Source organism: Celeribacter sp. ULVN23_4, from assembly GCF_054788345.1.
In genome coordinates this window covers 171,879-219,753 of the sequence record NZ_JBTVYO010000008.1, presented here as the reverse complement: position 1 = coordinate 219,753, position 47,875 = coordinate 171,879, and the positions used below count along the sequence as shown (strand labels likewise).

Genomic DNA, 47,875 nt, shown 5'->3' with positions numbered 1-47,875 from the left:
GCTCTGGCGGCCCCTGAAATACGAGTGTGTCTACCTGTATGCATGGAAGACCGGCTCGGAGGCAAAGGCAGGCATCCGGAAATGGATAACCGTTTACAACAACCAACCCCCACACTCAGCCCTTGGCGGCAGGCCACCAGCCGTGGTCTATTGGCTGAGAAATGACAAAACCCAAACCGATCAGCAGGAACTGAGAGTAGCTTAATTTACGCCAAATTCGGTCCAGAGAACCGGGACTACTTCACCTCAAGCGCAGCCAAATAGGAGGCCAGCTTGAGGTGTTTTGCTTTTGGAATGCTTCTCCCGTTGTGAGATTACAGCGCTGGTTTCCGGTGTTTGGTGTGTTGTTCGTAGGCATAGGCACATTGGATCAATGTGGCCTCGGCCCATTGCTTGCCAAGGAAGATCAGTTCGAATGGTGCTCCTGACGCATAGTACCCGGCCGGAACGGTGACACCCGGAATGCCGGCAATGTTGAGTTCACCGACGGTGGTTTCCAGAATCGCATCGCCAGAATGCAGCCCGGGTAGTTCCTGAAGCATTTGCGGGTAGACCAGCCCATCGAGGTTATGCTTTGCAAACACCTCATCCATAAGTGTCAGATATTTCGCTTTCAGCGCGGTGAATTCCGGCATGGCGGGCGGCGTTTCCGGCGATTTGATCGCTTCGCGGAAATCTTCCAACTCGTAGAGATAGCCAAGGATCGCCCCTTTCTCGAAAGGGTCTTCCGAGGCCGTCGCGGCAACAAATTCGTCCCACGTTTTGAGGGCCGCATCCGGCCCGAGGCGGCGCAGGTACATCGTCATGTCATAGGCGATGGACTCGAGGCCGCGCCCGTCAAAGAACGGCGTGCCCGGCGTGACTTGGCGGAGGCTGGAAAATTCCGTCCCGGCAAAGGGGTCTTCGACCAGAATGGCACCTGCCGCCTCCAGTTCCGACTTGGCGCGGGCGTACAATTTTGCTGCTTCGTCCGAAAGGGCATCCGGGCGCCAGCCGGGACCATAAAGACCGAGGCGCTTGCCTTTCAGCCCCTCTTTCGACAGGCCCTCCGCGTAGCTCGCCGGGATTTTCCCGACAGAGGCCAGCGTTTTGGGGTCTTCGATGGTGAACCCCGCAAGGGCGTCGAGGCAGAGCGCTGCGTCTTCGACGGTGCGGGCAATCGGGCCGACGACATCGCGGTTGCCGGACAGCGGAACCACACCGGCATTCGGCACGAGGCCAATGGTCGGTTTGATGCCCACAAGCCCCTGCGCGGAGGCCGGGTTCTGGATCGACCCGCCGGTTTCTTCGGCCAGACCGACGACGGCCATATGGGTCGCGACGGCGGCGGCAGTCCCCGCGCTCGACCCGCCGGGGGCGCGGTCTTCGATGGCGGGGTTGATGGTCGGGCCAGCCCAGCTGTCATTGGCGTGGGTGCCGGTCCAGCTCAGGATCGGCACATTGGTTTTGCCAAGGATGACCGCATCCGCCGCGCGCATCCGCGCCACCACCGGGCTGTCGCGCTCGGGCATGAGATCGACGCCGCCCGACGCCGCATGAAGCAACCGCCACCCGGCGGTCGAGGGAAAGCCCTTCATGTCCATCGGATCTTTGACGACAATGGGCACACCGGCCAGAGGGCCAAGCTCTTCTCCCGCCGCACGACGACGGTCGATGTCTTTTGCGGTCTCCAAAGCCGCGTCGTTTTCAAAGATCACCGCATTGTATGTGCCATTCACCGCTTTCATCTGTGCGATTGCGGCTTTGGTCAGGGCTTCGGCGCTGTAACGGCCGCTCTGGAGGCCCTCTTGAATGTCGCGAATCGTCAGCTCGCCCAACGCCTCAGTGGTCAGATCGAGTGTCTCATTGGTGGTCGTCATAACAGTCCTTTCCCGGCACCAGGCACAGCGCCGCCATGGCCCGGCCAATGGAGACCGGACAGCATAAATACGAGAGATCGTCATGCGACATGCTGGCAACCGTGCAGGCCACCCAAAGGGGTCGAACGACAATCGAAGTGAGAGAGTCTGACGGCATTGTCAGTATGAGGAAATCAGGGGAGAGTCATGATTTCCCTTTGAGACCAAGGGTCTGAATGGTGTTCGGTGGCCTGACGCAGAGGGGCAGGGGACCGACGATGCCTTTGATCCTGATATTTTGCGCCGTTCTGGTCAAGGTCGAAAATGTCCTGTGATGACGGGAGCCGCACCACATGCGATCTTTTGAAAATCGCCGTTTGACATTCGATCTGAATTCGATTTGTCTGAGGGCTATTCAACCTTGAGCAGGGCGGCTCTCTTTCCAGACGCGTTTCTGGACAGGGCCGCTTTTTGTTTTTTGTGGGGGTCAATTTGACGATGGAAAATGTCTGGCCGATTGGCATCGTGATGTCCGAAACGGGTGTCACGGGGACGGTCGAGAAAACGCAGGTCATGGCGGTGAAGCTGGCTGTGGAGGAAGTGAATGCGGAGGGCGGTGTCCTTGGCAAACCTCTTTTGCCGCTGTTTCGCGATCCGGCCTCGACCCCGCGCAACTACCGTGACATGACCCACGAATTGTGCCGGGACCACGGGGTGCGGGTGATCTTTGGCGGACATATGTCGAGCACGCGTAAGGCCATGCTGCCCATGGTCGAGGCGCAGAATGCGCTGATGTTCTACCCGACGCTCTATGAGGGGTTCGAGTATTCGCGCCATTGCATCTACACCGGGGCTGCGCCGAACCAGAACTCTGTGCCTTTGGTCGATTATCTGCTGGAAACCTGCGGTAAGCGCATCTTTCTGGTCGGATCGGATTACGTCTATCCTTACGAATCCAACCGTATCGTCGCGGATTTGTTTCGCTCGAAAGGCGGGCGGGTTCTCGATGAGATTTTCGTGCCGCTCGATCTGCGCGACGAGGACATCAAACCGATCCTCAACCGGATTTATGAAACCCAGCCCGACATGATCTATTCGACCATCGTGGGCGATGGCATCGTCAAATTCTATGAGGCCTTCAAAGCGGCGGGGTTCGACCCGGAAACCATGCCCATCGCCTCGCAATCCACCTCTGAAGTGGATGTCATGCGCATGAAACCCGGCACCGCGGAGGGGCATATCATCGCCGCGCCTTTCTTTGACAGCTTGCAGGTGCCGTCCGCCTTGGGGTTCATCAAGGCGTTTCACGAGGTCTCTGGCGGACTGCCCGCAACGGCCCCCGCAGAAGCGGCCTATTATTCGGTCCATCTGTTCGCCAAAGCCTTGGCTCTGGCCGGGGAAGATCACATCGACCGGCTTTTGCCCGCGCTCTACGAGGTCGAAGTCGATGCCCCTCAAGGCCCGGTGCGGATTGATCGTTTGACCAATCACACACATCTCTGGCCGCGCGTTGCCCGCATTCGGGAAAACAGTCCGTACCAAATCGTCAACAGCCCGTCGCGGCGTGTCGCGCCCGATCCCTATCTCGTCGATGTCATTGGCGCCTCCGACGACGAAGTGGCCGATCTGATGTCTCTGGTCGGCAATTAAGGGGAAAACGATGTCCTACGCTTTTCTCAAAGAGCTTCGCAATCTTTCGGTGGTCGTGTTGCACCCGATGGACGAAGAGGGGATCGCCCTCACGGATCACCTGCGCCGCATCGGGTGTTCGCCGCAGCTGATCTGGCCGGTGCCGGACAGGTTGCCAGCACGCACCGATATTCTGATCCTCTCCATCGAGGGGCATGAACACAAAGAGCTGCGTAACTTCATGCGCTCCATCCCGAACCCGAGTCCGACCATTCTGGCGATTGTCAGCTATGAAAACCCGGCGACCTTGCAACTGGTTTTGGAAAGTGGCGCGATGGCGGTTCTGGGGCGTCCGATCAAACCCTTCGGGCTTTTGGCCAACCTCGCGATTGCCCGCAATGCATGGAAACGCACGCAAGATCTGGCGCGCGATGCCCGTCGTTACAAACGCAAGGTCAAGGGCGATCAGCTCGTTCTTCGGGCGAAATCGATTCTCATGGCGGAGCTCGATTTGCGAGAAGATGAGGCGCATCGGGAACTCCGTGCGCGGGCCATGCGGCAACGTGTGGCCATCGAAGTGCTCGCCAAGGAATTCGTTGAGGCCTATGACGCGCGGGAAGCCGGAAAAGCCTCCAGAAGTGATGAAAATATCAGCAAACGGCGAACAGAATAGCACTTGTCAGCGCGTTCAACGTCGCGCTAGTCTCTCACCACGCAAGGGATGATCCCCAGATTTCTGGCCATCTCCCTGATCGGTTCACGCCGATAGACCCATAGGCAAAGACGCCCGTTTTGATCCCGTTCGGATCATGCGGGCGTTTTGCATTCGACAATGTCGTCGACGCATTTTTTCATTTGTAACAAAGGCTTGTTGTATCTGGGGTCAAGGCCCCAGCAGGCTGAATGTTGCATCCGTCAACAGGGAAAACACACATGAACATGAAACGTCGTCAGTTCCTCTCCACCGCCGCATTGGCCACCGGAACGCTCGCCATGCCGGGCTATCTGCGCAGCGCTTTCGCCGAAGGTGACGCGATCAAGGTCGGGGCGCTCTATTCGCAGACCGGCGGGCTTTCGGTGGTCGAAAAGATGCTCGCCTCCGCCGTGCAAATGGCCGCCTCAGAAATCAATGCCGCCGGTGGCGTGATGGGCCGCCCGATCGAAGTGGTGACCGAAGACGGCGCCTCCGATCCGAAAACCTATGCCGAAAAGGCGCAAAAGCTGGTGATCAAGGATCGCGTGTCCACGGTCTTCGGCTGTCACACCTCTGCGTCGCGCAAAGCTGTGCTGCCGATCTTTGAGCGCCGCAACGCCATGCTGTTCTATCAAACCCATTACGAGGGCTTTGAATGCTCGCCGAATGTGGTCTACTCCGGTGCCGTGCCGAACCAGCAGCTCGGCAATTACATCCCGTGGATCATCGAAAAACTCGGCAAGAAAAAATTCTTCATCGTCGGCTCGAACTACGTCTATCCGCGCGAGATGGCGAAGGTCTCCAAGGGTCTCATTGAGGCGGGCGGTGCCGAATGGGTGGCCGACGAATACCTCGAGTTGGGTCATTCCGAATGGGCCGTCATGGTCAACAAGATCAAGGAATCGGGCGCCGATGTCGTGCTCTCCAACGTCGTTGGCGACTCGATCATTTCTTTCTACCGCGAGTTCATCAACCAAGGCCTGAGCCACGAAGACATCCCGATCTGCGCGACCGTGACCTCCGAGATCGAGATCGCTGCCATGGGGGCGGAATATGCGGCGGGCTCTTACACCTCGTTTCCCTACTTCATGTCGCTTGAGACCGAGGCCAACAAAAGCTTTATCGAACGCTATCGTGCCTTTGTGGGTGATCCTGCGGCGACCACTTATCACTCGCTCGAAGCCGCATATTTCCAGGTCTTCCTGTGGAAACAGGCCATCGAGGCGTCGCAGGACACCACCGCCGAAGCGATCCGCGAAGGTGTGCGCGGCCAGACCTATGCGGCCCCCGGCGGCGATGTGAAAGTCGACGAAGACAACCTGCACTGCTGGCTCACGCCGCGCATTGGTCAGTGGACCGCAGACGGTCAGTCGCAAATCGTCGACGAATATCCCGAGCCGATCAAGCCGCTGCCCTACGCCGCCTATGGTGAGGCCGCCGACAACCTGTTCTGCACGGCGCAAGGGCTCGACAGCTCCAAGCTGTAAGCCGCGAAACCTGTTCCCCTGTCCCGCGGGCGTGCCAACGCGTCCGCGGGGCTAAAATGACAAAAGAAACTTCGACAAGGAGACGGAAGTCGTGTTTGACGTCCTCTTTATCGGGCTCAGCCTCAGTTCGATCCTTCTCCTCGTCGCGCTCGGTCTGGCTGTGACCTATGGCGCGATGGGGATTATCAATATGGCGCATGGCGAAATGGTCATGCTGGGGGCCTATGTCTCCGTTCTCGCCAATATCTGGCTTGGGGCCAATCTTCTGGTCGCCATCCCCATCGCCTTTGTGGTCACGGCGCTCATCGGTCTGGTGATCGAACGCCTTGTGGTGCGACGGCTTTACGGGCGATTGCTCGATACGCTTCTGGCCACTTGGGGCATTGCGATCATCCTGCAACAGGCGATCCGCCTCGAATTCGGCCTGAGTTTTTTCGGCATTCACGTCAAAGGCCTTGGCTCCGGTTTGCAAAACGTCCCTGTGCCGCAGGCGTTGCAAGGCACCGTGTCGATCTTTGGACAAGACCTGAACGCCTACCGAATTTTCATCGTCGCCATGACGCTGGTTCTGGCCGTCGCCACTTGGGCGGTGATGTACCGGACATCTCTGGGCATGAAAGTCCGCGCGATCATTCGCAATCCGGGCATGGCCGCCGCCTGTGGCATCGACGTCAAACGCACGAACGCCATCACTTTCGCGCTGGGTTCGGGCCTTGCGGGCGTCGCGGGCGTCTTGATGGCTGGTTTCAAAACCGTGGCCCCTGACATGGGCGCGACCATGGTTGTGGACGGCTTTATGGTGGTGGTTACCGGCGGCGTCGGAAGCCTCTTTGGCACCATCGCGGCCTCGGGGCTCTTGGGTGAATTCAACGCGCTTGTTGCCATGGTCTCCAACGACATCATCGGGCGAGCTGCGGTCTTTGCCGTGGTGATCTGCGTCATCCTGATCAAGCCTGCCGGGCTCTTCACATTCAAAGGGCGCTGATATGAAAACGCTTTTCTCTTCCTATCGTGTCTGGGCCTATCTGGCCTTTGCGATCGTCATCCTCGCACTGCCTCTGATTGGGGACGAATTCTGGCTCAACCGGGTCGCGAAATACCTCTGCTACGGTATGTTGGGCGCGGCGGTCGCGCTCACTTGGGGCTATGCGGGTATTCTGAACCTCGGCCAAGGTCTGTTCTTCGGCATCGGCGCCTATGCCATGGCGATGTCGCTCAAGCTCAAAAGCTACACCTCGATGCAGCAAGGGTCCGAGACGCCCGTGCCGGATTTCATGCTCTGGAACGCGGAACCTGGCGCGCCGACCGATCTGTGCTGCATCACGCCCGGCTCTTGGCTCTGGATTCCGTTTCAATCGCAATGGGTTGGGCTCATCGTGGCCATCGTGCTGCCTGCGGTGTTTGCCTATATCATGGGGCGAATCATTTTCGGTCAGCGCATTTCTGGCGTGTTTGTGTCGATCATCACGCTGGCGCTGGTGCTTTTGACGCGGCTCATCGTGACGGACGCCCAGCCCCTGACGAACGGCTTCAATGGCCTCACGGATCTTGGCTGGTTCACCGTTTTTGGTGTCGAACTCGATCCCTATAGCAAGGTGACCTATATGGTCGTCGCCGTGGCTTTGATCATCGTTCTGGCGCTCACCCGCATGCTGGTCGCCACACGCGCAGGCACCATTCTTCAGGCCACCCGCGACAGTGACACGCGCGCGCTCTATCTGGGTTATGACGTGCCGGCCTATCAGAGCTTTTTCTTCGCTGTCTCGGCCGGGATTTCCGGGCTTGCGGGCATGCTCTACGTGATCGTGGCCGAATTTGCCTCACCTTCGTTCCTTGAATTGTCCTTCTCCGTGACCATGGTCGTCTGGGCCGCTGTCGGCGGGCGGGGGTCGATCCTCGGGGCCTGTATCGGGGCCATCCTGATCAACATGCTGGAGGCGCGGGTCTCCGAGACCGAAAGCCTTGTGGAAGCGTGGAAACTGATCATCGGTTTCGTCTTTGTCATCGTTGTCATCTACCTGCCGAAAGGCCTTTCCGGGTTGGCGCATGATCTCATGTCCAAACTGCAAAGCGCGCCCAAACTGTCGCCCGTTCAAAAAGAGGAGGCACACCAATGAGTGCCGTTGCATTGGAACTGGACGGTTTGGCCGTCGATTTTTCGGGGTTCCGTGCCGTGGACGGCGTGTCCATGGCGGTCGAACATGGCGAGTTGCGTGTCCTTTTGGGGGCGAATGGCGCCGGGAAGACCACGTTGATGGACCTGATTTCCGGCAAGACCAAATCCACCGAAGGCCGCGTCTATGTTCATGGCCGTGACGTGACCAACCAGCGTGAACATAAAATCGCCCGCGCCGGTGTGGGACGCAAGTTCCAGATCCCATCGGTGTTTTCGGGCCTGACCGTGCGCCAGAACCTCGAAGTGGCACAATCCGGGCAGCCGGGCGTGTTCGCCAATCTCAAAATGCGGTTGGACACTGAGGCGCAAGCGCGTTTGGGCGAGACGCTCGATCTCATCGGCCTGACGGAAGAGGCGGAGACAGAGGCGGGCGTACTCAGCCATGGTCAAACACAATGGCTCGAACTTGGGATGTTGATGATCCAGAACGCCTCGGTGATTTTGCTCGATGAGCCGACGGCGGGGATGACGGCGGGTGAGACCGCGAAAACGGCGGAGATCATCAATCGTCTCAAGGGCAAACACACGCTTTTGGTGGTCGAACACGATATGGCCTTCGTGCGCGACATCGCCGAACGCATCACCGTGTTGCACCTCGGCAAAGTTCTGGCCGAAGGCAATGTCGCCTTTATTGAGAGCCATCCCGACGTCAAAGCCGCCTATCTCGGAAAACAGGGGATTTCCTGATGCTCGATCTGATCAATCTCGAAAGCTATTATGGCCGCTCAAAGGCGCTCAATGGCATCACCCTGTCTGTGCCCAAAGGCGAAATCACCGGCATCGCCGGGCGCAATGGTACAGGTAAAACAACGCTCTTGAAGACCATCATGGGGCTGACGGATGACAGTTCCGGCCAAATTCGCCTATCGGACAAGGACTTGATCGCCTGTCCGACCCATGAGCGCGCGCTCTCTGGCATCGCCTATGTGCCGCAGGGGCGGGGGATTATTCCCGAATTCACCGTGCGCGAAAATATCCTCATGGGGGCCTTCGCCAACCGGGCCGGAAAACGTAGCATTCCGGAGATCGTGCCGGAGCTTTTCCCCTATCTGGCCGACAATATGTCCCGTCCCGGTGGTGTTCTTTCGGGTGGGCAACAACAACAACTCGCCATCGCGCGCGCCTTGGCGGCGGAGCCGGATGTGGTGTTGCTCGATGAGCCGAACGAGGGCATTCAGCCCTCCATCGTCGAGGAAATCGAAGCCGTCATTTTGCGCATGAAAGAGGGGCTCGGTCTGACGGTCGTACTGGTCGAGCAAAACATCGGCTTTCTGCGCCGCGCGGCGAGTAGTTTCGCGATGCTGGAAAAAGGCCGGGTGGTCGAGGCAGGCAAGATCGACGCCCTGTCCGATGAAATGGTCGAACGCCATATGACAATTTAGCCCAAAATTACCTTGTGGTGGCGCGAAGACCGAACTTCGCGTCGCTACAAGGTCGAAGCGCGGCGTCATTTTGGTGAGCGTCTCATGAAGACGGTTATACGATGCGTCTCGATGCAGGTTTGGACCCGTTATATACGGGGTATCAAGCGAATGTTGGCCATGGATCGGTTACACCTTCGAGCCATCGACCATGTTATCTAAAGCGTTTCGACTTTATGTGATAGATCAAGTTAAAGTCGAAACGCTTTAGTGGTCGGTTATGTCCGAAGTCTTTGAATTCCGCTATGTTCAGGCGCTCCCTGAAAATATCCTTTTGACTGATGATGCTCACTGTTGCGAAGCGTGTGGGGATTGCATGTTCAACATCGCTTCATGTGTATGGTGGAACCGCAACATCACAAGTGCTCGGGCCTGACGAACAGCTTCGGGCAGGTCTCTATTCTGAGCCAGTGTAACCGCTATGGCGCTGGCAATCTGGCATCCTGTTCCCCGAAGAGAGAAGTCGTATCGGGGCCCGCTAAAAATCTGCATGTCTCCGTTTGCCTGATAAAGCCTGTCTTCGCAGAGCGAGCCCAACTCTGCATGCCCTCCTTTGACCAAAACCGCTCCGCAGCCACAGGCGAGGAGTGCCTCAACGCAAGTGCCCTCATCGCTGTCGTCTCTGAGCCCAAGCCTGTCCGAGAGCATCCGAAGCTCTGGCAGGTTGGGAGTGATTAGCGTCGTGTGGGGCAATAAATCCGAGATAAGGGCATCGATCCCTGTGTTGTCGAGCAATACGCGCCCGGAGCTCGACGCAATAACAGGGTCAAGCACAAGGGGGGCATCCGGCAGGCCGCGCGCCACGGCGCGGACAACAGGTGCTGCGCCGAGCATTCCGATTTTGACCGCATCAACACAGGAAGCGACCTTTACCTGCTCTCCCACGAGTTCGGGTGACATCATCTGGACGGCGCTGACGTTCGCATCTGTTTGGGCCGTGACCGCGGTCACCGCGATGGAGGTCTCGGCGCCCATAGATGCGGCCGTGGCGATGTCGCGGGCCAGCCCGGCCCCGCCGCTGGAATCCGTTCCTCCGATCAGAAGGACCCGCACGCTCATGCGCCCACCGCACAGATCGCCACCCGACCATGCCCGCTCTCAGTCAACAGTTTTGCCGCGCGCCAGGCACGCAGGCCGCTTGTGCAGAGAAAAACCACGCGTCGCTCCGGAGCGAGAGCAGCTTGCGTCGCATCTATGCCGTCGTGTTCCCGCAGATCGACCAGAATGTCAGCTTTTGAGATCTGTCCCTGCGCAATGATCTCGGGGAAAATCTCATCGGGTTCCTCCGCCCCGTCAAAGGTGAACTGCGACATGCGCCAGGTCGCGAAATCGACCGACAGCAACTGCCCGAGCGGCGAAGGTGCGTGATGCAATAAGACCGAGAGGGCCATCTGTGCTTGTATCGCGCCGAGGGTGGCAACAGTTGGCCCCATCACCCCCGCCGTCGCGCAGTTTGCGGCAACGGCGGGAGGGGCCGGGAAGACGGCGCGCAGGCTTGGCGATGTGCCGCAAAAACCGCCGACATAGCCTTGCCGGCCAAGCACGGATGCGCTGATCAAAGGTTTGGCGAGACGCTGACACAGATCAGAAAGCGCATAGCTGGCGGCAAAACTGTCGGCCGCGTCGATCACGAGATCAATGGCGTCTATTTCCTGCTGTGCAGTGATCGGATCGAGCCGCGCGACTTTTGCCTGCACATTGCAGTCGGGGTTGAGCGCTCTCAGGTGTCGCTGGGCGATTTCTGCTTTGGGCTTGCCGAGGTCGTCCATCCGGTAGAGCGTTTGGCGATGTAGATTGCTTTCTTCGACGCTGTCGGGGTCGTAGACAGTGATCGTCCCGACGCCAGCTCCAGCTAAAAGCGGCAAGAGCACAGAGCCAAGCCCGCCAGCCCCCGCGACCAGAACCTTTGCCGCGGCGAGCCGGGCCTGACCTTCGGGGCCGATCTCCGGCAGGCAGGTCTGTCTGACGTAGCGGCTCATTTCACATACTCCCGCGTGGCTTTGATCCACTCTGCGCATCGCGCCTCAGGATCGGTGGCCGTGGCGATGTCGGTCACCACGGCGGCACTGTCTGCGCCCGCCTCAAAGAGGCCGGGCAGGCGTTCGGGTGTCAGTCCGCCGATGCCGACGAGCGGGGTGTCTCCGGCCATGGCCTTCCAGCGCCGCACCCGATCCAAGCCTTGCGGCCCCCATTTCATCTTTTTCAAAAGCGTCGGATAGACCGGCCCCAAGGCGACATAGGCGGGGTCATGAGATAGCGCGCGCTCTAATTCTGTCTCGTCATGGGTGGAAAGTCCGAAACGGACCCCGGCACGCCTGAGCGCGGCAAAATCGGCGGTCTCCATATCCTCTTGGCCGAGGTGCACAAAGCGACACTTCAGGTCGAGCGCGGCCTGCCAATAGTCGTTCACCACAAGCTGGGCGCGATGCACCGCACAAAAATCGCGGGCGCGGCGGATTTGACGGCGGACTTCGTCGTCGGGCTGATCCTTGATCCGAAGTTGCACGAGGCGCACGCCCTGCGGCACGAGCAGTTCCAACTGACTGACATGGCTGACGATGAGATAAAACGGATCAAGCGTCATGCCAAAAGCTCCGCCATGCCGAACACCGGGGTGGAGGCCTCAGCCATATCGCGCCGTGGCATGAGGCCCGCGTCATAGGCCTGTTTTCCGGCGTCGACAGCACGGGAAAAGGCCCCGGCCATGGCCACAGGGTTGACGGCCTTGGCCACGGCGGTGTTCAAAAGCACCGCATCGAAGCCTATTTCCATCGCTTGTGCGGCTTGTGACGGCGCGCCGATCCCGGCGTCGATCACCAGAGGCACATCGCGAAAATGCGCGCGCATGGTCCGTAAGCCTTCGATGTTGCGCAGCCCTTGGCCGGAGCCAATCGGCGCACCCCACGGCATCAACACGCGGCACCCGGCCTCGATCAGTTTTTCGCCGAGGATCAGATCTTCGGTGGTGTAGGGAAAGACCTCGAAGCCGTCGGCGCAGAGGATGCGCGCGGCTTCGACCAAGGCGAAGGGGTCGGGTTGTAGCGTGTCGGCATGGCCGATCACTTCGAGTTTGATCCAGTTGGTCCCAAAGACTTCGCGCGCCATCTGCGCCGTGGTGACCGCTTCGCGGGCGCTGTGACAGCCCGCCGTGTTGGGCAGGATGCGACAGCCGCTGTCTTTGAGAATGTCACGAAACCCCGCGCCGCCCGCGCCCTCGCGACGAAGCGAGACGGTGATCATCTCCGTGCCTGAGGCCGCGATGGCCGCGCGCAAGATGTCGGGGGAGGGGTATTGCGCCGTGCCGAGCAGCAGGCGGTTTTTCAACTCGGTGCCGTAGAACATGTCAGCCCCCTTGCATCGGCGAGAGAAGCTCGATCTTCATGCCCGCCGTCAGGTTGACCCCCTTGCGCGCGTCGCGCGGCACGAATTGCCCGTCAACGGCAGAGGCGACAGAGCGCGCCTCATAGTTTTGCTCCGTGATCAGCGCGGCCAGCGTGGGGACTGAGGTTTCGACAGACTGTCCGTTCAATTCAATGCGCATCGGCGTTCTCCTGTGTCAAAAGCCCGGCCAGCTCCATGCCCAGAACGGGGGCCATCAGAAAGCCGTGGCGATACATGCCGTTGATGTGAAATCCCGTGTCCTTGCGGCGCAGGGCCGGGATATTGTCGGGAAAAGACGGGCGCAGGTCGGCGCCGGTCATGATGATTTCGGCCTCGGCAAAGGCGGGGTGAAGGCTATAGGCCGCCGAGAGCAATTCCATCGCCGCGCGCGCCGTGATCGGGCCGGAGCGAGAGGATTCGACCATGGTCGCCCCGATCATGAACCGCCCCTCGCCGCGCGGTACGATGTAACAGGGAAACCGAGGATGCAGCAGGCGCACGGGCCGCGAGAGCGTGACCTCGGGCGTGTAAACCTCAAGCATCTCGCCCCGTACACCGCGCAGATCGGGGAGGGTCTCGGCGGCGGACATGCCGCGACAGTCCACGATCCGCCCCTGTGGTGCGCCGTCGCGAAACACGACGCCCTGCGCGAGAAGCCTGTGCTTGAGCGCGGTGAGCGCTGCGTTTGGATCAAGATGGGCTTCGTTCTCAAAATAGAGCCCGCGGGCAAAGCGATCCTCGAGATCGGGTTCCAACGCATTGGGCGTGACCCAGCGATGCGCGCGGGTGGCACGGGCGAAGCGGTCGAGTTCCCGGGCATCGCGGGGGGGCGCCACGACCAGCGTGCCGTGTCGGGTCACATCCACATGGGCGGCCCACCACGCGATGGCGGCCTGACCCCGCGTGACGATGATGTCAGGGGCGCTTTCTCCCTCGCAAAACGGCGCCAGCATTCCGCCCGCCAAACGGGAGGCGGGCGCGGGGGCGATGTCGGGGCATATCACCTCGACCTCGACCCCCGCGTCCATGAGGGCGGTGGCGGCGCAAAGCCCCGCCACGCCTGATCCAAGGATCGAGATCATTCGGCCGGTTCCGCAGCAGGAATGTAGAGTTCCCCGCCCTCGCGGAATTTTTCCGCCATGGAGGCCATGCCTTCCTGTTTGGCCGCTTCGGCACGGATGTCGTGAGAAATCCGCATCGAACAGAATTTCGGCCCGCACATGGAACAGAAATGCGCCACCTTATGCGCCTCTTTCGGCATGGTTTCATCGTGCATTTCGCGCGCCGTGTCCGGGTCGAGGCCGAGGTTGAACTGATCCTCCCAGCGGAATTCGAACCGCGCCCGCGACAGCGCATCGTCGCGCAGCTGCGCACCGGGATGACCTTTGGCGAGATCGGCGGCATGGGCGGCGAGTTTGTAGGTGATGACGCCAGTTTTCACATCGTCGCGGTCGGGCAGGCCAAGGTGTTCTTTCGGCGTCACATAGCAGAGCATCGCGGTGCCGAACCAGCCGATCATCGCCGCGCCGATGGCGGAGGTGATGTGATCATAGCCCGGCGCGATGTCGGTCGTGAGCGGCCCGAGCGTGTAGAAGGGCGCCTCGTGACAATGCTTGAGCTGCTCGTCCATGTTCTCCTTGATCTTGTGCATCGGCACGTGACCGGGGCCTTCGATCATGACTTGGCAATCCTTGGCCCAGGCGATTTTGGTCAGCTCGCCCAGCGTCCGCAGCTCGGCAAATTGCGCCTCGTCATTGGCGTCGGCAATCGAGCCGGGGCGCAGCCCGTCGCCCAAGGAGAACGACACGTCATAACGGCGGCAGATGTCGCAAATCTCGTCGAAATGCTCGTAGAGAAAGCTCTCGCGGTGATGGTGCAGGCACCATTTCGCCATGATCGACCCGCCGCGCGAGACGATGCCGGTGACGCGTTTGGCGGTCATCGGGATCATGTGAAGCCGCACACCGGCGTGAATGGTGAAGTAATCGACGCCTTGCTCGGCCTGTTCGATCAGCGTGTCGCGGAAGACTTCCCACGTCAGGTCCTCTGCAATGCCGCCGACCTTTTCCAGCGCCTGATAGAGCGGCACGGTGCCGATCGGAACCGGCGCGTTGCGGATAATCCAGTCGCGGATGTTGTGGATGTTGCGTCCTGTTGAGAGGTCCATCACCGTGTCGCCGCCCCAACGGATCGCCCAGACCATTTTCTCCACCTCTTCCTCCATCGAAGAGGTAACGGCGGAGTTGCCGATATTGGCGTTGATCTTAACCTTGAAATTGCGCCCGATGATCATCGGCTCCAATTCGCGGTGGTTGATGTTGGCGGGAATGATCGCCCGGCCTTCGGCGATTTCCTGACGGACGAATTCGGGCGTGACCAGATCGGGCAGGGTGGCCCCGAAGCCCTCACCGTCGGTTTTCGCGCCCGACAGACGGCCTTCGTTTTCGCGGATCGCGACGAATTCCATCTCCGGCGTGATGATCCCGGCCTTGGCATAGGCCAGCTGGGTCACGGCGCGGTCGCCCACGGCACGCAAGGGGGCGCGTTGGTGCGGGAAGGCGGGCGTCAGGCGTTCGCCGGTGGCAAATCCATTGTCGGCCTTGGTGACCGCGCGGCCTTCGTATTCTTCGACATCGCCGCGCTGATGTTGCCAGCCGCCGCGCACATCCGGCAGGCCTTGGGCAATGTCGATCTGGGCCGCCGGGTCGGTGTAGGGGCCGGAGCTGTCATAGACCCGAAGAGGCGCCTCGCCCGTCACCGCGATTTCACGCAGCGGCACGCGCAGCTCATGCAGATCGCCATGCACGTAGATTTTTTGCGATGCAGGCAAAGCGCCGGTGGTGATGGTGGGGATGGTATCTTTCATTTCGGTCTCCTCAAACGATGAGACCCAAGTGAAACGGGTAGCAGACATGGACCGCTGCCCTTGCGTGTAAACGCAATAGGGCCATGCGGCCCGAAAGGACCGCCCTCATGATCGAGATTGCGGAGATGCCCTTCGGTCTTCCTACGCCAGTGTCAACTGGGTCAGGTTCTAAGGGTCGCGTCACCTCGGGCGGGTTTGCCGCCGTCAATCAGCCTCTCAGTCCCTTAGGCGGGACTCCCCTGACGTGGGGCTATAATCTTGGGGCGGCTGGAGTATGTCAATGGGAAAGCTGTGCTCGTTGTGAAGTTCTGAATGGGGCTCGCGCCTAAAGCGTTTCGACTTAAACCTGAAACAGGGTTTGAGCAGAAACGCGGTGCAACGTCCAAGCGGAGCGGGCGTTTCGACTTTATGTGATAGATCAAGTTAAAGTCGAAACGCTTTAGGTACAGCCTCTTAACCAGAGCAGTAGGGTGGCGGCGAGAGTGACAGCTGAGAGGAAGACATCCGACCTATGGCCACTGTGCCGGGTTGTTCACGCGCGATCTTGGCAGGGCGATCCGGGCTTCTCGCAGATCGAGGCGGGGATGGTCTGGATCAACGGTTGCGGACGTTCTCGCGATTACATTCTGCCGACAGGGGGCTGGAAAGCCTCGGGGTTGGGTAAGGATTTGGGCCGCGAAGCGTATCATGCGAACCGCCGCATGAAGTCGGTTCTGGCCGATCTGTGGGCGCGAAGGAGATATCTATGACAACGCATAAGCTGGCTTTGGTTGAGGTGCCTCTAGATTTGTAGACGCATTGCCCCCTAATTTTGAGGCAAGGAGGCCGCCATGGGGACAAACAATTACAGTGAGGGTTTCAAACGCGATGCCGTGGGACGGCGTTCAGGCGTTTTGATCTGTGGTTTGAGTAATATTTATTTAATATCAGTTGTTTGAATGTTTTTTTGAGAGGTTTAGTGCCGCAGGTTTTTTTTGAGAGTCTCTTTAAGGGCGTAGACGCTTTCTTGTTCTTACCTGAGCCTCGCGCCAGACTTTCGGTGGTTGGCCAAAGCGGCGGCGGAAAGCGTAGATGAAATTCGATGGGTTGGAATATCCAAGACGGTAAGCGATAGATTTCACGGGTTCCCCCGCGAGAATGGCTTTGCAAGCTTCCGAAAATCGCAATTCCACCAAGGCTTGCCGCATGGTCATACCATGGACTTCGGAAAATGCGCGTTCCAGTCGGTGTGTGGAAAGGCCGACCATGATCGCTATCTCGGATGTTTGTGGCGGATTTTCAAGGTTTTGACGCAGGATGTTCATGGCTTCAAACGCACAATTGCGGTGCCATGTGTCAACCGAACTCTCCAAGCAGGTTTCTTGCCCGACTTGCTGTAGCATGTGAGTGAAGATTTGAAGACCTGCGGTCTCGATGGAGAGGCGTCGCAGTGGTCCTTCGCAATTCAGTGCGGCCTTGAGATTGGCGATGACAAGGGTCGGTAACTGGATCGGGGAGTGGAGTGAGCGGTGAAAGGCGTCTCTTAGGAAGGGGCGCAAGCCATCGGGCACTTGATCTCCGAACCATTTCGCGACCACATCGACGGAGGCATGCAGACCAAAAGACGTGGTGCTGCCGCGCTTTATATGTGCCAGGGCACCGCGCTGAACCACGCGCGTCAGGCCAACATCCGTTGATTTCATAAATTGCCCGTCATGGGTCTCCCATAGAACCTCATTGCCCACATGGATCATCGTGTAGACCATGTCACGTGGGTCTTGGGACACGATCTCCATCTGAGTATCATGGTGAAATGTCGCAGCCGTCTGGCGCCAGCCGATGCCTGCGCCAGTCATGCCCGGATCTTCCGTGATTTTCAGAGACAAGTCCTTGGTTTCCAAGTGATGAGAAATAGTTTTCTCAATACCTTGCGGTTGGAGCCTGAGAACATTCTCGGATGAGTTATGAGGGGCCGCGTCTTTAATGGGTGTCTCCGTTCACAATGCCCCATGAGGGATGCGCGTTCCCTTACGTAAATCAACATGTATTTTTAAAAAAGCACATATTTGTGCACAATTTTGGGTGCAATCGCATATGTTTTGGCCAGCTTTGTTTCGCTCGGGCGCCAGAGAAAGTGTAAAAAATGTTGAAATGCCGTGAATCCTGTTGAAAGTAAAAATAAAGATTGTCTGAAATTTTAGACCATGCAGACAATACCCCTGAGAAACGTGTCGTGGGTGGCTGTAGCTGCTTGAAAGGCTGAGTGGGATCGCGAGCAAAAAGATACGGGGGGTATCTTGCGTGTATTAGGTACATCTCTTTTGAGATGCGGGGTAATTGTTGCGATGCTCGGGGTGCAATCAGGCGCGTTGACAGCCATGGAAAAGTCCTTTTCCGACTGGCAGGTAAACTGCCCGGAGGATGGGCGCGTATGCACTCTTTCAACAACCAGTTTTGCTGAAGATCGCACATGGCTGTCGACGCTGCGTATTCAACCGGGGACGAAACACAATCCTCTCCCGGTGCAAATCCTTGTGCCACCTCAAGTCCATCTTGCATCGGGTCTCTTCGTGTCGGTTCCGGGCATGTGGCGCCGCGAGGCGGAGTATATCCGATGCACGCCCAAGGCCTGCGATGCGCGTTTGGCGCTCACGGAGCAGGAGCTGACTGCTTGGAAGCAGGCGCGTTCGGCTGAACTTTTGTACCGACCCAATCCGACCGTCCCGCCGATCCGGTTCGATGTGTCTTTGATGGGAATTTCTGCTGCATTTTCCGCAGCTATGGAGGCAGAGGAATGATCCGATACGGCCTGCGTCTCTGCGCTTTGTTGATGCTTTTCTGCGCTGTGGCCGTCCCTGCGGCGGCACAGTCGTTTCGGCTCGAGGGCATTTCCGTCAGTGACAGCGATTATCTGACCGATCAGGCGGTCGAGAGCGTGACTTCGAAATACGTCAAACGTGCGATCACCTTCGAAGATCTTCAGGCCATGATCGCGGAGCTGAACAAGCTCTATCTCATGTCCGGCGTGCCGACGGCGCGGGCTGTGTTGCCACCTCAGGAAATCCATGACGGCATCCTCAAGGTTTCACTGGTCGAAGCTGAAGTCGAAGAGGTGGTGTACGAGGGAATGGATCACACGTCGCCAGCCTTTCTCGACCGGACCCTGTCCTTGCAGGTTGGCGAGAAACCGGATTTCGAACAGATCGAAAAGGATCTGTTGATCTACGACATCATGCATGACGTTGCCCCGATGTTGAGCTTTTCGAGCGGTGCGACCCCCGGAGGGACGCTCGCCAAAGTCACGGCGAAAGAGCCGAAGCGTTTCGCTTTTACTTTGTCGGGCGACAATTTCGGGCGCGAAGAAACCGGCACCGCGCGGGCCACGGTGTTCGGGCGCTGGAGTTCCGTCACGGGGGTGCGCGATATCCTGTCTTTCCAGCTTCAGGCCTCCGAAGGCGCGGCCTCCGGTTCCCTTGGATATTCGCGCCCTGTCGGCGCTGGCGGCGGACGGATCGTCGGCGCGTTGAGCTATTCGAACTCTTCAATCATTGGCGGTGACTTCGAAACGGTTCAGATTATCTCGGAAAGTATATCCGGCTCGCTGAGTTACCGCCGCCCGGCTTGGGTCAGGCCGGACAGCCATGTCATGTTCGAAGCTGGCCTGACCTATGAAACCACGTCCTCAACCATTGAAGGCGTGGAATTTGCCGATATCGAGATTTATGACCTGTTCGCTTCAGGCCGCTACAACCGACGTTTTGCCCGCTCGACGCTTGGTTTCAGTGTCGGCCTGCGCGCAGGGCAGGCCGATGCGCTCGGAACGTCAGAGACGGAGGGCGCGTTCTGGCTGCTATACGGCGATGGCACATACGCCCGCCCGGTCGGCAAAAAGCTCATGTTCAACGGCAACCTGCGCTACCAATATGCGGCGGGTGTCAACTTGCCTGTGGCGCGGTTGTTCACCGCTGGTGGCATTGGGTCCGTGCGTGGCTATCCCAATGACATTCGCGGCGGGGACAGCGGTGCCATTCTGAATCTCCAGATTTCGAACTTGCGCCCTTATCGGCCCGAAGGATTGCCAAACTGGTCCTTCACCTTCTTCGGCTTTGTCGATGGGGCCGTTGTGGTGCCTTATCGCGAAGACGGTGGGCTCGATAGCGAGCAAGACCTTCTCGCCTCGGCCGGGGTCGGGGTCACCGCAAGATACCGTGAAAACATAGACATTCTCGCCATGATCGGCGTGCCGCTGCAGGAAACGCTGGGCTTTTACGATCAGGGCAAACCCACCTTCTACATCGGCGTGGACTACAGTTTTTGAGACGATTTGATCCCCCAGGATCGCAACCATTACCCAACGGAGAAACCTTAAGATGAAGACGCTAACCCGCCTCGCACTCACCGCCACCCTGGCTCTCGCCCCGTTCGCCGCATTGGCACAGGAGGCCGAGACAGCGACCGATACGACCGAGCAAACGACGGATGTCATCAACAACACCGCCTTCGGGGACTGGATCGTGAATTGTCAGGCCCTGACCGCCAAACGTACCTCATGCCGTCTCGTGCAAGAGCAAAGCCTGCGTGACAGCGGTGCGTTCGTTGCGCGGTTCATTGGCGTTCCGGTGTCTGATGGTGCAATCCTGCTGGCTCAGGTGCCAATGGGCGTCTACTTGCCCGGCGGGGCTGTGTACCGGTTTGCAGGCAATGAAGAGATCGAACAGCGCGAAATGATCTGGCAGCGCTGCGCGGACGACGTCTGCGAAGCGGCGGCTCCATTGACGGAGGAAGAACTGGCGCTCTTCGCCGAAGAGGACACGATGCTATTCGGGTTCCGTCCGGTGGCGGATGGCGAACCGGTGATCCTGTCTGTCGATATTTCCGAATTCGCGGATGCGATCCAGAAGCTGCGTGAAAGCAACAGCTAAGCCTTTTGACCGGTCGGGGTGATCCTTCGGCCGGTTCCGATACGTGTAACGATTTTCTGATGACCCTGCTGGGCCATCGAGACTGCGCAAAGAAAGAGGACGCCATGTCCAAGACCCATGCACAGCCCCGCAAGCCCGTGACAGCCTCGTTGTTGACGGAGGCCAAGCGAGACCGTTCCCTGATCCACCGCCTTGGCGGATGGCTTGGTACGGTTTCTGTCGCTGCCATGCAGGTCTTGCCCGCCTATGCGGATGTGGTTGCCGTGGGCAACACGGGAACCTCTGTGAGCAGTCCGACGGGGACGGTGGATGTCACCACCTCGAATGTGAAGGGCGATACGGCGTTTAACCAGTTCAGCGAGTTCAATGTCGGGGTGGGCGATCAAGTCAATCTGTACCAGCCTCTGGAGGCACAGAAGCTTGTGAACATCATCACCGGGGGCTCGTCGCAAATCGATGGCATGGTGACCGGATATCTGGGTGTGCCGGGCGTGGGGGCGGCCAATCAGGGCAATCTCTATTTCGTCAACTCCGATGGGTTCGTCGTCTCCGCCACCGGCTCGATCAGCGCGGGTCAGATCACCATGACGACGCCGACCGCGGATTTTGTCTCCGATCTCACCTCGGAGGCCAACGGGGACACGGTGCTATCCCTTGAGACACCGACCAGCCAACTGTTCCTTGGCACCGAACCGCTAAGCGCGACCGGTGTGATCGACATTCAGGGCAGCCTCTACGCGCAGCGCCTCGATCTTCGTGCCGGTGCGCGGATGATCGTGGACGGGCGTCTTGAGGTCGATACGGATTTGTCGACCGGCAAGATCGATCCTGCGGTCAATATCGATGGCGTGCCGACGGCGGGCGGCGTGAATATCGACAGCAACGGGGTGATCCGGCTCTATTCTGCAGGGGAGATGGATCTGGGCGGAACGATTTCCGCCAAAGGTGATCTTGCGGGCGTAAACCCACATGGCGGTTTGATCGAGGCCGTCTCTGATGGTGATATGACCGTCGGGGCAACCTTCGACGTGAGCAACGGCGCTGGCGACGCGGGCAGTGTCATGCTCTACACCAAGGGCTCCGCCACAATGGAACCCGCATTCGAAATTCAGGCGTCTTCGACCTCCGGCTCGGGCGGTTTCTTCGCGCTGCGGGCTGTTGGCGACATCACCGATGCGCAGGGGACGTTCGATACGAGTTCCGATAGCGGTGATGCTGGTGAATCCTATCTGATCGGTGAAAACGTCACCACGGGCGGAGACATCGCGACGCAGGGCGGATCGCTCGGCGTAAGCGGCGCCGAAACCATCACCGTATCTGCGGGCAATAGCGTCTCCACCAATCCGGATACGGCGGATGTTGCGGCGGGCGATCTCATCCTGACCGCGCCCACGATCACGGTCGAATCCGGTGCAAGCCTCACCGCCTCTGCCGCTGGCGATGATCTCGGGGGGCTGCTTGCCCTGATCGCGCGCAACACCAACACGGGGATCGTCTGGGCGATCAATCCGGAGTCGGAATCTGCCGAAATCACCATCACGGAAGCGTCTTTGGAGGCGGGCAGTATCATCGTGAGCGCGGTGGCGAGCGCGTCCAATGTTTACAGCAGCGAAGATGAAGCCGTCGAAGCGACCCAGATCGAGGCGATGGAAAACGCCTATGACGACGCGCAATTCGATGAACTGGTCAGCACCATTGCCGACACGGCGCTTTTGGCGCTCGAAGGGGGTGTCTCGACGCTCAACGGATTGATCCCGCTTCAGGTGCAAGTGCTCACGGCTGACGCGAAAGTGACGATCACCGATAGCGAGATCACCGCCAACGGCAACTGGGCGGGGCGTAATTCCTCGGAGCAAAACCAAGATCTGGAATACGCGGAAAACGGTTGGCTGTCGGTCAACGGGCTGCGCGAGGACACCTATCGGTTCATGACGGCGAATTCCTATTTCGACGTCTTGCTGGGCGATGACAACGCCTACCAGATGAAGCTCTACCTGCCGAGCGTCTGGGACGACACGACCGACAGTCTTCTCATTCATTCCCACGCGGAGACCGTGACGAATATTTCGCCGCTGGCCTATGGTGCGGGGCTTGCGGTGGCGGTGACGAACACCTCGTCTCGGGTCGGTATCACAGGTTCGACCCTTCTGACCGAAGCGGGGAACATCCGCATGGCCTCCACGGCGATGGAGAACATGACGATCAACATCGCTGCGAAGAAAATCGCCAATGGTGCGGCGGCTGTGGCGGTGTCCGTGCGCGATCTGACCAACCAGATTGTCGTGGACGGTGGCTCGATCACAAGTGCGGGATCGCTCGATATGGGCGCTTTCACAGGCCGCAACATTTCCCAAACCTTGGTCGCAAACTCTGGCACGGAAGGACGCTTGGCCATTGCGGTCAATGTTGATGTCTCGACCTCTTTGACCGAAGCTGCGCTGGGCGGAACGATTGAAACGAATGGCGATGTCGCCGTCGATGCCGAAACCCTGTTCTTCGGCTCGAACCATGTGACGACAGCAACGATGGGGGTTGCGAACGCAGCAAAAGTCGTCGCAACGCGGCGCGCGAGCACGACGAGTCTCACCGGACTTGCGACCACGATTCAGGGGGGCGTCAGCACGCCGGACCCGAACCGTGCGCCGCATTTCGGGCTTGGTGTTGCGGTGGATGTGCAGCTTTCCGATGACAATACCTTTGCGACCATTGGCGGCAGCTATCACGATTTCGACGATCTGAGCGCCGATCCGATCGCTCTGGGCACCACCACTGTGACGGCAATGGGTTACAACGTCGCTGTGAATGCGGCCTATCGCTATGCCAGCCGTGGCAGCGAGGGTGGGACGGGGCTGAGCCGCTCGACCTCGGCGGCCTTCGGCAAACTGACCTATGCTGTCCAAAAAATGCTGGAACGCTACAACGCGACCCATGATCCGGACATCACGGAAGACGAGCTTCTAGGGCGCTATTCGGATGCGCTGATGATGAACGTGTCCGTGTCCTCCATGTTGGGAGAGACGCAGGCCGAGATTGGCTCGAATGCGACGATCAATGCGGGGTCTCTGGACCTGAGCGCCGTGACGCGCTTTCCGAACACAAGCCCGCTGGAGCAGTTCATTGAACAATGGGACACCTATGCTGACGCGGTGACGAGCTATCAACCCATCGGTGAAACCGGGCAGGCCGAGGCGCCGGAACCGGAACTGCCCCCAGTGCCTGATCTCGCCGGGTTCATCGAATTGGCGAACCCGCTGACCTATCTGACCACGGATTCTAAGGCCAAGGGCGAGGCCTCCGTGGCAGATGATCGTGTGGTCGTCCCTGGAGAAGAACAGGGCCTCGCGATCGGTCTGACCGTGACCTATTTCAGCACGGAGAACACGACGAAAGCCGTGGTGCGCGATGGCGCGACGGTCAATCTCGACACGGATGCCAACATCACGGCTTTGCAGGAGGCGTTGTTCCTGCATGTGGTGAACTTGCCCAAGAAAAACCCGCTGAGCGGCGATGCGAAGGTCAATGACGCCATTGGCGCTGGGATTTTCGTATCCCGGACCGTGTCCGATGTGCGGGCCGAAATCGAAAGTGGCGCAACTTTTGATATTGGCGGCGCGCTGGATGTCGATGCGACCACCAATAACATCATCGCCAGCCTTGCCTATTCCGGCGGTCAGGGCAGCGACGTCGCCGTGAACGCGACCATCGACGCGCATATCGCGAATGCCACCACGGTTGCCCGGATCGGCGAAGCGGCGTCGATCACCGCAGACACCGTGAGCCTTACGGCAAAGGATACCTCCTTCAACTGGCTGACCGCCGGGGCTGTCTCTGGCTCGGAAAATGTCGGCGTCGGGGCTTCGGGTGTGTTCAACCTGACGACGCGGGACATTTGGGCGGGCATCGGCACGAAAGACGGCGTGGAAAGCGTGGATGACCTCGCCGCTGCGACCGGCACCGTAATCACGGCCAATTCGCTTAGCATTTTGGCGGAAAACAGTGCCGTGGACGTCACCGTTGGCGTTGCGGGCACCAAAGTTGTGGGCAAGCCTGAGCCGGAGACCGGGCAGGACGCGCCGCAGAACACCGAAGATGACGACATGATCATCCCGTCCTGGCTGTTCGCGGATGACGAAGAGGATGCGGTCAACGCACAACAGAACGTCACCACTCCGGCAGATCAGCAGGGCACGCAACAGCAATCCGGCTGGGCCGTGTCTGGCGCTGCGGTGGTGAGCCTGTCGCTCGGAAACTCGACCCGCGCTGAAATTCTGACCCTGAACAAAATTGATCTCACGGGCGGTCTTGATCTGACGGCGCGCAACACGGCGACCACCGTGAATGTCGGTGGCGCGGTGTCCGCCGGGATGGGCTCGACACAGGATACCAACGCGCTTGCTGGCGCTTTCGCGGTCTATGTGGACACCCGTGAGCTGAAAAGCCGTATCCTCGGCGCTGAGATTGTCGCCGGTGACAGTGTTGTCGTCACGGCGGACGATGGTGCGACCGTGGCGAACATCGCTGTCGGTGGGGCAGGGACGTCGCGCGGCGATCTGGCTTTGGCCGGGTCAGTGGCCGTGGCCGTGATTGATGGTGAGACCGAAGCGGAAATCAGCGATGCGACGATCACATCCGACAGCCTGACGCTCGACGCCGATGACAGTTCGACCACGGTGAGCGTCGGGGGCGCGGTCGGGATCAACATGGATGCCACACAGGGCTATGGCGTCGGGGTCGGTATCGCGGTCAACACCGTGAGCCGTTCGGCAACCTCCCGTCTGTCCGGGGCCAGTGTCATCGAAACCGGCGCGCTTTCCGTCACCGCAGACAGCACGCAGTCGATCTATGCCTTCGCGACCACGGTCGGCGTTGGCAAAACCGGTCTGGCGGGGTCCATTTCGGTCAACACCATCACCGGCGGCGCGCAAGCGCTGGTCCAAGGGAGCGAAGATCTTAAGATTGAGATCAAGGCGGACAGCGCCACGGTCGATGCGACGGAAACCAATACGATCTTCTCGCTTGGTGGCGCACTGGCTGGCGGGCGGTCCACGGCGGTTGGCGCGGCGCTGACAGTCAACGTGATCACCGCGACCACGGAAAGCCGTTTGGAAGACGTGAACCTCGGCGAACGCGATGCGCTTGTGCAACTTGGCGCTGTGGCTGTCACCTCTGACAGCACCTCGACGATCACCTCTATCGCCGTGGCCGGTGGCGCAGCGACCGAGGGTTCGGCAGCGGGTGTGGGTCTTTCGGTCAACGAGATCACGGCCAAAATCAACACTTCGCTTGCGCGCAGCACTGTGACCGATGCGGAAAGCATCGACGCCACGGCGACGAACACGCGGAGCATCTCGTCGCTTGGCGGCGGGCTCGGAATCTCCGGTCGGGGCGCAGCCGGGGTTGCGGCCACGGTCAACCTTTTGCTGGGCAACACCACCTCGGTTGATCTGACGGACGCGACCCTCTCGACGCGCGACAGCGGTGCGATTTTCGCCAAGGCGCTGGCGGATGGGGCGATCCTGTCGATGGCCGCAGGTCTTGCCGGATCGACGGAGACCGCCATCGGCGGTGCCGTGACCGTGAACGTGACGACGGCAGACACGAGCGTGATCGCGGATCGTGCCGTGCTTGATGCCGATGGGGCGCTCTCGCTCATCGCGGATGATACGGCGACGGTGCAAAGCCTTGCTGGTGGGGCTGCGCTGTCTGTGTCCGGCAATGCCGTCGGTGGTGCCGTGTCTGCGAACTTCATTGCCCATGATACCTCTGTCACCAGTGACGCAGGCAGTTTCAGCGGCGATGGAGTGACGCTCCAAGCGGTGAACGGTTCCACCATCGAATCCATGGCTGTGGGGCTTGCGGGCGGGGCGGCGAACGCCTTCTCCGGGTCCATCGCGATTGGCGATATCGGCAATACAACCAAGGCGACGCTGACCAATGCAACGCTGGATGCGGGCGACGGCATCGCCCTGATCGATGCCGGACGCACGGGGTCTATTGATATTCTCTCCGGCGCTGCCGCCGTGGGGGGCGAAAATGCGGCCGGGATCGCTTTGACCGTGGCGAGCATCCATGGCGGTGTGACCGCTGATCTCACGACGGGGGAGAGCGTGACCGCGAGCGAACTTCATGTCACCGCCCGCAATACGGCCAATATCGATGCGCTGGCGGTGTCGGGTGCGCTCGGCGGCAGCTCGGGCGGCGCAGGTTCGGTGGTCTATACCCAGATCGGGCGCGTCGCAGATGACGGGCCGAGTGTTGAGCCAATCGCTGGCGACGATCCGAACGAAGACGTGTTGCAGGATGCGCAGGATACAGTTGCGGCGGAACGCGATCAGGCGATCACTGATCTCGCAACTTCTTTGGGCGGGAACACCAATACCTCATTGTCCTCCGATGATATGGCTTTGAACCTGACGACGGATGACGTGGTTCGTGCGCGGCTGCAGCTGACGGGGACCGATCCGGTGCTGCCGGACAGTGTGACTGTGACGACTACGGAAACCACGGAAACCCGGTCTCTGGCCGGGGCTGCGGGGATCGGACTTGGTGGTGCCGGTGTCGGCGCTGGGATCGCGGTCAATCTGATGTTCGGCAAGGCGGAAGCGGAACTCGTCCTGCCCGCCGGGGAAGACACAACGGTCGGTGGAGATGTAACGATCGGCGTGACCCAAACCGGGACGGTGGAAACCGCCGGTGTCGCAGGCGCAGGCGGAAGCAGTGTCGGCGCGGCAGGCTCGATCACCGTTAACGTGATGAACCGTCAGGCCGATGCGCGGATCATTTCGGATACGGCGGGCAGCATGGCCAATCTGATCAGCGATGCGGGTGACGTGTCCGTTGGCGTGACACAGGGCGGAACGATCAAATCCCTTTCCGGCTCCGTTGCCATTGGCGGCACCGCAGGCGCGGGCGGTGCGATTACTGTGAACGTCATGTCCGATGATGCAGAAGCACTGGTCGAGGATGTGAATGTCGCATCGGTCGCTTCCGGTGCAGATGCCGCTGATCCGCTTTTGAATGGCGGCGATATTTCGATCACGGCGGACCAGACCCTGCAGCTCGAAGCGCTCTCTGCCTCCGTCGGCGGTGGCGGCAGCGGGGCTTTTGCAGGCTCTTTTGCAATCAATGTGGCCGATGGCGAGGTTTTCGCCACGCTGAGAGATGCGGAACTGTCCGGCAACTCCGTCGAGATCGCGGCAACGGCGACGCTGACCCTGATCGGAAATGCGGGCACGGCGGCAGGCGCGGGCACCGCTGCTGTCGGTCTCGGAATTGTCACCAATGTCACCCGTCAAACGGTGCGGGCCGACATCGATGGCTCCGATATTTACGCCTATGGGACGGTCGGCCTTCTGGCGCGGGCGGATGCGACAATGTCCGGGAATGCGGTCTCCGGCTCTGGCGCCGGAGGTGTGGGCGTGACAGGTACGGCTGTCGCCAACTCCGCTGAGAACACGGTCGAGGCGCTTGTACGTCAGACCCGTGCGACGGGTCTCTTCATCAATGAAAACGATGAGGTCAACAGCACTGGCGATGGCGAGCCCCTTGTGGGCGGCAGCTATATCGCAACGCGCGGTACGGTTGCGATTGAAGCTATCGGGACGAATACGATCACCCTTTTAGGCGGTACGGACGAAACGGACGCCGTTGAGGAAAATGCGGGCGAGCCGGGTATTTCAGTGAATTTCGCCGGCGGTGGCGCTGCGGGGGTCGGGGCGTCTGTCACGGTCAATACGCTCGCCAATGACGTGCGGAGCGCGGTGTCGGGCAACTCGGTGCTCATCGGTCTTGGCGAGACGGGCGCAACGGTCGACGGCGTGGAAAAATACGGTGTCGCGATCAGTGCCTTGGGCAACAGCGATATCTCCATGGTTGCCGCGAACGGGGCGGCCGGTGGTGCAGCCGGGGTTGCCGCACTCTTTGCGATGAACCTTTTGGACGACACGGCGCGCGTTGAAATCGGGGATGCCGCAGGCGGCACTCTGGTCCAGATCAACTCGGACAATTTCTATACTGATGACTTGTCTCATCGCATCGGCAGCAAGACCGCTTCCAGCGATCAGGACACGGAATTCACCGCGAAAACGCAGAATTCTGCGATTGCGGTCACCGCGAACATCGCGGTTGGCGGAAGCGCCGGTGTCGGTGTCGGCTCCGGTAATACGCTTGCGACCAATCTGGCGGAGGTCTCTGTCGGAGATGCCATTGTCGAAGCGGCGAATGACGTCAACATGTCGGCCACGGCTGTGACCGAACTTGATACCGTGACCATGGGGCTTGCGGGCGGGTTTGTCGGCGTGTCGGCCAATGCCGGGGTGAACCGGATCGGCTCCGAGGCGCTTGTGACGCTGGACGGCGCCGATGTGACCGCAGGCGGTGACATCAATCTCAACAGCAAAGTGGAAAGCGAAAGCTGGGCCTTGACCGGCTCTATCGGTGGCGGTGCCATTGGCGGCTCCGGCGGCGTTCAGGTCACCTTGTTCGACAGTAAGTCCAAAGTCACGATTGGCGGCGGAACGAGCAATCGCACGGGCAGTCTCACTGCAGGCGGCTCGCTGACGGCGGAGGCCTTGTCGGAACTGACGACGGACGGCAATGCGGTTTCCGGCGCAGGCGGTGGAACAGGGATTGCGCTTGCGGCGTCCATCTCTCTGGTCGATGCGGAAACCGCCGTCGAGATTGGTGCGGGGCAGAGCCTGAAAGCCTCGCGTGACCTGACGCTCCGGGCCAAGGAGGTCGCGACGATCAAATCCCTCACAGGCTCTGCCGGGGCTGGTGGTCTCGGGGTCGGGGCCTCTCTCGATTACGTCAATTTCCAAGGCACGACGAAAGTTCAGATCGGAAATGGCGCTGTTCTGGAGGCCTATGCAGGCACGACACCTTTGTCCACGCCGCAATCGGCAGCCTATGGCCTGACCATCGAAGCGTTCTCGGAACGTGATGTGGAAGCCAGTGTGTTTTCGACCGGGGCGGGCGTCCTCTCTGTGGCGGCGGCTCTGTCGATCATCGAACTGGGCGGGAGCGCCGAAGATGACGAAGACAAGCGCGGGACGCTTTTGGCCGAGGCGCAAAAGGAACTCGATGCGGATCAATCCGGAGAGAGCGGCGATGCCGAGGACGATAAGAGCGCTGCGAGCAGCCTGATTGCCTATGCGGGGGCGAGCGAGACGCAGAACACGATCACCTCTGAACGTCAGGCGATCAATTTGACTGGCGCGCCGGGTGAAGATGTCGTGAGTGTGGATATTGGCCGCGACGTGACGCTCAAATCGCGCGGGTTTGTTGATCTGACGGCGGAAACCCTGACCGCTGTGAAGCAAATCGCAGGCGGGGCGTCGATCAGCGGCACTGCAGGCGCGATGTCCGGCACGGCAGTGACCAATGTCGCGACGGGCGCGACGGTCTATGTCGGTGGTGGCAGCCGCATTCTGGCGGATGGGACGGTGTCTCTCACTGCGAACAGCGGCGCCATTTCCGGGCGCGACCTGATCGACACGGAGGCTGTGACCGTCGCGGCTTCGACGGGCGTGAGCGCCGGGGCTGGTGTGGCTGTCGCCAAACTGTCGTCGCAATCCACCATCGCGATGGAAAACGACACGAGCATCAAGGGCTACTTGCGCAGTGCGGCCTATGACCTGTCTCTCTCCGCCACGCGGTCGGGAACGGTGAAAACCGACAGCTTCAACGTCTCCGTCGGTGCGGGTGGCGGGGTCGGTGTTGCCGTGTCCCATGCCATGAACGAAGGCGCATCGCGCATTCTCCTTGGCTCTGAAGACAGCGGCGATCTGGTGACTTTCAAGGCAAACACCGTGACGATTGCGGCGGATGACACATCGCATGTGGATGCCTCCGGCGAAGGGAGCTCCGGCGGTATCGGCGCTGGTCTGAACTCCGTCATCATCACGGCTGATGTGGACGGTACCGGCGAGATTACGGCCCGGAACCTCAACATTGATGCCAATTCCATCACGATGAGCAATGAAAGCGCCGCTTCCGGGATGTCCGAGGCGCGGGGGCTTGCGCTTGGTGCGGTTGCCATCGGCGCGGCCGTTGCCCGGACCAATATGCGTGTGGCGCTCACCACAGATGTGGACGCGGCGATGGATGCGACATCCATCACGCTGAACACTCGTATCTATCGCGACACGTATGACCATGCGAAAGCAATTGCCGCTTCCACCTCTGGTGGGCTTTTGGCGGGCAATGGCGCGGTTGCGGAAGCCTATGCGAATTACGATGTTTCTGCGGCCTATTCCGGGACATATTCGACCGGCAGCGGCACCCTGACGATTGCGACGGATGCCGAAGCGGTGACAACGCGGGCCGAGACCACAGGGCGTTCCGGCGGTGCCGTTGCCATCGGTGTGACCATTGCCCGCAGCGGGCAGAACACTTCCTCGTCCCTAAGCGAAGAAGAGCGTTTGGCGCGGGTCGCAACCTCTCTCAACGATGCGGTCATCGAGGTTGGGACGTTCAATCTGAGCACGGGCAACGCGCCGAAAGCCTATGCGACCGCAGACGCCGGGTCCGGCGGTGTGGTGTCCGGCTCCGGGGCCGAGACCATGGTGACGGTGAACACGGACACGAGTACGGTGGTCGGCGACACGGCCCATGTGACGATCACGGCGACGGATCTGAACATCTCCGCAGGCCAAAGCGCAACCCTCGGCAGCACGGTGGACACTCTGAGCGCCTCCATTGTCGGGGCCTCCGGGGCGAACAGCCAGACGGATGTGGACACTGATGTCACGACACGGATCGGTGGTTACACCACGCTCGCCGCGCGCAATTTCAACATTGAAGCGACCAACACGGTGAGCCGTCCGGAAGACGAGTTCAACATTCAGTCCGGGTCCGGCGGTGCGCTGGATGTGCCTGCGATGGTGAGCCTCGTGAATGTGGATGCGACGACCAATGTCTATATCGATGACGATCTTCGTGATGCCGCCCATTCGGTGGCCTCCGACGGCTCCGTGATCCGGTCGCTGACCCAGACCGGTGAACGTGACGCTGGTCAGACCTTCTACATTGGCGCCTATACCAACATGGCGATTGTAGATCGTATCAAGCTCGATGCGGGCGGAGCAATTGCGATCCCGATTGGCAACAGCACGGTGAAGGTGAACACAAATGATGCGCATGTGAGTATCGGTGCTGTGGAGATCCTTACGCAGGACACGGCGACTTTCTACGCTGGCGGTGATGCCAATCTTAAGTCTGAAGTGGATGCGACCTCCTATGGTCTGGCCGGTGCGGCGACGGGGAATTCCTATGCGCTCTATAATTCCGACAATCGTGTGATCTTTGGCGATGGCGCCGATGTGGAATCCCTGACGGATGTGCGCGCTCAAGCGGGCTACAGTAAGCGTGAGGCGCAATCCGTGACGGTGAACGCGGAAACCCGTGTCTTCAACAAGACCGCCGTTCCGATCCCGACCGACCCGGCCGCAGATGCCATTGCGAACACCACGTCGATTGTCGAAAGCGGCACCGGAAGCTCGGTCAAAGCCGTGACTGATGTCTACCTTCTCGCGGAGGCAGGCGGGCGCGATGTGCTTGGCTATGGTCGCGGCAAGGATCTCTACCGTGAAGTTCTGGCGTCAATTGGTTCCGCAATCAGCCAAGTCTTTGGCGGAAAACCTGTCAGCCTCGATATTGAATCCGGCACTTCGACGGACATGTCGGATGACGGGATCATCGTCAACGGCTATGTGCGCGCCGGTTCGCGCAACCAACAGATACTGATCCTCGATTCCGAGGGAAATCTCGCCAATGAAAGCGGTGGTTGGACCGATGAAGATGGCATCACCTACAGCTATACAAACGATATGGCCGAGGGGATCGATTACAGTATCGAAAGCGGTACGATCGGCAACGAATATGATGCACGTATCGCCCTGCTCCAGAGCTGGATCGACGATCCGGCCCTCGGGGATGATGTCGAGGCCGTTGCTGCCTGGGAGGCCGAGATTTCCTTGTTGCAAGCCCGTATGGCGTCCTCTGGCGGTTCGCTTGGCTCGACGGTCGATTTCGTTGTCCTTGACGATATTGTCGCGGCGGCAGGCGATATCATCCTGCGGGCGGATTATGTGATCGGTGACGACACCGGCACGCTCGAAGCGCCGGGGAACACGCAGATCATCGTGCGCGTTTACGGCGAAAACACCTTCCTCAAAACGGCGGATATGACGATCCCCGACAATGTCGGTGGCCGCATTACCTTCAACGATGCTCCGGTGACGACACCTGCAGGGATCGAGGCGCTCGCTTCGAACCAACCTGCGGGCGAAAGCGCGGATTTTGAAATGATCTCGGGCACTGACGATGGCCAGCCGCTGATCGAAGCGGTGACCTATGGGGGCGGCTCGGTGATCGTGAACGGCAACATCTCCAACGCGGAAGGCACGGCGCGTTTCCGGGCGAACACGCCCACGACGGACGGAACAGCACTGGGCGGTGATCTTGATGTGCGGGGGGATATCTACGCCAAGACCATCGATTTGAGCGCTGATCGTGACTTTGTGCAGGGCTATTCCATCGGCTTTACCGAGATCGACGGCAGTCCGGGCGCCATCTACGACGATTATTTCTCGGATGTTGAAGATCTGTTCCGCAAACTCATTCTGGCAGGTTTCGAGATTGACGGCTCGGATGGGGAGATGGTGATGCTCGCTTTGACGGCAAGTATTTCGGTCCCTATCGGTCTTATCGAAGCCTTTGAAATCGCGCCGCGCCGGGGGCAAATCCAAGCGGGACGCAATGTCTACATCACAGCAGACAAGCTTAACATCAACGGTCTGATCCAGGCCGGGACCGGTGAATACACGGTCGATATTGGTGCAGAACTTGATGCCGAACTCGACAAGCTTCTGGACGCGGGCCTGACGGAAACCGTCTTGCTGTACGATCCGTCGGAACCGGTGAACGATCTGGTGGTCCGCTATGACAATATCGAAAGCGACGTGCGTCTGACATTCGTGCCGGTGACGGACGATGCGGGGAATGTTGTCTCCGGTAAAATCGTCATCGACCCGATGGTGGTGCAGGGCGGTTACGTCGATCTGCGGGGCGATATCTTCTCCACCGGTGGCGGTGAGATCAAATCGCTCGACGGGTTCGGCACGATCACGGTCGACAGTCTGTCTGACTATGCGATTGAACTCGGTCGGGTCGATCTGGGCGAATATAACGATGGTGCTGGCATTGAAGGCATTGTCCGGATCACTGACACAAGCCGCACGGTCGGCTCCGGGGATGATGAACGCTACCTGATCACGGAATTCTCCCGTTTGGGCGACCAGTTCACCGTGATGGACAACGATACGGCGACGGCGGTCGAGGAAGTGCTTTACACGGATGAGGACGGCAACCCGCTCGCCTATCGCGAAGTGGCGTCCAATCTCGTGAGCAGCGCCACGGGGCGTAGCGGGACATATGAAACCACGGCAGACCGCGATCTCGTTATCAAACGGGCCGAGACGGTCACGCAGGTCGTGTCTTATCGTGAAACCACGAACTACTTCTGGGTCAAGACGGGTGATTCCAAAGGCTCCAAGGTTACGGAGTCTTCCGCAACACAACTCTCGGAGGAGGTCGCGCCGGGTCTCACAGGGACCTATCTGGGCAGCTCTTTGAGTGGTGATGATTACGCGTATTACTTCAGTGGCGATCGCGTGACGAACAGTGTCGTTAAAAGTGCCGTGAATACGGATGACAAACGGACCTTTGGGATCGGTGATGTTGTGAAAACATGGACCGAGACGCAGACAGCGACCCAAGTTTACACGCATCGTTTGAAAGCGGATTACGGGGTCAAGATCACCTTCGAGGGCGATGACACCGGTGGACTGACCATTCTCAATGGCGGCGACATCACCTTTACCGGCCCTGTGATCAATGCTGTGGGCGATACGACGATCACCTCCAGCAACGGCTCGGTTCTGACCTCCGATCCTTCGGTGCTCTTGAGCCTTCGTGACCTGAGCGTCTCAGCGCTGGGTGGCCGGATTGGTGGGCTGTCTTCCTCCTTCCGTGTGGATCAGGAAGACGGCGGGGTCCTGAATGCCGTGGCGCGCGATTCCATCGACATTCGCGAACTTACCGGTGATATGATCGTGGATCAGATCACCACGACGGACCGCAGCGTCAGCACTGGCAACGGTGTGAACGGCGAGGTGACCCTGTCGGCCGAGGGCGGCATTTACGCTCAGGACTCCGGCTCTCTCGTCACAGGCACGTCGATTGACCTTCTGGCCTATGACGGCGGGGTCGGCACGGAGGCGCAAGCGCTGCGCATTCTTGAAGATGGCGCATCTCTTGTTGTGTTGGCGAACGAAGATGTCTTTATCGAAGAGACGGAAGGTGATCTGAACCTGCACACGGTTGAGAGCCAGGCGGGGTCTGTTTCCTTGACCGCCCTCGATGGCGCCATCCTTGATCGCAACGATGTCGAGCAGCGCGACATGCGTACCCTCAACGAGCTGACCGAGCTTTGGGCAGACGATCTGGGCCTTTATGGCGATGCGGCGCTTCAAGACCGTAAGGATGCGCAAATCGAAGCGCAGGCGACCGAGCGCAAGCGTCTCTATGAGACCTATTGGCAGGCCCGCAATGCCGATGGCGGCGCGACGCAAAGCTATACGATTGACGCGGACGTGGCGCAGGCTTTGCTCGACAGCGGCTGGACGCAGGATCAGCTCGATGCCTATGTGGCGGATCGTGTGGCGCTCTACGACAGCTGGAACGCAGAGGCCGCATATGATGCGAGCTATACCTATGAACTGACGGTTCAGGAGATCAGCGACCTGACCGACAACGCTGGTTGGACCGAGGAAGAACTCAATCAATGGGTGCGCGCCGGTCTGATCCGCGGTACGGGGGACACCAATGTCCGGGTTGAAGATCCCAACGTCATCGCTGCCGGGGACATCACCTTGATCGCACGCGATGGGGTTGGCGAATTGATGCCGGACTATGTGCTCGGCAATCCTGACAACGATCCCGATTGGACCATAGCCGACGATCTCGAAGTGCTTGCCACGGCGGAACGTGCCGATGTCACCATCGACAATGTCACCAATACTGTCACGGTGGCACGGGCCGAGGATGTCAACTTCGCCTTCACCAGTGTGAACGCGGAGGGTCAAGCCAACGGAAGCCTGCGCGTCACTTCTTCTGGTGAGGAAATCTATCTTGCCGCAGAAACCCCCGCGGCCATCGCCAACATCAGCACGACGGGCGATGTGCGTCTCAAAATTGACGGGGCCGTGACCGACAATCGTGACGGCTCGGCTGCGGTGACCGGTTCTGCAATCATCGTCGAGAGCGGCAATGATGCCTCCATCGGTGAGGCGGACAATCCCTTGACCTTCGATGTCTTGTCCGGGGGTAACCTGATTGTCCGGGCGGGTCAGGATCTCTTCATCCATGGTGTGACCAACCTTCCGCTGGGTGAAGCCTATGCGGGTGGAACGGCGGTCATCACCTCCACCGGAACCATCACCGACGCTGTGGCGACGGGGGCGGTACGGGTGCGCGCGGCGGATCTGACGCTCGAGGGCAGCGCGATCGGAAGTGACGCCGCGCCGCTTGTCCTCGACATCACGGGCGAGGACGGGATGCTCGATCTCACGACGACCTCTGGCGATGCATTTGTGACCGTGGCGAGCGATTTGACCCTCGAAGCGGCCAATATCGCGGGCGGAGGCCGGATCGAGGCGACGTCCACGTTCGATCTTGCTGGCTCCGATACGATTTCCTTCGGCCTGACCAGCACGCTTGATCTGATCGCGCCGCAGGGCTTCGATCTTTCCGCATCGGCCGGAACGGATGTCTCGGGTGGCACTCTCATCCTGACGAGTGGCGGAAACAACGGAACCTCCGAGAAACGTCTGGTGACGGCGCTGACCAACATCAGCCTGATCACGACGGGTTCTGACCCGACGCCGCTGTTCATCGACGAGTTGGATGCGATCCGTATCGATAGCGTTGTTCAGTCTCATGAGGATGCCGACACGAATGTGATCGCGGGGGGCGCGATTTCCATCGGGCAAATCGAGACTCTGGGCGAAGCGATCCTGACCGGTTCTGAAATTCAGGACGGTCGGATCGTGGCGGAGCGCGTGGCGCTCACGGCGACCGGAACGGTTGCCGGGTCCGGGATTGGCGACGTGTCGCGCATCGATATCACCACGGGCAGCTTCCTGGCGCAGACCGAAAACGGCGATGTTGTGGTCCTGCTGCGTGATCGTGCGACGGATATCGAGAAAATCACCACTGGCGGCACGGGTCTTGTCGATCTGATCGCGACGGATGCGCCGCTGCACCTTCTGGCGGGCGATGGGATCACCACTCAGGGCGGTTCCATCACCATCGACGGGACCAGCATTTGGACCGAAGCCGATATCGCGTCTCAAGGCGGTGCCATCAGCATCGATGCAATCAGCCTATTGGCCGAAGCGGATATCACCTCAGAAGGGGGCACGATCTCCATCGAGACCTCCGACGATCTGATCCAAAAAGCTGGCAGCCGTATTGCCGCCGGGACGGGCACTCTGTTCGCCGATGTGGGCGGGGATATGCAGATTGCACAGCTGTCCACGCTCAACGCGACGAGCGATGCGCTGCGCCTGACGGTCGATGGCTCCCTGTCCATCGCCGAGGGGCAGACCGCAACGCAACTGATCGCGAACAGCGCCGGAGCGGTGACCACGCTGCGCCTTGGCACGGTGACCCCGGTCGGCCCTGACGGTCTCGCCACTCAGGTTGCGATCCTTGATGCCGAGGTGACGGAAGGCGCGATCCATATCGCCGAGGCGGACGGGATCACCCTGCGCTCCGTCTCAAGCGACAATGGTGTGATCGATATCTTTGCCGGTGGCGACACGGAAATCGGTGCTTTGACCTCCCTGTCCGGCGACGAGATTGTTGTGTCGGCCTTGGGCGGCATGTTCTCCGACGGGGCCGTCCTGAGCGGTGGCGATGTTCGGCTCTTTGCCTTTGGCGGACCGATTGCGGGCGTCTCGGGCGATATGTTCTACGGGGAAACCTCTGGCGGCGTGACGTTGCATCTCTTCGGGGAGGGCGATGTCCGTTATACCGAAACCGCGGGGGATCTTCGCATCGGTTTTGCGCTATCAGATCAAGGCGATCTGGAACTTGCAGCTCCGGTCGGTGAGATGGAACTCGGTGTCCTTGGGGCATCCGGTGAGGTCTGGCTGAGTGCTCGGGATACTTTGCAGGTGACGATGATCGGTGGGGCTCTGGTTGATCTGGCCGATGAGAGCGCCCTGCAACTGGTGAACCCGGAGTATTATGGTCAGCGTGAAGCGCGCTCGCCGGAACTCATGGATCTCACGGCGGTTGGGGACGATAGCCACCTCTATGCAGGTTTGCTCAGCGGCAAAGGCACGATTGGCCTGCACGCGGACAATATCGACGCTTTCCTCAATGATAATCGTGTGTCCGATGCGATGCTTTTGACCATCGATGATGACGAAGGGGATATGGCTGAGATCGTGGATGTTCAGTCCATCGGTGACGGCGAGCCGCTGTTTGTTGAGGACTACTTTGCCGATGTGCGCCCGCGCCTTGCGGGCCGCGACAGCACCGATGGAGAGTTGATCCTTGTGAAAGGCCGGATCGGCACGGGACAAGTGACCCATGCTGGCCCGAGCTTCATCGGTCAGGATGTGATCATCGGCGGCGATGTTTGGTTCCGTCAGCGCAGCTTCGATTTCTTGGCGAACCTGAATTTCGTTGAGCTTTCGACGGAGGCGGATGCCCAGGCTCTGGCGATCAATGACGGTGCGATGACCTTCCAGATCCGCGATGAGATCGACCTTGTGACCATCGATCCGGCAGATGATCTCGACGGCTCCGGCGGCTCGGTGCTCATCCTCAACCGTCGTTTGGGCGGCGTTGATCTCAACGGCGGGCAGGGCTTTGCCTTCGGCACCGGCGTGGACACCGACATTCTCGGCTATCCGTTCACCTTCCGGGGGTCGGAACCGGGGGTGACGCAAGTCGAAGTCCTGCGCCAAATCCGGGAACAGTCTGAGACGGCCGGTCGCGTGACGCTTCCCAGCTTCATCACGGAGGAGGAGGGGGAAGACCTCTGCATCGCCAGCTATTCAAGCGCACCCTGTCTGGAACTGTCGATGTTGCGCTAAAGCGTTTCGACTTTAACTTGATCTATCACATAAAGTCGAAACGCCCGCTCCGCTTGGACGTTGCACCGCGTTTCTGCTCAAACCCTGATTCAGGTTTAAGTAGAAACGCTTTAAGCCGCTTCTCGAAGACGGGCTGGAACGGGAGAACGACCGATGATGCTCTAAGTTTCGTTGACAGGGGGAGGACGCCTTTAAACGTAGGGAAACACGGTTTTCTGAAGGAGGTGTGATCCTGTTCGTAACCGCCGAGCCGAGTTCTTTGGATGCCAATGTGCGTGACTTTACTCCCGTGCCCCGGCAAACAGGGACGTCTTTCTCACAAGCCTGATGAGGATGACCATGTGGTAAGTCGCAGGAGGGGACCGGCGTGCTTTGGACTGTGAAAGGCATAAAAGACTGCATTTCTGCGCCGTCTGGGAGGTAATGAAGTGGTCTTGGAACACTTGTGAGACGCCGAAAAAGCTCTGACCTCGGGTCCAAAATCTTCACGCTTCCCATACTGAAATGTCACGAAACCATCACATGCACCCTGCATGCATGCGCTCAAGACAGATCATACGGTTCTGCGGTACAGGCCTTGAAATTTGACAAACGGATTTCATCTGTAGGATTAGAGTGCGCTGGATTTACCAAAATCGAGCTTGCTTCAAACAGATGCGACATTCGATCCGTACGAACAAGACCGGCGCCGCACGTGAGCCAAATGGAGGCCAAATGCTGTGGTCTATCGCACCTTCGCGGGTCAAAACCCTTTTTCTCTCCGATCTTCATCTCGGTGCACGAGCGGCGCGGCCAAAGGCGGCGTTGGATTTTTTGCGTGCCCATGAGGCCGAGACGATCTTTCTCGTCGGGGACATTCTCGACATCTGGCACGGTGGCCGGATTTTTTGGTCGCGCGCGGCTGAAGAGATCAAGGAAGAACTGAACCGGCGGGTCGCGCGGGGCGTTCGCGTCATCTACCTCTCGGGTAATCACGATGCCCCCTTGCGCCAACCAGAGGCGAGCGTTCCGGACGGTTGGGAACTTCATGAACGGCTGGTCCACCCTGCGGCAGACGGGCAGAATTATCTGGTGCTGCATGGCGATCAATGTGACTCACGTTTGATGCGCCAGCATTTCATGACCCGGTTGGGCAGTCGTGCCGATGCTTTCCTGCGTGGAATTGACGACTGGCTCGGGCGGCGTCTCCTGACACGCGTACCTGATCAACCCACTCGGATTGAGCGGGTGATTACGCGGTTCAACAGCCTGTTTGTCATGGCCGGCCGGTTTGAGGCCCGAATGGTTGCTTTGGCGCGCGATAGCGGTGCGGATGGCGTGATTTGCGGTCATTCCCACAAACCGATGCTACGAAAAATCGAGGGCACGATCTACGCCAACTGCGGCGATTGGATCGACAGTTTTACAGCGCTCACCGAAGCCTATGATGGCACGCTTCGCCTCGTTGAGTGGACGAGTTCTGGCCAAGCAGAGCCAGTGCTCGCACCGCAAAGCGCCTTGTTAAGGGACAACTGATCATGATGTCAGAACTGCTTCTTTCCGCTGTCGCGACCCTGTCTCTCTCGGCCCATCTCGGCAGCGCAGGCCTCGCCTCAGCGCGGCCTTGGCTCCAGAAGTCTAGGACGTCCACACCGCCGTTCCGCCCTCATCTGGTGTTGATCCGACCGGTGAAAGGGCTCGATCCCTATGATCGGCTCACGTTGGGCAGCTCGTTCATTCAAGACTATCCCGATTACGAAATTCTGTTCTGTGCAGAACATGCGGATGATCCGGCCTGTGATGCGATCCGCGACATGATCGCAGATCATCCTGAGGTGCCCGCACAGTTGCTCGTCGGTGAAAGCAGCCTGAGCGCGAACCCCAAGCTGAACAATGTTGAAAAAGGGGTCATGGCGGCGTCAGGGGATTGGTTTGTCCTCGCGGACTCCAACCTTTTCCTGGACCCTGATTACCTCGCTATGCTCGCTGACACCTGGGGAGAGGATGTTGGGTTGGTATCCGGCCCTCCGTTCGGCGCGATGCCCTGCAATTTCTGGGGCGCGGTGGAATGCGCGTTCCTCAATACCAATCAGGGCCGCTGGCAGCTGGCCGCCGATGTTCTGGGGATCGGGTTTGCGCAGGGCAAAACCCTGTTCTGGAACCGTAAGATCCTGAATGCCGGGGGCGGACTTGCTGCACTTGGCCGCGATACCGCCGAAGATGTCGGCTCGACCAAACTGGTGCGCCAACAAGGGTTGCGTGTGCGGTTGCCCGCGCGCCTGTCCCGGCAGCCGGTGAGCAAACGCACCGCAAAGGCGGTCTGGGATCGGCAACTGCGTTGGAGCATCATTCGCCGCGATGGTTTCCCGGCCTTGTTCGGTCTCGAAATTCTCCAAGGCCCTCTGGTCGGCCTCTTGTGCCTTTTGGCTCTGGCCTTGGCAGGGCATATCTCCGCAGCCTTGCCCTTGATCTATCTGGCCCTTTGGTATGGCGCGGAGGCGCTGTTCGCACGGGTTTACGAGTTGCCGCTCAATCTGCGGGATTTGGCCGCGATGATGATGCGCGATGTCATGCTTCCTGCCCTTTGGGTGCTGAGCCTGTTCCGGCGCAAGTTTGAATGGCGCGGCAATCGCATGATGGCCGAAGTGGCGTCGAAACATGTTCGGCCTTGAGACCGTTGCCGCGTTGATCGGCAAATACGGGCTGACGCTCGTGGCGCCAGTCGCTGTTGTCGAGGGGCCGATCGTGACGGTGATCGCGGCCTGGTTGGCCAGTACGGGGCGGCTTGATCTGTGGTCTGTGATCGTTGTGGTGATCCTCGCCGATCTGCTTGGCGATTTTATCGGCTACGGGCTCGGGCGATGGGGGCTTGCGCGATTGCCAGAGGGCTGGCGGCGCAAGTTGGGCCTTCGCCCTGCGCGGATGAAAGGTCTGGCAGGTTATTTCGCCGATAAGGGCGGGCGGACGCTGCTTCTCGGCAAGCTGACCCATTCCATGGGCTTTCCAGTCCTCGTTGCCGCAGGCACGGCGCGCATGCGGATCGATCAGTTCCTTTGGTACAATTTTCTCGGGACCGTGCCGAAAAGCCTGTTCTTCGTGGCCATCGGCTACAGCTTTGGTTCCGTCTACACGCGCGTTGATCATTGGATCGGGCGTGGGTCATTGATCCTTCTGGTGTTCCTGTTGGTCTCCCTTGGCCTCTTTCTTTTCTATCGAAAGGCGCACCGATGACCCAACCGCGTCTCAGTTGCATTATCCCGGCATTCAACGAAGCGCCGCGCATTGGCCGGGTGCTCGATGTGACGCTCGCAACGCCCGAGATCGACGAGGTGATCGTCGTGGACGATGGCTCCTCCGATGCGACCGCTGAGATCGCCGAGGCGCGGGCACAGACATGCGCGCGCGTTCGGGTCATCCGTCAGGCACAGAACGGCGGCAAGACGCGCGCCGTCGCCACCGGGCTTCGGGTGGCGCAGGGACAGTATGTTATGTTTCTGGACAGCGATTTGATGGGGTTGACCCCTGCGCACCTGTCGCGATTGAGCCAGCCTGTTCTAAGCGAATCCGTTGGTGCTTCGATCTCCTTGCGCGGCAATGCGCCAGCACCCTGGCGTCTCATCGGGCTGGATTACATTTCCGGGGAGCGCGTCATGGCGAAGGACGTGATGGCCACCGCGCTCAATGAGCTTGATGGCTTGCCGCGTTTCGGGCTTGAGGTCTTCATGAACCGTCTTTGGCTTAAGGCGGGGACCTCGATTACCGTGGTGGTTTGGCCTGATGTGGCAAGTCCTCTGAAATCAGAGAAATACGGCACATTTCAAGGCCTGAAGGCCGATGCTGGGATGATCCGTGATATTTTCAGAACCGTCGGCCTCTGGACCGTTCTGACACAGATCTACGGCTTGCGTCGCCGTAAACGGCAATGATCCTGCCTTAAATAGAGATAAAGCGTTTCGACTTTAACTTGATCTATCACATAAAGTCGAAACGCCCGCTCCGCTTGGACGTTGCACCGCGTTTCTGCTCAAACCCTGATTCAGGTTTAAGTAGAAACGCTTTAGGATAGCACCGTCATTGGCTCTCTTGATCCATGCATTTGCCGTCTGTCGCGCTGATTGCCATTGTCTGTGAAGACAGACAGGATAAAACAGCGTGATGATCCATGTTCGTGCTTTCGATTTTCCCATCGCTTCCGCCATTTCTCATGCTGAAAAACTGTCTTTGGATGACGATCCCTCCTGTGTGCTGGCGGTGATTGCAGCCACCGGTGGGCCGTCTTTTCGACCTGTGGGAGCGACGATGATCGTGATGGCAGACGGCACATGTTTCGGAGCGCTGTCGTCGGGCTGTATCGACGGAGATGTTGCACATCATGCTGCGCGCGCGCTTCGGAACAAGACGCCGCTCAAACTTCGGTATGGGCAGGGATCCCCTTTTATGGACATTCAACTTCCCTGTGGTGGATCATTGGATATTTTCCTGATGCCGCTCAATGATGTCAGACGACTTACAGCCCTCCATGACATACTTGCCGAGCGACGAGACGGAACCCTTGCTCTTGATATGGAGCGGGGAGATGTGGTGCTGGAAGAGGGTGCTCAGGGTGAGCTGCAGCTTCACATTCAGCCTGATACAAGGTTCGTGATCTTCGGTACGGGGACCGAGGCGGCGGCGTTCGCCACAATGGCGGCGGCGGCGGGGTATGGCAGTATCTTGCTCTCGCCCAACACCGACACGCTTGAAATGGCACAGCGTCAGATGCCTGGTCTAAGCACGAGGTTGATGATGAGTGAAAAACTGCCTGAAGATCTCGAGATCGACCGCTATACCGCAATCGCCTTGTTTTTTCACAGCCATGACTGGGAGGTGGATATCCTCAGACAGCTGCTTGGCTCCGCGGCGTTTTACATCGGTGCACAGGGGAGCTTGCGCACTGCAACAGCGCGTATTGCCAGCCTGCGCGCGATGGGGCTCAGCGAGGTTGATCTGGAACGGATAAAAGGGCCGATTGGTGTCATTCGGTCTACCCGCGATCCACGCACGTTGGCGGTTTCGGTGCTGGCGGAGGTGCTGGCCTGTGAAAATGTGGCGTTGGCAGAGGCTCGGGCTATCGAGGGACACGGCTCTTGACACGCGCGGGGCTTGTTCTGGCGGCCGGACATTCGCGGCGCTTCGGTGTCGAGAACAAGCTGCTTGCTTCTGTGCAACACAAGCCACTATGCGGCTATGCCTGTGAGACGATGCGCAACACGGCACTCGATTTGCGGATCGCTGTGGTGTCAAATGAGGCGGTCGCGGAGGTGTTTCGGCAGGCGGGATTCGATGCTGTTGTCATGCTCGGCGGTGACATTGTCCAAAGCGATAGCCTTCGGGCAGGAACCGAAGTTGCGCAAGGCGCTGGAGTGGACCAACTTCTGATCACGTTGGCGGATATGCCGATGGTGCCAACCCAGCATCTCGACGCGCTTTTGCAACGTGGAACAAACGATCCTGTGGCGAGCTTTGATGGGGTGAAGGTCATGCCTCCCGTAGTTTTTCCAGCACGGTTATTCCCCGATTTATGCGCCTTGAGTGGAGATCGCGGGGCAGGGGCGTTGATCCGGGATTTGCCTGCGGACCAGCGCATCGCGTTGCCAGCCAAGGTCTTAATCGACATTGATACGCCGGAAGACGTCTTTCGGCTGCGACTGTAAAATCACAAAAAATCGGGGCGGCTGATGCCACCCCGATCTATTTTCGAAATCTTGGCTCAGGCTTTAAGAGCCGTTCGGATCTTGTCAGGTGTCATCGGGAGCGACCGCAGACGCACTCCGACGGCGTTATAGATCGCGTTACCAATGGCAGGGGCAACAACGGTCGTGGCGGGTTCACCAAGCCCCACGGGCACCTCAGTGCTCTCGATGAATTCAACTTCCATCTCCGGCGTGTCGATCATCCGCAGCGGTGTGTAGGTGTCGAGGTTGGTATCGTTGACATTACCGTCCTTGATCTCCGTGCCCTCATAGAGCGCCATGGACAGCCCCCAGAGCGCAGCACCTTGGGTTTGTGCCAAAGCGCCGTCCGGATCGACAATCGTGCCTGCATCGGTGACGAGATGCAGTTTTTCGACCGTCACCTCACCCGTCGCGCGGTCCACCTTCACGCGGGCGGCACAGGCTACCCATGTGGGCATGTCGCGTTCCTGACCAAAGCTCGTGGCGATGCCGATGCCGGTGTCGGTCGGAAGCTCTTCGCTCCAACCGGCAAGCTCGGCGGCGCGTTTGACCACGGCAGCCTGACGTTTTGCACCGCCCACAGCGTTCGGAGAGGAGCCCGCATTGCGCGCCTCGGCGGTGAACAGGCTGAGACGGAACTCAAGCGGATCACGGCCAAGTTTGTGTGCGGCTTCATCCATGAAGCTTTCCACGGCCCAGTTGGTCCAGCCGGGCCCCACGGAGCGAAGCCAGCCAGGACGGAAGGTCGCATTCGCCAGATCGTTCGAAATCGCCCGCACTTTTTGCGCGCCGACCGCATACCAGTGGTCGGCACCTGCGATGGCGAAGGGGTCATAGGCCTCGTCATTGATGCCCTTCGGCATGAAAGACGGCACCATGACCTCGGTTGGCCAACCTGCGGTCGCGTGATGTTCCATCCCGATCACAGCTCCGTCGGCATCGAAAGCCATTTTAAGCTGTTGCACGGAAGACGAACGGGGGCTGTCGAACAGCACGTCGTCTTGGCGCATCATCACCATTTTGACTGGCTTGCCGCCAAGCGCCTTGGACGCCAGAGCCGCAGGAACGGCATAGTCACCGTTGAGACGACGACCAAACCCACCGCCGAGCATATAGGTGCGCAGAACGACTTTGTCTGCGTCGACACCCAGAGCGGTTTGCAGGGTCGGAAGGATCAGAGATTGCCACTGATTGCCGGTGTGGATTTCCCAAACACCATCTTCATTTTGGAAAGCGGTGGCGTTCAGGGGCTCCATTTGGAAGTGCAGAACCGTCGAGGTGGTATATTCCGCCTCAAGCGTGTCGGAAGCCTTTTCAAACACGGGCGCAGTATCGGTGTCGCCAGTGTCGAGAATGGCACCCACATCAGGCTTGGCGATCAATTCGCGTCCGTGGTCCTGAATCTGTGCCTCGGTCACGTCTGCGGTGGGGCCAGCTTCCCAAGTGACCTTGATCTTATCGGCCGCACGTTGTGCCGCCATAAAGGTTTCACCGATCACCATCACCCAACCCGGAACCGTGCCGGAGGGATCATCAAGCGTCAGGGTCCGGACATAGCCTTTGACGGACTTGGCGGCGCTGTCATCGACATTCGTCACCTTGGACCCAAGGCGGGTCGGCGGCAAAAGCGGCGCAGCATAGACCATGCCGTCGATTTTCGCATCGATCCCGTAGATGGTTTTGCCCGTGGTCTTGTTGGCGATATCGAGGGCGGTGACCTTTTTGCCGACCAGACGCAGTTCCGAATGCGGTTTCAGCGGCAGGGCTTTCAGCTCGTCTTCGGTAAAGCTGCGGGAAATGCCTTCGGACACCAGCTCCGCATAGGTGATCGTGTTGTCGCCAGAGGTGATTTTCCCTTCGCGGGCCTCACACTCGGATGCGTCCACGCCCCATTTCGCTGCGGCTGCTTCGATCAGCGCGGTGCGCCCGGCAGCTCCCGCCTGACGATAGACTGGCCAGCTTTGCCAGACAGACCAGCTTCCGCCGGTGACCATCAGGCCCCATTTCGCTGCGCTGTCCACATGGGTGATGCGCACATCGTCCCATGCAACCTCAAGCTCATCAGCGAGAATACGTGCGATTGACGTGCCAACGTGCTGGCCCATTTCCGCGCGGATGATGTTGACGTTGACCTTGCCGTCTGCGTCGATGGAATACCAAAGCGACGGTTCATAGACGTTGCCCGCCGGGGTCGGGGGGACGCCATCGGGCGCCGCCGGGTCCATCGCGGCCAGACCAGCACGCGGGAAGCCAAAGGCGGCCCCGGCGGCTGTCATGGAGATCAGAAAACCGCGACGGGTCAGGTCTGCCGTAGCTTCACCACGCGGCGGGAGTTTGAGCTTAGCCATTGGACCGCTCCTCTTTCATTGTGGTTGCAGCCTCGCGGACAGCGTCTCGGATGCGCGAATAGGTCATGCAGCGGCAGACGTTGCCGGTCATCACCGCGTCGATGTCGTCATCGGATGGCTCGGGGATGTCTTGCAACAGGGCGGCGGCTTGCATGATCTGACCGGACTGACAGTAGCCGCATTGCGGCACTTTCAGATCACGCCAGGCGTTTTGCACCGGGTGATTTCCGTCTGCGTCCAAGCCTTCAATCGTGGTGATTGTCGCCCCCTCGACCGAAGAGACCGGCGTGATGCAGGAGCGCGTCGCGCGCCCCCCCACATGCACGGTACAGGCCCCGCACATCCCGATCCCACAGCCGAATTTCGTCCCGGTCAGGCCGATTTCATCGCGGATCACCCAGAGGAGAGGCGTGTCGTCTTCGACATCGACCTCAATCGCTTTTCCATTGATCGTAAAACGAGTCATTGTTTTTCTCCTGATCCGCTCAATGCGCCATCGCGCCTTGGGCGCGGATCTCAGCTACTTTCTGTTCCAAACCGTCCCACGGGGCCTTGTCCGTGCGGCTGGCGCGCAGATAGGCGGCGATCGCGGCGATTTGTTGGTCCGACATGGTGGAGCCAAAGGCCGGCATCACAACGCCTTCCATGCCCTGATCCGCTTTCACACCGTCCAACATGACATGGATGAGGTTGGTCGGATCTTCGAGACGCATGGCTGAGTTGATGCCCAGATCGGGACGGCCCTCGGCAATCTGTTGACTGTTGTAGTGACACGCGGCACAGGCCGTCGCGTAAAGGCGTTCGCCTTCGTCCGCGCGGTAATCCTGTTGCGGCATACCCGCCTCAAGCGATTTGATCACCGCGGGGTTCGTGGCGGGATCTTGATCCGGAGCCCCAACTGTATCGCCCAGATAGACGGCAATCGCTTTCAGGTCGCTGTCCGGCAACTCACGCAGACCGGCATGGACGACAGGCGCCATCGGACCTGCAGCCCCACCGTGGTAACGCGAGGAACCGGTTTTGAGATAGTCGTAGAAGGCCTGAGCCGTCCATGCGACGCCCGAGGGGTTGGCGGCGGTCAGCGGCGGGGCAATCCATTCGTCAATTTCAGCCCCGGCATATTGCGCTTTGGTTTCTTCGGCTCCAAGTGCGTTGCGCGGGGTGTGACAGGCGCCACAGTGGGCGACCCCCTCAGCGAGATACGCACCTCGGTTCCACTCCTCGGATTTCTCCGAATTCGGTTCATAGCGTCCGGCATCGAAGAATAGCAT

31 protein-coding genes (1 of these 31 running past the window's edge) are annotated in these 47,875 nt (G+C 59.7%); 19 read left to right on the top strand and 12 right to left on the bottom strand.

What is annotated here, in order from left to right; translation table 11 throughout:
• On the top strand, positions 1 to 205 hold a 205-nt coding region (locus ACYBHZ_RS16575; RefSeq protein WP_460275403.1), incomplete at its 5' end, for an integrase core domain-containing protein.
• 109 nt (positions 206 to 314) lie between these two features.
• On the opposite strand, the gene ACYBHZ_RS16570 is transcribed toward ACYBHZ_RS16575, so the two are convergent.
• Positions 315 to 1,859 (bottom strand): amidase, encoded by a 1,545-nt coding sequence (locus tag ACYBHZ_RS16570; RefSeq protein WP_460275402.1) that lies wholly within the window; start codon positions 1,857 to 1,859, stop codon positions 315 to 317.
• Positions 1,860 to 2,336: 477 nt separating this feature from the next.
• Here ACYBHZ_RS16570 and ACYBHZ_RS16565 point away from each other — a divergent pair, with 477 nt between their 5' ends.
• The 7 genes from ACYBHZ_RS16565 (at position 2,337) to urtE (ending at position 9,206) form a co-directional block, all read left to right on the top strand.
• Positions 2,337 to 3,488 (top strand): transporter substrate-binding domain-containing protein, encoded by a 1,152-nt coding sequence (locus ACYBHZ_RS16565; RefSeq protein WP_460275411.1) that lies wholly within the window; start codon positions 2,337 to 2,339, stop codon positions 3,486 to 3,488.
• 10 nt (positions 3,489 to 3,498) lie between these two features.
• Positions 3,499 to 4,140, top strand: coding sequence for an ANTAR domain-containing response regulator (locus ACYBHZ_RS16560; protein WP_460275401.1), 642 nt, complete (start codon positions 3,499 to 3,501; stop codon positions 4,138 to 4,140).
• A 260-nt stretch (positions 4,141 to 4,400) separates the two neighbouring features.
• Entirely contained in the window at positions 4,401 to 5,648 is a 1,248-nt protein-coding gene (locus ACYBHZ_RS16555; RefSeq protein ID WP_460275400.1) for a transporter substrate-binding domain-containing protein, read from the top strand.
• 91 nt (positions 5,649 to 5,739) lie between these two features.
• On the top strand, positions 5,740 to 6,633 hold the full coding sequence (gene urtB, locus ACYBHZ_RS16550; RefSeq protein ID WP_460275399.1) for an urea ABC transporter permease subunit UrtB: 894 nt from the start codon (positions 5,740 to 5,742) through the stop codon (positions 6,631 to 6,633).
• 1 nt (position 6,634) lies between these two features.
• Positions 6,635 to 7,765 carry an urea ABC transporter permease subunit UrtC gene (gene urtC / locus ACYBHZ_RS16545; RefSeq protein WP_460275398.1) on the top strand — a complete coding sequence of 377 codons (1,131 nt, stop codon included), beginning with the start codon at positions 6,635 to 6,637 and terminating at the stop codon, positions 7,763 to 7,765.
• A complete protein-coding gene (urtD, locus tag ACYBHZ_RS16540) occupies positions 7,762 to 8,511 on the top strand; it encodes an urea ABC transporter ATP-binding protein UrtD (RefSeq protein WP_460275397.1) in 750 nt (249 codons plus the stop codon). The genes urtC and urtD overlap by 4 nt, the downstream gene beginning before the upstream one ends.
• Positions 8,511 to 9,206, top strand: a complete 696-nt coding sequence (gene urtE, locus ACYBHZ_RS16535; protein ID WP_460275396.1) for an urea ABC transporter ATP-binding subunit UrtE — start codon at positions 8,511 to 8,513, stop codon at positions 9,204 to 9,206. Before urtD ends, urtE begins: the two co-directional genes overlap by 1 nt.
• Before the next feature lie 327 nt (positions 9,207 to 9,533).
• Here urtE and thiD read toward each other — a convergent pair whose 3' ends face one another.
• Genes thiD through thiC form a run of 7 tightly spaced genes read right to left on the bottom strand, consistent with a single transcriptional unit; the run spans position 9,534 to position 15,492 of the window.
• Positions 9,534 to 10,304: a bifunctional hydroxymethylpyrimidine kinase/phosphomethylpyrimidine kinase gene (gene thiD / locus ACYBHZ_RS16530; protein ID WP_460275395.1), complete on the bottom strand. Its 771-nt coding sequence runs from the start codon at positions 10,302 to 10,304 to the stop codon at positions 9,534 to 9,536.
• On the bottom strand, positions 10,301 to 11,224 hold the full coding sequence (locus tag ACYBHZ_RS16525; protein WP_460275394.1) for a ThiF family adenylyltransferase: 924 nt from the start codon (positions 11,222 to 11,224) through the stop codon (positions 10,301 to 10,303). Before ACYBHZ_RS16525 ends, thiD begins: the two co-directional genes overlap by 4 nt.
• Positions 11,221 to 11,829, bottom strand: a complete 609-nt coding sequence (locus ACYBHZ_RS16520; protein ID WP_460275393.1) for a thiamine phosphate synthase — start codon at positions 11,827 to 11,829, stop codon at positions 11,221 to 11,223. Before ACYBHZ_RS16520 ends, ACYBHZ_RS16525 begins: the two co-directional genes overlap by 4 nt.
• Positions 11,826 to 12,587 carry a thiazole synthase gene (locus ACYBHZ_RS16515; protein ID WP_460275392.1) on the bottom strand — a complete coding sequence of 254 codons (762 nt, stop codon included), beginning with the start codon at positions 12,585 to 12,587 and terminating at the stop codon, positions 11,826 to 11,828. Before ACYBHZ_RS16515 ends, ACYBHZ_RS16520 begins: the two co-directional genes overlap by 4 nt.
• Position 12,588: 1 nt before the next feature.
• Positions 12,589 to 12,786, bottom strand: a complete 198-nt coding sequence (thiS, locus tag ACYBHZ_RS16510) for a sulfur carrier protein ThiS (protein ID WP_460275391.1) — start codon at positions 12,784 to 12,786, stop codon at positions 12,589 to 12,591.
• The gene (locus ACYBHZ_RS16505) at positions 12,776 to 13,708 is read right to left on the bottom strand and encodes an FAD-dependent oxidoreductase (RefSeq protein ID WP_460275390.1); all 933 of its coding nucleotides are present in this window, start codon (positions 13,706 to 13,708) and stop codon (positions 12,776 to 12,778) included. The genes thiS and ACYBHZ_RS16505 overlap by 11 nt, the downstream gene beginning before the upstream one ends.
• Positions 13,705 to 15,492 carry a phosphomethylpyrimidine synthase ThiC gene (thiC, locus tag ACYBHZ_RS16500; RefSeq protein ID WP_460275389.1) on the bottom strand — a complete coding sequence of 596 codons (1,788 nt, stop codon included), beginning with the start codon at positions 15,490 to 15,492 and terminating at the stop codon, positions 13,705 to 13,707. Before thiC ends, ACYBHZ_RS16505 begins: the two co-directional genes overlap by 4 nt.
• 584 nt (positions 15,493 to 16,076) lie before the next feature.
• On the opposite strand from thiC, the gene ACYBHZ_RS16495 reads away from it, so the two are divergent.
• Entirely contained in the window at positions 16,077 to 16,241 is a 165-nt protein-coding gene (locus ACYBHZ_RS16495) for a hypothetical protein (protein ID WP_460275410.1), read from the top strand.
• A 237-nt stretch (positions 16,242 to 16,478) separates the two neighbouring features.
• Here ACYBHZ_RS16495 and ACYBHZ_RS16490 read toward each other — a convergent pair whose 3' ends face one another.
• Positions 16,479 to 17,357 (bottom strand): helix-turn-helix domain-containing protein, encoded by an 879-nt coding sequence (locus ACYBHZ_RS16490; RefSeq protein ID WP_460275388.1) that lies wholly within the window; start codon positions 17,355 to 17,357, stop codon positions 16,479 to 16,481.
• A 492-nt stretch (positions 17,358 to 17,849) separates the two neighbouring features.
• Here ACYBHZ_RS16490 and ACYBHZ_RS16485 point away from each other — a divergent pair, with 492 nt between their 5' ends.
• From ACYBHZ_RS16485 to ACYBHZ_RS16440, 10 genes are all read left to right on the top strand, one after another.
• Positions 17,850 to 18,269 (top strand): invasion associated locus B family protein, encoded by a 420-nt coding sequence (locus ACYBHZ_RS16485; RefSeq protein ID WP_460275387.1) that lies wholly within the window; start codon positions 17,850 to 17,852, stop codon positions 18,267 to 18,269.
• The gene (locus ACYBHZ_RS16480; RefSeq protein ID WP_460275386.1) at positions 18,266 to 19,789 is read left to right on the top strand and encodes a ShlB/FhaC/HecB family hemolysin secretion/activation protein; all 1,524 of its coding nucleotides are present in this window, start codon (positions 18,266 to 18,268) and stop codon (positions 19,787 to 19,789) included. The genes ACYBHZ_RS16485 and ACYBHZ_RS16480 overlap by 4 nt, the downstream gene beginning before the upstream one ends.
• 52 nt (positions 19,790 to 19,841) lie before the next feature.
• Positions 19,842 to 20,393, top strand: coding sequence for an invasion associated locus B family protein (locus ACYBHZ_RS16475; RefSeq protein WP_460275385.1), 552 nt, complete (start codon positions 19,842 to 19,844; stop codon positions 20,391 to 20,393).
• Between the two features lie 104 nt (positions 20,394 to 20,497).
• On the top strand, positions 20,498 to 38,563 hold the full coding sequence (locus tag ACYBHZ_RS16470) for a leukotoxin LktA family filamentous adhesin (protein ID WP_460275384.1): 18,066 nt from the start codon (positions 20,498 to 20,500) through the stop codon (positions 38,561 to 38,563).
• A 714-nt stretch (positions 38,564 to 39,277) separates the two neighbouring features.
• Positions 39,278 to 40,078, top strand: a complete 801-nt coding sequence (locus ACYBHZ_RS16465; RefSeq protein ID WP_460275383.1) for a UDP-2,3-diacylglucosamine diphosphatase — start codon at positions 39,278 to 39,280, stop codon at positions 40,076 to 40,078.
• Positions 40,079 to 40,080: 2 nt separating this feature from the next.
• Positions 40,081 to 41,214, top strand: coding sequence for a glycosyltransferase (locus tag ACYBHZ_RS16460; RefSeq protein WP_460275382.1), 1,134 nt, complete (start codon positions 40,081 to 40,083; stop codon positions 41,212 to 41,214).
• The gene (locus ACYBHZ_RS16455) at positions 41,201 to 41,773 is read left to right on the top strand and encodes a DedA family protein (RefSeq protein WP_460275381.1); all 573 of its coding nucleotides are present in this window, start codon (positions 41,201 to 41,203) and stop codon (positions 41,771 to 41,773) included. The genes ACYBHZ_RS16460 and ACYBHZ_RS16455 overlap by 14 nt, the downstream gene beginning before the upstream one ends.
• Positions 41,770 to 42,468, top strand: a complete 699-nt coding sequence (locus ACYBHZ_RS16450; protein WP_460275380.1) for a glycosyltransferase family 2 protein — start codon at positions 41,770 to 41,772, stop codon at positions 42,466 to 42,468. The genes ACYBHZ_RS16455 and ACYBHZ_RS16450 overlap by 4 nt, the downstream gene beginning before the upstream one ends.
• 229 nt (positions 42,469 to 42,697) lie before the next feature.
• Entirely contained in the window at positions 42,698 to 43,672 is a 975-nt protein-coding gene (locus tag ACYBHZ_RS16445) for an XdhC family protein (RefSeq protein ID WP_460275379.1), read from the top strand.
• Complete coding sequence (locus ACYBHZ_RS16440; protein ID WP_460275378.1) at positions 43,669 to 44,235, top strand: nucleotidyltransferase family protein; 567 nt, start codon at positions 43,669 to 43,671, stop codon at positions 44,233 to 44,235. Before ACYBHZ_RS16445 ends, ACYBHZ_RS16440 begins: the two co-directional genes overlap by 4 nt.
• Before the next feature lie 56 nt (positions 44,236 to 44,291).
• Here ACYBHZ_RS16440 and ACYBHZ_RS16435 read toward each other — a convergent pair whose 3' ends face one another.
• The 3 genes in view from ACYBHZ_RS16435 to ACYBHZ_RS16425 are tightly spaced (at most 19 nt apart) and all read right to left on the bottom strand, a layout consistent with a single transcriptional unit that may run on beyond the window.
• A complete protein-coding gene (locus ACYBHZ_RS16435) occupies positions 44,292 to 46,604 on the bottom strand; it encodes a xanthine dehydrogenase family protein molybdopterin-binding subunit (RefSeq protein ID WP_460275377.1) in 2,313 nt (770 codons plus the stop codon).
• On the bottom strand, positions 46,597 to 47,070 hold the full coding sequence (locus ACYBHZ_RS16430) for a (2Fe-2S)-binding protein (protein ID WP_460275376.1): 474 nt from the start codon (positions 47,068 to 47,070) through the stop codon (positions 46,597 to 46,599). The genes ACYBHZ_RS16435 and ACYBHZ_RS16430 overlap by 8 nt, the downstream gene beginning before the upstream one ends.
• Positions 47,071 to 47,089: 19 nt before the next feature.
• Positions 47,090 to 47,875, bottom strand: the 3' portion of a protein-coding gene (locus tag ACYBHZ_RS16425; protein ID WP_460275375.1) for a c-type cytochrome. Its footprint extends 516 nt past the window's final position; the window shows 786 of its 1,302 coding nt (coding positions 517–1,302); its start codon lies off the right edge, out of view — the gene reads right to left on this strand; the stop codon is at positions 47,090 to 47,092.

Excerpts from the sequence above, each read along its gene's own strand:
- ACYBHZ_RS16570 (WP_460275402.1), bottom strand. The coding sequence starts at position 1,859 with ATGACGACCACCAATGAGACACTCGATCTGACCACTGAGGCGTTGGGC.
- ACYBHZ_RS16565 (WP_460275411.1), top strand. The coding sequence starts at position 2,337 with ATGGAAAATGTCTGGCCGATTGGCATCGTGATGTCCGAAACGGGTGTC.
- ACYBHZ_RS16560 (WP_460275401.1), top strand. The coding sequence starts at position 3,499 with ATGTCCTACGCTTTTCTCAAAGAGCTTCGCAATCTTTCGGTGGTCGTG.
- ACYBHZ_RS16555 (WP_460275400.1), top strand. The coding sequence starts at position 4,401 with ATGAACATGAAACGTCGTCAGTTCCTCTCCACCGCCGCATTGGCCACC.
- urtC (WP_460275398.1), top strand. The coding sequence starts at position 6,635 with ATGAAAACGCTTTTCTCTTCCTATCGTGTCTGGGCCTATCTGGCCTTT.
- urtD (WP_460275397.1), top strand. The coding sequence starts at position 7,762 with ATGAGTGCCGTTGCATTGGAACTGGACGGTTTGGCCGTCGATTTTTCG.
- urtE (WP_460275396.1), top strand. The coding sequence starts at position 8,511 with ATGCTCGATCTGATCAATCTCGAAAGCTATTATGGCCGCTCAAAGGCG.
- thiD (WP_460275395.1), bottom strand. The coding sequence starts at position 10,304 with ATGAGCGTGCGGGTCCTTCTGATCGGAGGAACGGATTCCAGCGGCGGG.
- ACYBHZ_RS16525 (WP_460275394.1), bottom strand. The coding sequence starts at position 11,224 with ATGAGCCGCTACGTCAGACAGACCTGCCTGCCGGAGATCGGCCCCGAA.
- ACYBHZ_RS16520 (WP_460275393.1), bottom strand. The coding sequence starts at position 11,829 with ATGACGCTTGATCCGTTTTATCTCATCGTCAGCCATGTCAGTCAGTTG.
- ACYBHZ_RS16515 (WP_460275392.1), bottom strand. The coding sequence starts at position 12,587 with ATGTTCTACGGCACCGAGTTGAAAAACCGCCTGCTGCTCGGCACGGCG.
- thiS (WP_460275391.1), bottom strand. The coding sequence starts at position 12,786 with ATGCGCATTGAATTGAACGGACAGTCTGTCGAAACCTCAGTCCCCACG.
- ACYBHZ_RS16505 (WP_460275390.1), bottom strand. The coding sequence starts at position 13,708 with ATGATCTCGATCCTTGGATCAGGCGTGGCGGGGCTTTGCGCCGCCACC.
- thiC (WP_460275389.1), bottom strand. The coding sequence starts at position 15,492 with ATGAAAGATACCATCCCCACCATCACCACCGGCGCTTTGCCTGCATCG.
- ACYBHZ_RS16495 (WP_460275410.1), top strand. The coding sequence starts at position 16,077 with ATGGTCTGGATCAACGGTTGCGGACGTTCTCGCGATTACATTCTGCCG.
- ACYBHZ_RS16485 (WP_460275387.1), top strand. The coding sequence starts at position 17,850 with ATGGAAAAGTCCTTTTCCGACTGGCAGGTAAACTGCCCGGAGGATGGG.
- ACYBHZ_RS16480 (WP_460275386.1), top strand. The coding sequence starts at position 18,266 with ATGATCCGATACGGCCTGCGTCTCTGCGCTTTGTTGATGCTTTTCTGC.
- ACYBHZ_RS16475 (WP_460275385.1), top strand. The coding sequence starts at position 19,842 with ATGAAGACGCTAACCCGCCTCGCACTCACCGCCACCCTGGCTCTCGCC.
- ACYBHZ_RS16470 (WP_460275384.1), top strand. The coding sequence starts at position 20,498 with ATGTCCAAGACCCATGCACAGCCCCGCAAGCCCGTGACAGCCTCGTTG.
- ACYBHZ_RS16465 (WP_460275383.1), top strand. The coding sequence starts at position 39,278 with ATGCTGTGGTCTATCGCACCTTCGCGGGTCAAAACCCTTTTTCTCTCC.
- ACYBHZ_RS16460 (WP_460275382.1), top strand. The coding sequence starts at position 40,081 with ATGATGTCAGAACTGCTTCTTTCCGCTGTCGCGACCCTGTCTCTCTCG.
- ACYBHZ_RS16455 (WP_460275381.1), top strand. The coding sequence starts at position 41,201 with ATGTTCGGCCTTGAGACCGTTGCCGCGTTGATCGGCAAATACGGGCTG.
- ACYBHZ_RS16450 (WP_460275380.1), top strand. The coding sequence starts at position 41,770 with ATGACCCAACCGCGTCTCAGTTGCATTATCCCGGCATTCAACGAAGCG.
- ACYBHZ_RS16445 (WP_460275379.1), top strand. The coding sequence starts at position 42,698 with ATGATCCATGTTCGTGCTTTCGATTTTCCCATCGCTTCCGCCATTTCT.
- ACYBHZ_RS16435 (WP_460275377.1), bottom strand. The coding sequence starts at position 46,604 with ATGGCTAAGCTCAAACTCCCGCCGCGTGGTGAAGCTACGGCAGACCTG.
- ACYBHZ_RS16430 (WP_460275376.1), bottom strand. The coding sequence starts at position 47,070 with ATGACTCGTTTTACGATCAATGGAAAAGCGATTGAGGTCGATGTCGAA.